57 protein-coding genes (1 of these 57 running past the window's edge) are annotated in these 56,207 nt (G+C 56.6%); 22 read left to right on the forward strand and 35 right to left on the reverse strand.

What is annotated here, in order from left to right:
• Positions 1-174 precede the first annotated feature (174 nt).
• Together AC13CN_RS16135 and purE are read right to left on the reverse strand one after the other, a co-directional pair.
• On the reverse strand, positions 175-1,305 hold the full coding sequence (locus AC13CN_RS16135; RefSeq protein ID WP_483053273.1) for a 5-(carboxyamino)imidazole ribonucleotide synthase: 1,131 nt from the start codon (positions 1,303-1,305) through the stop codon (positions 175-177).
• 33 nt (positions 1,306-1,338) lie between these two features.
• Positions 1,339-1,857: a 5-(carboxyamino)imidazole ribonucleotide mutase gene (gene purE, locus AC13CN_RS16140; RefSeq protein ID WP_483053274.1), complete on the reverse strand. Its 519-nt coding sequence runs from the start codon at positions 1,855-1,857 to the stop codon at positions 1,339-1,341.
• A 216-nt stretch (positions 1,858-2,073) separates the two neighbouring features.
• On the opposite strand from purE, the gene AC13CN_RS16145 reads away from it, so the two are divergent.
• On the forward strand, positions 2,074-2,346 hold the full coding sequence (locus tag AC13CN_RS16145) for an XRE family transcriptional regulator (protein WP_044628461.1): 273 nt from the start codon (positions 2,074-2,076) through the stop codon (positions 2,344-2,346).
• 49 nt (positions 2,347-2,395) lie between these two features.
• Here the strand turns inward: AC13CN_RS16145 and chrA are convergent, their stop codons facing one another.
• Both chrA and ilvD read right to left on the reverse strand, forming a co-directional pair.
• Entirely contained in the window at positions 2,396-3,592 is a 1,197-nt protein-coding gene (chrA, locus tag AC13CN_RS16150; RefSeq protein ID WP_483053275.1) for a chromate efflux transporter, read from the reverse strand.
• 101 nt (positions 3,593-3,693) lie between these two features.
• On the reverse strand, positions 3,694-5,379 hold the full coding sequence (gene ilvD / locus AC13CN_RS16155; RefSeq protein WP_062362960.1) for a dihydroxy-acid dehydratase: 1,686 nt from the start codon (positions 5,377-5,379) through the stop codon (positions 3,694-3,696).
• Between the two features lie 134 nt (positions 5,380-5,513).
• Between ilvD and recC the strand changes: the two genes are divergently transcribed.
• Positions 5,514-9,077 (forward strand): exodeoxyribonuclease V subunit gamma, encoded by a 3,564-nt coding sequence (gene recC / locus AC13CN_RS16160; RefSeq protein WP_062362963.1) that lies wholly within the window; start codon positions 5,514-5,516, stop codon positions 9,075-9,077.
• A 10-nt stretch (positions 9,078-9,087) separates the two neighbouring features.
• Here recC and pncB read toward each other — a convergent pair whose 3' ends face one another.
• Positions 9,088-10,263 carry a nicotinate phosphoribosyltransferase gene (gene pncB, locus AC13CN_RS16165; RefSeq protein ID WP_062362966.1) on the reverse strand — a complete coding sequence of 392 codons (1,176 nt, stop codon included), beginning with the start codon at positions 10,261-10,263 and terminating at the stop codon, positions 9,088-9,090.
• A 183-nt stretch (positions 10,264-10,446) separates the two neighbouring features.
• Here pncB and AC13CN_RS16170 point away from each other — a divergent pair, with 183 nt between their 5' ends.
• The 4 genes from AC13CN_RS16170 to recD all read left to right on the forward strand — a co-directional run bounded on the left by AC13CN_RS16170 (position 10,447) and on the right by recD (position 17,489).
• Positions 10,447-10,755 (forward strand): nucleotidyltransferase domain-containing protein, encoded by a 309-nt coding sequence (locus AC13CN_RS16170; protein ID WP_062362969.1) that lies wholly within the window; start codon positions 10,447-10,449, stop codon positions 10,753-10,755.
• The gene (locus tag AC13CN_RS16175) at positions 10,752-11,288 is read left to right on the forward strand and encodes a hypothetical protein (protein WP_054641496.1); all 537 of its coding nucleotides are present in this window, start codon (positions 10,752-10,754) and stop codon (positions 11,286-11,288) included. Before AC13CN_RS16170 ends, AC13CN_RS16175 begins: the two co-directional genes overlap by 4 nt.
• A gap of 112 nt (positions 11,289-11,400) precedes the next feature.
• Positions 11,401-15,087: an exodeoxyribonuclease V subunit beta gene (gene recB, locus AC13CN_RS16180; protein WP_253557634.1), complete on the forward strand. Its 3,687-nt coding sequence runs from the start codon at positions 11,401-11,403 to the stop codon at positions 15,085-15,087.
• Positions 15,084-17,489 carry an exodeoxyribonuclease V subunit alpha gene (gene recD, locus AC13CN_RS16185; protein WP_253561309.1) on the forward strand — a complete coding sequence of 802 codons (2,406 nt, stop codon included), beginning with the start codon at positions 15,084-15,086 and terminating at the stop codon, positions 17,487-17,489. Before recB ends, recD begins: the two co-directional genes overlap by 4 nt.
• A 158-nt stretch (positions 17,490-17,647) precedes the next feature.
• Here the strand turns inward: recD and AC13CN_RS16190 are convergent, their stop codons facing one another.
• The 8 genes from AC13CN_RS16190 to AC13CN_RS16225 form a co-directional block, all read right to left on the reverse strand.
• A complete protein-coding gene (locus tag AC13CN_RS16190; RefSeq protein WP_062372680.1) occupies positions 17,648-18,811 on the reverse strand; it encodes a toll/interleukin-1 receptor domain-containing protein in 1,164 nt (387 codons plus the stop codon).
• 235 nt (positions 18,812-19,046) lie between these two features.
• Positions 19,047-19,613 carry an SLOG domain-containing protein gene (locus AC13CN_RS16195; RefSeq protein ID WP_062372677.1) on the reverse strand — a complete coding sequence of 189 codons (567 nt, stop codon included), beginning with the start codon at positions 19,611-19,613 and terminating at the stop codon, positions 19,047-19,049.
• Between the two features lie 2 nt (positions 19,614-19,615).
• On the reverse strand, positions 19,616-20,758 hold the full coding sequence (locus AC13CN_RS16200; RefSeq protein WP_062372674.1) for a toll/interleukin-1 receptor domain-containing protein: 1,143 nt from the start codon (positions 20,756-20,758) through the stop codon (positions 19,616-19,618).
• An 81-nt stretch (positions 20,759-20,839) separates the two neighbouring features.
• Entirely contained in the window at positions 20,840-22,456 is a 1,617-nt protein-coding gene (locus AC13CN_RS16205; RefSeq protein WP_062372672.1) for a CBASS cGAMP-activated phospholipase, read from the reverse strand.
• Positions 22,457-22,518: 62 nt separating this feature from the next.
• Positions 22,519-23,148 carry a TIR domain-containing protein gene (locus AC13CN_RS16210; RefSeq protein ID WP_253556932.1) on the reverse strand — a complete coding sequence of 210 codons (630 nt, stop codon included), beginning with the start codon at positions 23,146-23,148 and terminating at the stop codon, positions 22,519-22,521.
• Positions 23,149-23,346: 198 nt separating this feature from the next.
• On the reverse strand, positions 23,347-23,832 hold the full coding sequence (locus AC13CN_RS16215; RefSeq protein WP_084812730.1) for a TIR domain-containing protein: 486 nt from the start codon (positions 23,830-23,832) through the stop codon (positions 23,347-23,349).
• 10 nt (positions 23,833-23,842) lie between these two features.
• On the reverse strand, positions 23,843-24,370 hold the full coding sequence (locus tag AC13CN_RS16220; protein WP_062372669.1) for a toll/interleukin-1 receptor domain-containing protein: 528 nt from the start codon (positions 24,368-24,370) through the stop codon (positions 23,843-23,845).
• Positions 24,371-24,537: 167 nt separating this feature from the next.
• Positions 24,538-24,858 (reverse strand): DUF427 domain-containing protein, encoded by a 321-nt coding sequence (locus AC13CN_RS16225; protein WP_062372666.1) that lies wholly within the window; start codon positions 24,856-24,858, stop codon positions 24,538-24,540.
• 114 nt (positions 24,859-24,972) lie between these two features.
• Here AC13CN_RS16225 and AC13CN_RS16230 point away from each other — a divergent pair, with 114 nt between their 5' ends.
• The gene (locus tag AC13CN_RS16230; protein WP_253556933.1) at positions 24,973-25,149 is read left to right on the forward strand and encodes a hypothetical protein; all 177 of its coding nucleotides are present in this window, start codon (positions 24,973-24,975) and stop codon (positions 25,147-25,149) included.
• On the opposite strand, the gene AC13CN_RS16235 is transcribed toward AC13CN_RS16230, so the two are convergent.
• From AC13CN_RS16235 to AC13CN_RS16255, 5 genes are all read right to left on the reverse strand, one after another.
• The gene (locus AC13CN_RS16235) at positions 25,146-25,754 is read right to left on the reverse strand and encodes a glutathione S-transferase family protein (protein WP_253556934.1); all 609 of its coding nucleotides are present in this window, start codon (positions 25,752-25,754) and stop codon (positions 25,146-25,148) included. The two genes, AC13CN_RS16230 and AC13CN_RS16235, sit on opposite strands and share 4 nt — an antisense overlap.
• Before the next feature lie 35 nt (positions 25,755-25,789).
• A complete protein-coding gene (locus AC13CN_RS16240; protein ID WP_084354568.1) occupies positions 25,790-26,962 on the reverse strand; it encodes a YbfB/YjiJ family MFS transporter in 1,173 nt (390 codons plus the stop codon).
• 183 nt (positions 26,963-27,145) lie between these two features.
• Positions 27,146-27,412, reverse strand: coding sequence for a Txe/YoeB family addiction module toxin (locus tag AC13CN_RS16245; RefSeq protein WP_062360220.1), 267 nt, complete (start codon positions 27,410-27,412; stop codon positions 27,146-27,148).
• On the reverse strand, positions 27,405-27,659 hold the full coding sequence (locus AC13CN_RS16250) for a type II toxin-antitoxin system Phd/YefM family antitoxin (protein ID WP_062360219.1): 255 nt from the start codon (positions 27,657-27,659) through the stop codon (positions 27,405-27,407). The genes AC13CN_RS16245 and AC13CN_RS16250 overlap by 8 nt, the downstream gene beginning before the upstream one ends.
• An 82-nt stretch (positions 27,660-27,741) precedes the next feature.
• Positions 27,742-28,077, reverse strand: a complete 336-nt coding sequence (locus AC13CN_RS16255) for a zinc ribbon domain-containing protein YjdM (protein ID WP_062360218.1) — start codon at positions 28,075-28,077, stop codon at positions 27,742-27,744.
• A gap of 150 nt (positions 28,078-28,227) precedes the next feature.
• Here AC13CN_RS16255 and AC13CN_RS16260 point away from each other — a divergent pair, with 150 nt between their 5' ends.
• On the forward strand, positions 28,228-29,214 hold the full coding sequence (locus AC13CN_RS16260) for a zinc-binding metallopeptidase family protein (RefSeq protein ID WP_483053276.1): 987 nt from the start codon (positions 28,228-28,230) through the stop codon (positions 29,212-29,214).
• Positions 29,215-29,244: 30 nt separating this feature from the next.
• Here the strand turns inward: AC13CN_RS16260 and AC13CN_RS16265 are convergent, their stop codons facing one another.
• Positions 29,245-30,138: a dihydrodipicolinate synthase family protein gene (locus AC13CN_RS16265; protein WP_253556935.1), complete on the reverse strand. Its 894-nt coding sequence runs from the start codon at positions 30,136-30,138 to the stop codon at positions 29,245-29,247.
• A gap of 54 nt (positions 30,139-30,192) precedes the next feature.
• Complete coding sequence (locus AC13CN_RS16270) at positions 30,193-30,945, reverse strand: SDR family oxidoreductase (RefSeq protein WP_074210280.1); 753 nt, start codon at positions 30,943-30,945, stop codon at positions 30,193-30,195.
• A gap of 179 nt (positions 30,946-31,124) precedes the next feature.
• On the opposite strand from AC13CN_RS16270, the gene AC13CN_RS16275 reads away from it, so the two are divergent.
• Both AC13CN_RS16275 and AC13CN_RS16280 read left to right on the forward strand, forming a co-directional pair.
• On the forward strand, positions 31,125-31,955 hold the full coding sequence (locus tag AC13CN_RS16275) for an AraC family transcriptional regulator (RefSeq protein ID WP_074210279.1): 831 nt from the start codon (positions 31,125-31,127) through the stop codon (positions 31,953-31,955).
• A gap of 26 nt (positions 31,956-31,981) precedes the next feature.
• Positions 31,982-32,593: a LysE family translocator gene (locus AC13CN_RS16280; protein ID WP_074210278.1), complete on the forward strand. Its 612-nt coding sequence runs from the start codon at positions 31,982-31,984 to the stop codon at positions 32,591-32,593.
• On the opposite strand, the gene AC13CN_RS16285 is transcribed toward AC13CN_RS16280, so the two are convergent.
• The 3 genes from AC13CN_RS16285 to trpB all read right to left on the reverse strand — a co-directional run bounded on the left by AC13CN_RS16285 (position 32,577) and on the right by trpB (position 35,146).
• Complete coding sequence (locus AC13CN_RS16285) at positions 32,577-32,897, reverse strand: hypothetical protein (protein ID WP_074210277.1); 321 nt, start codon at positions 32,895-32,897, stop codon at positions 32,577-32,579. The two genes, AC13CN_RS16280 and AC13CN_RS16285, sit on opposite strands and share 17 nt — an antisense overlap.
• A 162-nt stretch (positions 32,898-33,059) precedes the next feature.
• Positions 33,060-33,908: a tryptophan synthase subunit alpha gene (gene trpA / locus AC13CN_RS16290; protein ID WP_253556937.1), complete on the reverse strand. Its 849-nt coding sequence runs from the start codon at positions 33,906-33,908 to the stop codon at positions 33,060-33,062.
• A gap of 20 nt (positions 33,909-33,928) precedes the next feature.
• Complete coding sequence (trpB, locus tag AC13CN_RS16295; protein ID WP_253556938.1) at positions 33,929-35,146, reverse strand: tryptophan synthase subunit beta; 1,218 nt, start codon at positions 35,144-35,146, stop codon at positions 33,929-33,931.
• A 122-nt stretch (positions 35,147-35,268) separates the two neighbouring features.
• On the opposite strand from trpB, the gene AC13CN_RS16300 reads away from it, so the two are divergent.
• Positions 35,269-36,159: a LysR family transcriptional regulator gene (locus AC13CN_RS16300; protein WP_483053277.1), complete on the forward strand. Its 891-nt coding sequence runs from the start codon at positions 35,269-35,271 to the stop codon at positions 36,157-36,159.
• 105 nt (positions 36,160-36,264) lie between these two features.
• On the forward strand, positions 36,265-36,852 hold the full coding sequence (locus AC13CN_RS16305; protein ID WP_228219982.1) for a shikimate kinase: 588 nt from the start codon (positions 36,265-36,267) through the stop codon (positions 36,850-36,852).
• On the opposite strand, the gene AC13CN_RS16310 is transcribed toward AC13CN_RS16305, so the two are convergent.
• Both AC13CN_RS16310 and AC13CN_RS16315 read right to left on the reverse strand, forming a co-directional pair.
• The gene (locus AC13CN_RS16310) at positions 36,814-37,212 is read right to left on the reverse strand and encodes a VOC family protein (protein ID WP_054641485.1); all 399 of its coding nucleotides are present in this window, start codon (positions 37,210-37,212) and stop codon (positions 36,814-36,816) included. The genes AC13CN_RS16305 and AC13CN_RS16310 overlap by 39 nt on opposite strands.
• Positions 37,213-37,246: 34 nt before the next feature.
• A complete protein-coding gene (locus AC13CN_RS16315) occupies positions 37,247-37,936 on the reverse strand; it encodes a VIT1/CCC1 transporter family protein (RefSeq protein WP_062360199.1) in 690 nt (229 codons plus the stop codon).
• 243 nt (positions 37,937-38,179) lie between these two features.
• Between AC13CN_RS16315 and AC13CN_RS16320 the strand changes: the two genes are divergently transcribed.
• The 5 genes from AC13CN_RS16320 to AC13CN_RS16340 all read left to right on the forward strand — a co-directional run bounded on the left by AC13CN_RS16320 (position 38,180) and on the right by AC13CN_RS16340 (position 44,715).
• Positions 38,180-39,115, forward strand: a complete 936-nt coding sequence (locus AC13CN_RS16320) for a glycerophosphodiester phosphodiesterase family protein (protein ID WP_062360197.1) — start codon at positions 38,180-38,182, stop codon at positions 39,113-39,115.
• Positions 39,116-39,379: 264 nt separating this feature from the next.
• Positions 39,380-39,847 (forward strand): hypothetical protein, encoded by a 468-nt coding sequence (locus AC13CN_RS16325; protein WP_228219321.1) that lies wholly within the window; start codon positions 39,380-39,382, stop codon positions 39,845-39,847.
• 25 nt (positions 39,848-39,872) lie between these two features.
• Complete coding sequence (locus AC13CN_RS16330; protein ID WP_054645227.1) at positions 39,873-41,027, forward strand: porin family protein; 1,155 nt, start codon at positions 39,873-39,875, stop codon at positions 41,025-41,027.
• A 28-nt stretch (positions 41,028-41,055) separates the two neighbouring features.
• Entirely contained in the window at positions 41,056-43,914 is a 2,859-nt protein-coding gene (locus AC13CN_RS16335) for a bifunctional diguanylate cyclase/phosphodiesterase (protein WP_054641484.1), read from the forward strand.
• Between the two features lie 30 nt (positions 43,915-43,944).
• Entirely contained in the window at positions 43,945-44,715 is a 771-nt protein-coding gene (locus AC13CN_RS16340) for a PEP-CTERM/exosortase system-associated acyltransferase (protein ID WP_253561320.1), read from the forward strand.
• Between the two features lie 3 nt (positions 44,716-44,718).
• Here the strand turns inward: AC13CN_RS16340 and AC13CN_RS16345 are convergent, their stop codons facing one another.
• Genes AC13CN_RS16345 through AC13CN_RS16355 form a run of 3 tightly spaced genes read right to left on the reverse strand, consistent with a single transcriptional unit; the run spans position 44,719 to position 47,070 of the window.
• Positions 44,719-45,360: a hypothetical protein gene (locus tag AC13CN_RS16345; RefSeq protein ID WP_054641482.1), complete on the reverse strand. Its 642-nt coding sequence runs from the start codon at positions 45,358-45,360 to the stop codon at positions 44,719-44,721.
• A 10-nt stretch (positions 45,361-45,370) separates the two neighbouring features.
• Positions 45,371-46,102: an oxygen-insensitive NADPH nitroreductase gene (gene nfsA, locus AC13CN_RS16350; protein ID WP_054641481.1), complete on the reverse strand. Its 732-nt coding sequence runs from the start codon at positions 46,100-46,102 to the stop codon at positions 45,371-45,373.
• A gap of 38 nt (positions 46,103-46,140) precedes the next feature.
• Positions 46,141-47,070: a formate/nitrite transporter family protein gene (locus AC13CN_RS16355; RefSeq protein WP_054641480.1), complete on the reverse strand. Its 930-nt coding sequence runs from the start codon at positions 47,068-47,070 to the stop codon at positions 46,141-46,143.
• Positions 47,071-47,249: 179 nt separating this feature from the next.
• Here AC13CN_RS16355 and AC13CN_RS16360 point away from each other — a divergent pair, with 179 nt between their 5' ends.
• The gene (locus AC13CN_RS16360) at positions 47,250-48,017 is read left to right on the forward strand and encodes a class I SAM-dependent methyltransferase (protein ID WP_054641479.1); all 768 of its coding nucleotides are present in this window, start codon (positions 47,250-47,252) and stop codon (positions 48,015-48,017) included.
• 99 nt (positions 48,018-48,116) lie between these two features.
• Here AC13CN_RS16360 and AC13CN_RS16365 read toward each other — a convergent pair whose 3' ends face one another.
• Both AC13CN_RS16365 and AC13CN_RS16370 read right to left on the reverse strand, forming a co-directional pair.
• Positions 48,117-49,772 (reverse strand): methyl-accepting chemotaxis protein, encoded by a 1,656-nt coding sequence (locus AC13CN_RS16365; RefSeq protein ID WP_054645226.1) that lies wholly within the window; start codon positions 49,770-49,772, stop codon positions 48,117-48,119.
• A 170-nt stretch (positions 49,773-49,942) separates the two neighbouring features.
• A complete protein-coding gene (locus tag AC13CN_RS16370; protein WP_062360195.1) occupies positions 49,943-51,004 on the reverse strand; it encodes an NAD(P)-dependent alcohol dehydrogenase in 1,062 nt (353 codons plus the stop codon).
• Positions 51,005-51,201: 197 nt separating this feature from the next.
• Between AC13CN_RS16370 and AC13CN_RS16375 the strand changes: the two genes are divergently transcribed.
• Positions 51,202-52,095, forward strand: coding sequence for an AraC family transcriptional regulator (locus AC13CN_RS16375; protein WP_062360193.1), 894 nt, complete (start codon positions 51,202-51,204; stop codon positions 52,093-52,095).
• A 20-nt stretch (positions 52,096-52,115) separates the two neighbouring features.
• Here AC13CN_RS16375 and AC13CN_RS16380 read toward each other — a convergent pair whose 3' ends face one another.
• Positions 52,116-52,541: a VOC family protein gene (locus AC13CN_RS16380; protein WP_062360191.1), complete on the reverse strand. Its 426-nt coding sequence runs from the start codon at positions 52,539-52,541 to the stop codon at positions 52,116-52,118.
• A 177-nt stretch (positions 52,542-52,718) separates the two neighbouring features.
• On the opposite strand from AC13CN_RS16380, the gene AC13CN_RS16385 reads away from it, so the two are divergent.
• Entirely contained in the window at positions 52,719-53,594 is an 876-nt protein-coding gene (locus tag AC13CN_RS16385; RefSeq protein WP_172514750.1) for a LysR family transcriptional regulator, read from the forward strand.
• A 47-nt stretch (positions 53,595-53,641) separates the two neighbouring features.
• Here AC13CN_RS16385 and AC13CN_RS16390 read toward each other — a convergent pair whose 3' ends face one another.
• A complete protein-coding gene (locus AC13CN_RS16390; protein WP_062372615.1) occupies positions 53,642-53,866 on the reverse strand; it encodes a helix-turn-helix domain-containing protein in 225 nt (74 codons plus the stop codon).
• Between the two features lie 188 nt (positions 53,867-54,054).
• Here AC13CN_RS16390 and AC13CN_RS16395 point away from each other — a divergent pair, with 188 nt between their 5' ends.
• Positions 54,055-54,267, forward strand: a complete 213-nt coding sequence (locus tag AC13CN_RS16395) for a DUF3820 family protein (protein ID WP_054641478.1) — start codon at positions 54,055-54,057, stop codon at positions 54,265-54,267.
• A gap of 21 nt (positions 54,268-54,288) precedes the next feature.
• Here AC13CN_RS16395 and AC13CN_RS16400 read toward each other — a convergent pair whose 3' ends face one another.
• Complete coding sequence (locus AC13CN_RS16400; protein ID WP_062360188.1) at positions 54,289-54,639, reverse strand: hypothetical protein; 351 nt, start codon at positions 54,637-54,639, stop codon at positions 54,289-54,291.
• A 121-nt stretch (positions 54,640-54,760) separates the two neighbouring features.
• On the opposite strand from AC13CN_RS16400, the gene AC13CN_RS16405 reads away from it, so the two are divergent.
• Positions 54,761-55,525 carry a DUF1499 domain-containing protein gene (locus AC13CN_RS16405; protein ID WP_062360186.1) on the forward strand — a complete coding sequence of 255 codons (765 nt, stop codon included), beginning with the start codon at positions 54,761-54,763 and terminating at the stop codon, positions 55,523-55,525.
• Positions 55,526-55,541: 16 nt separating this feature from the next.
• On the opposite strand, the gene AC13CN_RS16410 is transcribed toward AC13CN_RS16405, so the two are convergent.
• A complete protein-coding gene (locus AC13CN_RS16410) occupies positions 55,542-55,934 on the reverse strand; it encodes a ribbon-helix-helix domain-containing protein (protein ID WP_054641477.1) in 393 nt (130 codons plus the stop codon).
• Positions 55,935-56,026: 92 nt separating this feature from the next.
• Positions 56,027-56,207: the 3' end of a DJ-1/PfpI family protein gene (locus AC13CN_RS16415; RefSeq protein ID WP_054645225.1), read on the reverse strand. It continues 389 nt past the right edge of the window; the window shows 181 of its 570 coding nt (coding positions 390-570); its start codon lies beyond the right edge, outside the window; its stop codon occupies positions 56,027-56,029.

The following is a 56,207-nucleotide window of genomic DNA, read 5'->3' on the forward strand; positions in this document are numbered from 1 at the left end:
TGCGGCAGACACCCTTGCTGTTCAGCTAACGGTTCCCGCTATCAGGGTCCGTAGGGGACTTTCACCCCCAAGTCATCCTGTGAGGCACCACCCTCAGGAATAGCGCCAGTCAAGGCGCTGCGCGCCATGCCTGGCGCACAATTAAAAAGCCGCCTTTTCAGGCGGCTTCGTTGTTCATAACGTAGATTCAAAACTCCACTCAACGGGGGGCGCATCGGGTATCAACGCCTGACAAGCACGCACTTTTTCAAGCAGCTCGGCGTGACTCGACGCCACGACGTTAACGTGAGCCAGCTTACGCCCTGGGCGCTCGGCTTTGTCGTAGCGATGCAAGTGGGTATCGGCAATGGCTAGCAGCGCGGCGTTATCACCTTCCAGGCCAATCACATTCACCATGCAGGTGGGCGCAATGGCATTGGTTGCGCCTAACGGCAAGCCTTGAACTGCCCGCAGATGGTTCTCGAACTGGCTGGTCACTGCGCCGTCCATCGTCCAGTGGCCGGAGTTATGCACCCGCGGGGCCATTTCGTTGGCCAGCAGGCTGCCGTCGCGGGTTTGGAACAGCTCCAGCGCCAGTACGCCCACGTAATCCAGCTCATCCAGCAGCGCTCGGATGTAGCTGTCGGCAGCTTCTTGAACGCTGGCGTCCAAATCCGGTAGCGGAGCCACGGAGTAGCGCAGAATGCCGCCCACGTGCTGGTTTTCCGCCATGGGGTAGAACATCACGTCCCCATCGCGGCCGCGTACGGCAATCATCGAGACTTCGCGCACAAAATCGACAAACGCCTCGACGATGAGCTGCGTATGGCCAATCGAGTCCCACGCCTCTTGAGCCTGTTCCGGTGCTTTCAGCACCGCCTGCCCTTTGCCGTCGTAGCCTTCCGTGACCGATTTGGCCACTACCGGGCAACCAAGCTCAGCGGCGGCGGCAGCGAGCTGCTCAGCACTTTCCACCACGCGATAGGCCGGCGTGGGAATACCCAAGCGATCAAACAGCGTTTTCTCTTCTACACGGTTTTGGCACACCGCAATAGCGCGACTGCCGGGATAAACCGGCTTGTGCTGCTCAATCTGCTTTACCAATTCAACGGGGAGGTGCTCGAATTCGTAGGTCACGACATCGACCTTATCCAGAAACGCCGCCAGATGCTGGTTCTCCGGGTCGACAATCACCTCGCCAATACCCGCGCTGGGATTACCGGTGGTATCTAAAAACGTAAAATTGTTGCCCAGCGGATAACCTGCCAGCGCCAGCATACGCCCGAGTTGGCCTGCACCGAGGACGCCAATGTTTTTTGCAATCATATGTTTTGCACTCTGTGCGCTCATGATGGCTACCTATTGGGCCGAGGAGTCTACGTCAGGGCGCGGATCAGGGTTATCCAACACAAGTTGGGTCTGCTCGGCGCGGAACGCCTCAACAGCTTCGCGCACGGCGCTGTTCTGAAGGCCCACAATTTGTGCGGCCAGCAGGCCTGCGTTGGTGGCACCGGCTTTGCCAATAGCTAGGGTGCCTACCGCAATACCACCCGGCATTTGAGCAATAGAAAGCAGTGAATCCAAGCCCTTCAACGCTTTAGACTCCACCGGCACACCCAGCACCGGAAGTGCCGTTTGTGACGCGACCATACCCGGCAAATGAGCTGCACCGCCTGCGCCTGCCACAATCACCTGCAGGCCACGCTCAGCGGCACTTTTTGCATATTCGAACAGCAGGTCGGGTGTGCGATGCGCCGATACCACACGGGTTTCGTAGGGAACGCCCAGCCGCTCTAACATCGCCACCGCGTGCTCCATGACCGGCCAATCAGACTTCGACCCCATGATCACGCCCACTTTGGGTGCGCTGTTCGACATGCAAAACTCCTCGGCCAACGGCCTAACATAAGCTAGAAAGCAGTCCATAAGCCGTGCAAAGCGCGGCTCACTCAGAATTAGGAAGGCGCATAGTTTACCAGAGCCACGGGCATTTGCGGGTGTTACTCGCTGCGTGAAATTTTCATCAAATTAGGCATTGAAAACCGCGTGAGTTGGCGGCATTGTGTGTTTGTCATTTCCGACTGATGGAGTCACATGAGTACGGCATACTCAACTGCTCACGCAGAATCATTAGATCCTCCGCGAAGCAGCCCTGACCTCGATGTCAGGGATTTAGAAAAACGTACGCGCCTCATGCGTATTATTACCCGTCTGATCGCCGTATCAGATCTGGGAAGCCGCGAAATAGCCCGCCAAGCTGGCTTACCCGTTCAAAAGATCAGCGACCTGCTCGCCGGAAGGCTAGAGCATCTGGACATCAACGAGCTTAATGTCCTGCGCCGCACGTTAGAGCTGGAGGCGCCATAGCAGCCACCTCCCCGCTAACTCTCACCGCTTGAGTATTTTCCCGCCCCGGTTACTGGGGCGGAATCATTACGCCGCCTAACGCCACCACGATGACCACCAGCCAAGCAGGCAGTTTCCACACGGTGAGCAGCAGAAAGCCTGTCAACGCCAGCACGAACTCGTAAGGCCCAAGAATGGCACTGGTCCACACCGGCTGATAAAGCGCCGCGCCTAAAATACCCACCACCGCCGCATTGGCACCGCGCATCAGCGCTTGAGCACTGCTCCACTGGCGGAACTGATTCCAAAACGGCAGCACGCCGACCAGCAGCAAAAACCCCGGTACAAAAATCGCCAGCAGCGCCAGTAACACGCCAATCAAGCTGGGTATCCCTGGCAGCAGCGCCCCTAAATATGCAGCAAACGTAAACAGCGGCCCCGGCACCGCTTGTGCCGCGCCGTAACCGGCCAAGAACTCATCCGCCGTGATCCAACCCGATTGCACTACTTCCGCTTCCAGCAGCGGCAGCACCACATGGCCACCGCCAAACACCAGCGCGCCTGAACGATAGAACGCATCGACGACGTTCAACCAACCGGCACTCGCCGCTAACAGCGGTAAAAGCACCAATAAAACGGCGAATAAACCTAATGCCAGCGTGCCCGCTCGGCGTGTCACCGGGAAGTGCAGCGATTCGCTAGACAATGCTGCAGCGCTTTGGCGACAAAGTAGCAGCCCCGCCACGCCGCCCAGCACAATCGCCGCCACCTGCCCCAACGGCCCGCTGACCAGCACCACCGCGAACACCGCTGCCAGGGCAATTCCCGTGCGGGTTTTATCCGGGCAGAGGTTGCGCGCCATGCCCCACACCGCGTGGGCCACAATGGCCACCGCGACCACTTTTAAGCCATGAATGATGCCGCAGGCCACCGGGCCATCCAGCACTGCCGCGCCCAATGCAAACAGCACCAGCACGATGGCAGAGGGCAGCGTAAATGCCAGCCACGCCATTGCCGCCCCCCAGGGGCCAGCGCGCATCAACCCTAAGGCAAAGCCTACCTGGCTACTGGCTGGCCCCGGCAAGAACTGACACAGCGCGACCAAATCCGCGTAGGCCTGCTCGCTGAGCCACTGGCGGCGTTCAACAAACGCCGTACGAAAGTAGCCCAGATGCGCCACCGGCCCGCCAAAGGAGGTCAGCCCCAGCGCTAAAAATGCCCAAAACACCTCGCTGGCTCGTCCTCGTATCTTATTCTCTACCGCCATCGTGCCCACCGTTTACTCATTAAAAAGCGCAAGGCGTTAAGGGTACGCCTTGCGCTTGACGACTTAGTGACAGCCTAACCGTGCCGGTGACTCTTCACAGGTTACTCTTGGTCGGTCACCGCACCAGTACTGGCCGAGCTGACCAATTTGGCATACTTCGCCAACACGCCTTTACGATAGCGCGGCTCAGGCTGTTGCCAGGCCGCACGGCGGCGCATCATCTCTTCATCGCTGATATGCACATCAATGGTATCGGCTTCGGCATCAATGGTGATCGGGTCGCCATCTTCCACCAGCGCCAGCGGGCCACCGTCGAAGGCTTCCGGGGACACATGCCCCACCACGAAACCGTGGCTGCCGCCGGAGAAGCGGCCGTCGGTAATCAGCGCCACATCGTTGCCCAAGCCACGGCCCATAATGGCTGAGGTAGGCGTGAGCATTTCTCGCATGCCAGGGCCGCCTTTCGGGCCTTCGTAGCGAATCACCACCACATCGCCCGCCACTACGGTGCCATCGTTAATGCGCGCCTGGGCTTCCTCTTCCGAGCCAAACACCCGTGCCGAGCCGCTAAAACGCGTGCCCTCTTTACCGGTAATTTTCGCCACCGCCCCTTCCGGCGCTAAGTTGCCAAACAGAATACGCAGGTGGCTTTCGGCTTTAATCGGGTTACCCAGCGGCGCGATGATTTGCTGATCCATCGGGTACGGCTCGACGTTAGCGAGGTTCTCCGCCAGCGTTTTACCGGTCACGGTTAAGCAGTTGCCGTTAAGCAGCCCAGCATCCAGCAGGATTCTCATCAGCGGCTGGATACCGCCAATCGCCACCAGCTCGCTCATCATGTAGTGGCCGCTGGGGCGCAGGTCGGCCAGCACCGGCACGCGCTTACCGATCTCGGTGAAGTCTGCCAGGGTCAGCTCAACACCGATGGTGCGCGCCATGCCAATCAGGTGCAGCACCGCATTGGTGGAACCCCCCAGGGCAATCACCACGGTCACGGCGTTCTCGAACGCCTCGCGGGTCATGATATCGGAGGGCTTGATGTCTTGCGCCAGCAGCGCCAGCACAGCTTCGCCAGCGGCTTTGCAGTCGTCGCGTTTCTCTTGGGAGATGGCATTCTGCGCCGAGCTTCCCGGCAGGCTCATGCCCAGCGCCTCAATGGCCGAAGCCATGGTGTTGGCGGTGTACATGCCCCCACAGGAGCCAGGGCCAAGAATGGCGGTCTCTTCGATATTTTTCAGCTCAATTAGGTCGATGTCGCCACGGGAGTGGGCGCCCATCGCCTCAAACACCGAGACAATATCGGTGTGACCCTTGCCGGGCATGATGGTGCCGCCGTAAACGAACACGCTGGGGCGATCGAGCCGTGCCAGCCCCATCACGCAGCCCGGCATGTTCTTATCGCAGCCGCCAATCGCCACCAAGCCATCAAAGCCTTCGCAGCCCGCCACGGTTTCGATGGAGTCGGCAATCACTTCCCGCGAGACCAGCGAGTACTTCATGCCTTCGGTGCCGTTGGCAATGCCATCAGAAATGGTAATGGTATTGAACACCACGCCTTTGCCTCCGGCGGCATCGGCCCCATCACGGGCAAGCTCCGCCAGCTCACCAATATGGCTATTACACGGCGTCACCATACTCCAGGTAGACGCGATACCTACCTGAGGCTTTTGAAAATCGTCATCGTTGAAGCCCACGGCGCGCAGCATGGCGCGGCTAGCCGCTTTACCGGGGCCATCCACCACCGGGGCAGAGTGGCGGCGGGTATTATGGTTGGTCGGCTCGGTCATCACGGACTCCTCTTCATTGCATGGCAGAGGCCACAGCTTGGCGATATATCTTACATCCCGCAAGGTACTTAACTTATGGCACCATAGCGTCACTGCTACCCGTGACGCTGATTGCCGTGAAGGAACGCCGCCGTATGCCTGCCAATGCTTTGTTCTCCCCCGCTCCGCTCCCCCCCGGTTTTATGGTGGTACATGCTAACCGCTTGGAAGATTTACGCGGTTTGGCGGTGGAGTGGATGCGCCGCCAGCCGCTGGGGCCGTTGGAGAACGAAACCATTCTGGTGCAGAGCAACGGTATTGGGCAGTGGCTAAAACTGGCGTTGGCGGAAGACCCTAAGAATGGCGGCGCGGGCATTGCGGCGGCGCTAGAGGTGATGCTGCCCGCGCGGTTTCTATGGCAAGCCTACCGCACGGTGCTCACTCACGTTTCGCAAAACGCCGATGCCGTGCCGGAAACCTCGCCGTTCGATAAGTCGCGCTTGGTATGGCGGCTGCTGCGCCTGCTGCCTACCCTGGCCGGGCAGCCGGTGTTTGAGCCGCTGGCGCAGTTTCTAGAAATCGACCGTGACCAGCGCAAGCACTACCAACTGGCCGAGCGGCTGGCGGATCTCTTCGACCAATACCAGGTCTACCGCGCCGACTGGCTGGATGCCTGGGCCAACGGCCACGATGTGTTGATTACCGCCAGAGGCGAGCACCGCCCGTTGGAAGAGCACCAGCGATGGCAGCCCGCACTCTGGCGCATCCTGCGTGACGATGTGGCTGCCACCCAAGGCGATGCCGGGTTGAACAGCAGCCGCGCTCAAGTTCACCAGCGCTTCTTGAAGGCCACCGAGCACCTGGAAGGCCAAGACTGCCCGCCGGGGCTGCCTCGTCGGCTGATTATCTTCGGCATTTCATCGCTGCCCCAGCAAACCCTGGAAGCACTGGCGGCGCTCTCCCGCTGCTGCCAAATCGTGCTGTGTGTTCACAACCCCTGCCAGTTCTACTGGGCGGATATCATCGAGCACAAAGACCTGCTGCGCGCCCAGCGCTACCGCCAGCGGCGTAAAACCGGCATGCCTGAAGCGCTGGATGTACTGGGCACCGGCGATGCCGATGACGCCCTGCACCTGCACGCCCAGCCGCTGCTAGCCGCCTGGGGCAAGCAGGGCCGCGACTACCTGCGCCTGCTCGATGAGCACGACGACGCAGGCAACTACCAAACCCTATTCGAGCAGCAGGCACTGCGCATCGATATGTTCGAGCCGTTCAGCGGCGAGGATCGCCACTGCCTGCTCAGCCAGCTGCAAGACGACATACGCGAGCTGCGCCCCGTGGCGGAAACGCAAGGCCACTGGCCCGCCCTGCCCGCTGCCGATGACTCCATCGTGTTTCATATCGGCCACGGCCCCCAGCGGGAAGTGGAGATTCTCCACGACCAGCTGCTGGCCGCCTTTAGCGCCGACCCGCACCTGCGACCGCGAGACATCATCGTCATGGTGCCGGATATCGACCGCTACGCGCCGCACATCGAAGCGGTATTTGGCCAACTGCCCACAGACGACCCGCGGCATATTCCCTACACGCTCTCCGACCAGGCCAGCCGCCACCGCCTGCCGCTGATGATCGCGCTGGAAAAACTGCTACGGCTGCCGGAGCTGCGCCTGTCGGTGAGCGATTTACTCGACCTGCTGGATGTCCCCGCCCTGCGCCAGCGCTTCGGCCTAGAAGAGCGTGACCTGCCGGTGCTGGAGCGCTGGATGGAAGGCGCGGGCATCCGCTGGGGGCTGAACGCCCAGCAGCGCCAGCGGCTGGAGCTGCCTGGCGGGCTGAGCCAGAACACCTGGGCCTTCGGCCTGCGCCGCCTGCTGCTAGGCTACACCGTGGGCGACGGCCACGCGTGGCAAGGTATCGAACCGTTTGATGATATCGGCGGTCTGGAAGCGGGCTTGGCTGGGCCGCTGGCGACGCTGCTAGAGAAGCTCGAAGCCACCTGGGAGAGCTTCTGCCAACCCACCGATGCCGCCACCTGGGTCGCGCGGCTGCGGGCACTGCTGGAAACCTTCTTTCTTACCGACGACGCCCAAGAGAGCATCATGCTCACCAAGCTGGAAAGCGGCTTGCAGCAGATGCTGGAAAGCAGCCGGGAAGCCGAACTCAACGACCCGCTGCCGCTCTCCATGGTGCGGGAGCACTGGCTGGCGCAAATTGATGAGCACAGCCTTTCCCAACGCTTCTTGGCCGGAGCGGTCAACTTCGCCACGCTGATGCCCATGCGCGCCATTCCCTTCAAGCGGGTGTGCCTACTGGGCATGAACGACGGCGAGTACCCCCGCTCCCAGCCGCCGCTGGATTTCGACCTGATGGGCAGCGACTATCGCCCCGGCGACCGCTCCCGCCGGGAAGACGACCGCTACCTGTTTCTGGAAGCGCTGCTCTCCGCCCGCGACCAGCTCTACGTGAGTTGGGTCGGCCGCAGCCAGATTGATAACACGCCGCTGCCACCCTCGGTGCTGGTGGGCCAACTGCGCGACCACTTGGAAGCCGGCTGGCAAACGGAAAACGGCGCGCCGCTGCTGGAAACACTCACCACCGAGCATCCGCTGCAGCCTTTCAGCCGCGCTTACTTCAACAGCCCAGCAAGCCGGCTGTTCACCTACGCCCACGAATGGCGCGAGGTGCACGCCCCACGCACGCCACCCGCCGCTAGCCGCACGCTGCCAGCGCCGGAAAACGCCCCCACCAGCCTCTCGCTTGGGCAACTGGGCGGCTTTCTGCGCGAGCCGGTGCGCAGCTTCTTTAATACTCGCTTGGGGGTCTATTTCGAGCAGGAAGCGATTGCCGAGCTGGACGCCGAGCCATTCGCCCTGGATGGCCTGCAAAACTGGCAGCTCCAGGACCAACTGATTGCCGCCCAGCGTCACGCGGTGGATAACGGCCAGCCGCGCATGCAAGCATTGCACGAGGCGCTGGAGCGCTTTCAAGGCCAAGGCGTGCTGGCCATGGGCGCGTTCGGCCAACGCATGCGCGCGGCACTCGCCGAACCCATGGAGGCGCTTTTCAACGCCTACGAAGAAGCGCTAGACGCGTGGCCGCATACCCTGCCCGACACCATGATTCACTTCGAAGCCCACGGCCTCACATTGGAAGAGCCCCTGGGCGAACTGCGTCAGGATGAAGCAGGCCACCGCTGCCGCCTGCTGCTACTCAGTAGCAGCCTGATTAGCCAAGGCAGCGGGCGCGGCCAGTACCGCTGGAGCCACCTGCTGCGCCCTTGGGTTGCGCACCTAGCGGGCAACCTGGATGGCCCGATGACGACGCAACTGCTCTCCAAAGCGGGTCATGTCACGTTAGCGCCGGTGGATGCCGAGACCGCCCGCCAGCACTTGAAAACCCAGCTAGCCGCGTGGCAAGCGGGCCTAGAAACCCCGCTACCGCTCGCACCGCAAGCCGCGTTTGCTTGGCTAAGTAAGCAAGGCACACCAGACATGGCGCAAGAAAAAGGCCGAGACAGCGACGCCTACGCCGCCGCTGAAACCGCCTATGAAGGCGGCCGCTACCAAACCGGTGAAGTAGCCCAAAGCGCGTATTTAAGCCACCAGTGGCCCCGCTTCGAGCGGTTGTTCTTCGAGCAAGCCAACGGGCACACCTTTGCCACATTGGTGGAAGCGCTCTACGCCCCGCTCTTTTTCGCTGTTAAAGGCAAAAAAGAGTAAAGCCAAGCGGCTATGAGCTGCCCATACTGAGCACTTTCTTCGCCAACGCAATCATCTCCGGGTCGCCGGTGTTCTTAGTGGGCACATCGGACAGCTTCACCACTGGCAGCCAGCCCTGACCTTCAGGGCGGGCCTCGACCATTTTGATCACCATGTTCATGGGCGCTACGCCAATATCGTTGGTGAAGTTGGTGCCAATGCCAAAGGCCATGCCAATCCGTCCTTGGCAGAAGGCGCGGATGCGCTCCACTTTTTCAGGCGTGAGGGCATCGGAGAAGATAATGGTTTTGCTCAGCGGGTTAATGCCCAGGCGCTGATAGTGGGCAATGGTGGCATCGGCAAATTCAATCGGGTCGCCGCTATCGTGGCGCACGCCATCGAACAGCTTGGCGAACTTCTTATCGAAGCTCTCGAAAAAGGCGCGGGTAGTAAAGGTATCGGTCAGCGCGATACCCAAATCCCCCCGGTACACGTCCACCCAGTGCTCCAGCGCCAAACTGTTGGCCATTTTGAAACCAAAGCGAGCGCCGTGGAACATAAACCACTCATGGGCGTGGGTGCCGATGGGCTTCACCCCGTGGCGCATGGCCAGCAGCACGTTGCTGGTGCCGCTAAACGCCTCGCCGCCGTAGTGGCGCAGCGCTTTGACGACTCGGTCGTGCACCGCAAACGAGAAACGCCGACGGGTGCCGAACTCGGCAATCTTCAGCCCGTGCTGGCGGTACAGTTCGATTTTCTCTCGCGTGCGCTGCTCGATGAGCGCTTCGTCATCTTCCGACACGCTCACGCCGCGCAGTTGGTACCAAAGCTCGCTAATCAGCGCCATCAGCGGCACTTCCCACAAAATGGTGCGGTACCAGGGGCCTTCCATCACCACCGAGAGCTCGCTGCCCTGCTGCTCGATCGTCACTTCGCTGGGGTCGTAACGAAAGCCCGCCAGAAAATCGAGATAGGTGGGGTCTAGGTAAGGGCAGGTGGTTTGCAGGTAGCGCTTCTCTTCATCCGACAAGCGCAGCGTCACCATGCGATCCACTTCACCGCGCAGCGCCTCACCAAAACCCTCAGGAAACGCATGCTCGCCACGATTGATAAACGCGTAGCGGGCATGGGCATAGGGGAAGCGTTTAATCACGGCATTCTGCATCGTGATCTTGTAAAAATCGTTATCCAGAAGCGAGGTCAGCATGAGATCCCTTCACCAGCATCAACAGATCGCCAAGAGCGGCTAGCCCGCTAGATTACCAGTTGGCGACGATACCTCACAGCCTAACCCCTGTTTGCTATGGCTAGCAGGTGGGAGAGCGGCTATCTGCTATCGTGAGTAGAGTGCTACCATTTAAACACCGGTTTATCACTAGGAGCGGACTCCATGCGTCTTTCGCAATCACAGCGCGAGCTTATTCTGTCAGGCGTCCGTGAGTTTGTGGGGCCTTCGGTGGCAGTGCATGTTTTCGGCTCGCGGCTAGATGATAGTAAGCGAGGCGGCGATGTCGATCTGCTGCTTATATCCCCCAACGCCATCCCGCTACTCGCCTGTGCTGAGCTCAAAATGGCGCTAGAACAACGCCTCCAGCTACCGTTCGATATCGTGACCTACGTCACAACAGCTGAACCTACTCCGTTTCAAGCCATTGCACTCGCCCAGTCACGGCCAATGACGCTTGAGGTAGCCGCATGAGCCAGGATGTACTTAGCGAACAGCAGCGCTATCTGGCGCAGCTGCTTGAAGCCATTCAGCGCTGCGCTTGGTTTCTTCATCAATCACGCAAAAAAGTCACATGGCCTTTGGACGGTGATTGGTTAGCCGACCATAAAAAAGATGTCGACCTTTTTGAAACACTGGCCGCTATCAATGAGCGGTTTGCCAAGCTACAGGACTCCATTGCTTCTGCTATGCGGCACAGCGCTCTGTTGGCAGGGGAGTCTACTGACAGCTTTCTCAAAGTCCTTTCGCTGTTCGAAAAGCAGGGCGTCGTGGACGCTACCAGTGACTGGCAGCGCTGCCGCGCTATTCGCAATATTGCCGCTCATGATTACTCGACGCACTATGCACAAATAGCAGAGCACTTTAACTTGCTGAACGAACTTGCCGACGTTCTCCTTGTTACCTCAAAAAGACTAGTGACATGGAGTGCTGAACAATTGGGCATTTTTCCCGCCACCCAAGACTTCTCTAACGAATTCGACACAGTCTTTCAAACCAGCCTCTAACGCTGCTTTGCTCTTTTGCCCAGCTCTTGGCAACGCGATATAGTGCCGGTGCCTTTGGCTACCCGCCAAAGGCGCTTTGCTTTCCGCCTGCCGTGATGTTCGGAGAATGAGAATGAGCCAGCCCGCCCCGCTGAATCCGCTGACGCTGCCGCTTCACGGCAGCCGTTTGATTGAAGCCAGCGCGGGCACGGGGAAAACCTTCACCATTGCGCTGCTGTATGTGCGCTTGGTGCTGGGCGGGCAGCACAGTGAAGACGACACCGCCTTCGTACGCCCGCTCACCCCGCCGGAAATCCTGGTGGTCACGTTTACCAACGCCGCCACGCAAGAATTACGCGAACGTATCCGCCACCGGCTGGTGGAAGCGGCGGCGGTGTTTCGTCATCAGGGTGAAGACTCACTGCTTCTAGCACTGCGCAGCCAATACCCCGAGGCCACGTGGCCCGCCTGCGCCCGCCGCTTAGAGCTGGCTGCCGAGTGGATGGACGAAGCCGCCGTTTCCACTATTCATAGCTGGTGCTACCGCATGTTGCGCGAGCACGCCTTCGATAGCGGCAGCCTGTTCTCGCTCAATTTGGAAAACGACCAGCAAGAGTTGGAGCAGGAGGTAGTGCGCGACTACTGGCGCACCTTCTACTACCCGCTGGACGCCGAAGCGCTGGGCAGCATTACCGGCTACTGGAAATCGCCGGACCAGCTCCACGGGCAAGTGCGCAAACTGCTGGCCGAAAGCGAGGCCTTGGGCAGCCCGCGCCCCGCCCCCGAGCAAACCCTAAGCGCCGCCCAGGCCGAACGCAGCGCACGCCTAACCGAGTTAAAAGCCCCCTGGCCTGCCTGGCTGGATGACCTAGTGCCCGCACTAGAAGACGCCGCCAAGCGCAAAGCCTTCAAAGGCCAAAGCTTCAACGCCAAAAGCCGTGCCAACTGGCTAGGCGCGCTGCGGGAGTGGTGCGACAGCGACGCCACCCGCCCCGCACTCACCGATGCCGCCTGGAAACGCCTCACCCCAGACGGCATGGCCGAGATATGGAAAGAGGGCGCGCCCCCTTGCCCGGCTGCCTGGGAAGCGCTGGCCGAGCTGCCCGCCGCACTGAACGCCCTGCCCGAGCCGCGTAATGACCTGCTGATTCACGCCGTGCAGTGGTGCAAAGTGCGCCTGGAGCGGGAGCAAGAGCGACGCGCCGAAATGGGCCCTAACGACCTGCTCACCCATTTGGACCGCGCCCTGCAAGGCCCCAACAAAGAGGCCCTGGCCGCGCAGATACTGCGCCAGTTCCCCGTGGCGCTGATCGACGAATTCCAGGACACCGACCCCATCCAGTACCGCATTTTCAACGCGGTGTATGAGGTCGCTAAGCCCCGCCGAGACGCCACCATGCTGCTGATCGGCGACCCCAAGCAGGCCATTTACGCCTTTCGCGGCGCGGATATTTTCACCTACTTAAAAGCCCGCGAAGATACCGCAGGCCGCCACGTAACGCTGGGCACCAACTACCGCTCCAGCCGCGCCATGGTAGAGGCGGTGAACCACTGCTTCCGCTACGCCGATGAGCACCCGGCCGGGGCGTTTCTGTTCCGCGAAGAAGGCGGCGACAACCCGCTGCCGTTTCTGCCGGTAGAGGCCAAAGGCCGCCACGAACGGCTTGTTCACCAGGGCCAACCGCTGCCCGCCATGACGCTCTGGCCGCTGGAAGCCGACGAGCCGCTTTCCAAAACCGCCTACCAAACCGAGATGGCCGAACGCTGCGCCTCCTACATGGCGGAACTGCTCAGCGCAGGGCAAAAAGGCGAGAGCGGCTTTAAAACCGACGACACGCTCACCCCGCTCAAACCCTCGGATATGGCGGTGCTGGTGAACGGACTGCAGGAAGCCCGCGCCATTCGCCAAGCGCTGGCCAGCCGTGGGGTGAAGAGCGTGTATCTTTCTGATCACGATAAGGTGTTTAGCTCGCCTATGGCCGCCCAGGTAGAGCGCTGGCTGCGCGCCTGCGCCGAGCCGCTAGCCAGCTCCCGCCAGGCCGAAGCGCACCTGCGAGCCGCGCTGGCCACGCCGGTGCTGGGGCTAAGCTTGGCGGAGCTGGACCACCTGCAGCAAAACGAGCTGGCCTGGGAAGAGCGGGTAGAGCAGTTCAGCCACTACCACCGCCTGTGGCAGCGCCAAGGCGTACTGCCGCTGGTGCGCCGCATGATGGTGGATTTTGATATTCCCGCCCGCCTGCTAGCAGAGTTTGAAGAGGGTGAGCGCTTGCTCACCGACCTGCTGCACCTGGGCGAACTGCTGCAGCAGGCCAGTGCCGAACTGGACGGCGAACACGCGCTGATTCGCTTTCTATTTGACGCCATTGCCGACCCGGAAAGCCACGGCGACAGCCACAAGCTGCGCCTGGAGAGCGACGCGGATTTGGTCAAGGTGGTCACCATCCACAAATCCAAAGGGCTGGAGTACCCGCTGGTGTTCCTGCCCTTCATCGCCAACCACCGCCCGGTCAAAGCCGAGGACGTACCGCTACGCTGGCACGACGGCGAGGGCAACCTACAGCTCAGCCTAGAAGCGGATGACGCGATACTCGCCACCGCCGACCGCGAACGGCTGGGGGAAGACCTGCGCAAACTCTACGTCGCGCTTACCCGCGCCCGCCACGCCACCTGGCTGGGGCTAGCCCCGCTGAAAGGCCTGGAGAACAGCGCGCTGGGCTACCTGCTAAAAGGCGGCAATGCCCTGTCACCGGAGGCGCTCAATAAAGCGCTCGACGAACTGGTGGAAGGCAGCGAGATACAGATTCACCAACCACCCGCGCCCACCGCTGATCGCGTGACGCCCGTGGCGGAAAGCAGCGCCCTGGGCCACGCCCGCACGCCCACGCGCCCCGCCAAAGAGCACTGGTGGATTGCCAGCTACTCCGCGCTGCGGCTTTCCGGCACGCTCACCGCCCCGGTGCTGCCACCGCTGGAACCCACCACCGCCCAGGAAGCCACCGCGTTTGAAGTGCTGGATGAACCCCAAGAACTGTCTCAAGAACGATCTCAACTAGAAGCGTTTCACTTACATAAGTTTCCACGCGGCCCCGGCCCCGGCACCTTTCTGCACGGGCTGCTGGAGTGGGCGGGCAAGCAAGGCTTCGATACCGCCGCCAACGATATGGACGCCCTCAACGATATGCTGTGGCGGCGGGTGCAGCTACGCGGCTGGCAAGCGTGGCAAGAACCGCTGGCGGGCTGGCTAAGCGCCCTGCTCACCACGCCGCTACCGCTGGCCGCGCCCACCCCGCAAAGCGTGGCGCTGAATGAGCTGGAAAGCTACCAAGTAGAGCTAGAGTTCTGGTTTGCCGCCAAGCGGGTGAACACCCAAGCCATCGATGCGCTGGTGAGCAAGCACTTACTGCCAGGGGTAGAGCGCCCCGCGCTGGATGCCGATACCCTGAACGGCATGCTGAAAGGCTTCATTGACTTGGCCTTCGAGCACCAGGGGCGCTTTTACGTGCTGGACTGGAAATCGAACTACCTAGGCCCCAACGACAGCGCCTACGAACCCGAGGCCCTGCGCCACGCGCTGCTCGCCAAACGCTACGACCTGCAGGCCGCGCTCTACCTACTCGCCATGCACCGGCTGTTAAAAGCGCGCCTGCCGGATTACGACCCACACCAGCACTTGGGCGGTTCGATGACGGTATTTCTACGCGGCAGCCGCAGCCCCGGGCGCGGCGTAGTGGGCGAACCCGCCCCGGTTGAACTCATCGAAGCCCTGGACAGCCTGTTTGCAGGCGAGCCACACGCCACCCAGCAGGAGGCCACGGCATGAGCCGCCAGCACGACACCCACACCTTCGATATGTTCGGCGAAGCCGCCAGCGCCCACCCGGCACTCAGCAGCACTCCGGAACTGCTGGCCCTGTGCGAACGCTGGGTAGCGCGAGGCTGGCTGCGGGATTTAGACCGCGCCCTGGTGCGCTTTTTAGCCAGTGAAGCCACGGACGCCCCCACGCTGCTGCTACTGGCGGCAGCACTTGCCAGCCACCAGCTAGGCCGCGGCCACGTATGCCTGGATATTAACGCCACGCTCAACGCGCCGGATTTCGCCCTTTCGCTACCCCCCGAAGGGGACGACCTCACCGACCCGCCGCCGCTACCCAGCGACGTGCTGGCCACGCTCACGCTTAGCGAATGGCAAGCCGCCCTGCACCACCCGCTGCTCACCAGCGAAGGCCCCGGCAACACGCCGCTGGTCGTAGTGACCACTCACTCAGCCAACGGCTCCCCCAACACGCGGCTCTACCTGCGCCGCTACTGGCAGTACGAACAAAGCCTGCACCAACACATCGCCGCACGCCTGGAAACGACCAGCACTGGTTTAGAAAACATAGACACAGCAAGTACAGGCACAGAAAGCAAAGGTGGGAGGCCAATTCATTGGGCGACGGGTGACGCCAGTCACCCTGGGTTACTCCCCCAAGCCCTGAACATCCTTTTCAAGCAAAGCAGCGGCCTAGACTGGCAAAAAACCGCCTGCGCCCTGGCTGCCCGCAACCGCTTCGGCATCATTACCGGCGGCCCCGGCACCGGCAAAACCACCACCGTGGTGCGCCTGCTCGCCCTGCTGCAAACCCTGCAACTGGCCCAGCACCCCAGCCAGCCGCTGCGCATCCGCCTAGCCGCCCCCACCGGCAAAGCCGCCGCCCGCTTGAACGAATCCATCGCCGGGCAGGTCGCAAAACTCCCCTTCACTGACCTAACCACTTTGTTGCAAGGAGCAAAGAGGGAAGAAGCTGAAGGTGATAAAGCCATGCAGGATGAAGCTTTGTCAGAAGGTGCTCTAAAGGAGAAAGCTTTGTGGGAGGCCGCTTCAGCTGCGGTTCGACGCCTCGACGATGATTCAGCCACAAAACAGCTAAAAGCCACCATCCCCACAGAAGTGACCACCCTCCACCGCCTGCTCGGCGCACGCCCCGACACCCGCCACTTCCGCCACGGCGCCGCCAACCCGCTGGCGCTGGATGTACTGGTGATCGACGAAGCCTCGATGGTGGATATCGAGATGATGGCGGCCACCCTCAGTGCTCTGCCCGCCCACGCCCAGTGCATTTTACTGGGGGATAAAGACCAGCTCGCCTCGGTAGAGGCTGGCTCGGTACTCGGCGACCTATGCCGCCGCGCCGATGCCGCCCACTACACCCCGGCCACCGCCGACTGGCTAGCCCAGGCCACCGGCCAGCCGCTGCCTGAGCAGTTCATCGACCCCGAAGGCCAACCGCTCGACCAAGCCATTACCATGCTGAGGGTAAGCCACCGCTTTAATGAACACAGCGGCATCGGCCAACTCGCCAAAGCCATTAACCAGCCAAGCCATGCGCAGAGTGACCGCGAAAAACAGCAGGCGGTAATCGCCGTGCTGCGCCACGGCTACCCAGACCTGAACCACCTGGTCATGAACGACGACGCCGCACTGGACAAGCTGGTGATTCACGGCAGCCCGAGCAGTTTTCTGAATAACGGCGAAGACCGCCGCGACCATAACGGCCAGCCCATCGCCCCACCCACCGGCTACCGCCACTACCTCAACGTGCTGCACGCCCAGCGCCCACGGGGGGAACCCTTCGAAGAGAACCCAGCCATATATAACGCCTGGGCCAGCGAGGTGCTCAGCGCCTACAGCCACTTCCAACTGCTGTGCGCGCTGCGCAAAGGCCCTTGGGGAGTAGAAGGCTTAAACCAGCGCATCGCCAGCACATTGCGCCGCGAAAAGCTGCTGTTCGGCAGTGACTACACGCTAGAGAAAGGCTGGTATGAAGGCCGCCCGGTTCTGGTGACCCAAAACGACTACGGCCTAAAACTGATGAACGGCGATATCGGCATCACCCTAGCCGTGCCAGACCCGCGCAATCCACAGCAGAAGCTATTGAGAGTGGCCTTTCCTTCATCAAGTGCCGCCAGCGACCCCGCAAAGCCCATCCGCTGGGTGCTGCCCTCCCGCCTGCACGCGGTGGAAACCGTGTTTGCGATGACGGTTCACAAATCCCAAGGCTCGGAGTTCTTGCACACCGCCCTACTGCTCCCGCCGACGCTGAACCCCATTCTGACCCGCGAGCTGGTGTACACCGGCATCACCCGCGCCCGCGAATGGCTCACGGTGGTGGAAGCCAAGCGCGGGGTGTTGAATGAGGCGGTGGTGAGGGAGGTGGTTAGGGTGAGTGGGGTTGGGGGTTAGTTCAAACCGACACTATTAGCGCTGATAGTGTCGGTTTTCGGCCATAAGCAGACTTTTAGATGCCTCTGATTAACGCCTCATTAAGCAGATAAAATGCTTGTTTAAAATTAACAAAAAACTTACTAATAAAATATTTTATCCCAAGCTTGATTACATTGTCATGTGTGTATTTTGCTAATTTCATCACTACTAATTTCGACATCACCATCAATTTCGAAATTAATTTTTTCAAAAAGCTCATTAATGTTAGAAAAGTTCAAACTATATACTGGCTTGCCAATTGACAACGCATACTCTATCTCCATTAAAACCCACGGAGATGAAAGTAAACCTTTAGCATTTACAGTATTATTAGTTTGCAGAAAAACTATAGACTTTGATTGTTCAATTCGTTTCTTTAACACCATCTTAGTGTAGTCACTTACTAAATCTCTCTTTAGAAAGTCATTATCACTTGTCCAATCACAATATACAGTCAGGCCATGATTATTAAGACACGACTTAACTTTTCGCACTAAGCTAGAGTCCTGATAACTATGCGAGATAAAAACATGGAATGACTTTTTATTCTGCACAGTGTTCGACTCTAGCCTCTGATACAAATCCTCTGGAGAAACATTAAATATGTCTCTTTCTGTGTTATAAGATTTGACTTTTCCTTTGAAATTCTTTCTCAAACTAACTAAAAAACCTAATTTTTGAAGATGTTCAAATGCCATTCTTCTAATTTGATTATTTTTTTCACTATCATTAAGCTTTTGGAAAAACTCTATCACTTTACCGCTATTGTATTTTTTCAGCTCATGAAAAATTTCTATTTTACCTTGGACTGTTATGCCTTTCTTATGATAAGCAGAAATAAAAGCATCAATATATAGTGGCTCCACGAGTTGCAAGTCTTTATTTGTAGATAACATTTTGCTTTCATGAGTACGTTTATTTTTATTTGCTTTATCTAACAATGCATGATAAGCCAACTGAGCACTTTTCTCGTTAAAACTTATCTCATGCTTCTTACGCTGACCATTTGAAATCATATGTTTAACTTTTGACAAGTTAAAGAAAAATACTTCAGGCTGATCATGATAGTACCTTTTCTTCTTGCCAACTTTAGCTAGAAATTTATCTTTACTATCATATTTTTCATATCGTTGAATCAATTCACTCCACATTATCGGAAACAACTCTTTAAACATCTTTAATAGTAAATACTTATCATACTCAGCAGGTAAAGCTTCTGAAATTAAGTTCAAAGGCCTAGTAAACGATTTTTTCAACCTCATTGTCTCGGATTGATATTTTCTTTTCACAACGCCTGCCATAATTGACCTACAGTGATTTCTTTAGTATGAGCTTGATTTACGGATACGGGTTGCTTTTTCAATCGCATTTGGAAGACGAAGAGCAATCCAAGCGTATTTATCTGTATTGGTAGCACTTACCGATGTGTCGCACATTTGCTTCAATTTCGATGACAAGAGACCAGAGACCAGAGACCAGAGACCAGAGACGACTTCAACCTGGATCAAAAAAACACTGGGCCTGACGTTACGACTATTAGGCAGGTAAGTAACGACTAAATAGCGTGGCGAAATCTACGTCTTCGAGCTCCCGCCCAGTAAAATAGCCTTTATCCCGAGCAAGATTAAGCGCTGCACCACCTGGTGCGGCAACTGGAAGAATGAAAGCCTCAGGATTGAGCCGCCTGAAAATGTCGTATTCAACTTCAACGCCATCCATCCCACCAATGAACACGGCTCCGATCAAATCTTCCCTAGAGAGCATCTGTTCTCGCATCAGTTGTAAGCTACCCTTGATGTCGCCAGGTACGGGATCGGTGTAAATTACGTTGTCAAACCGTTGATTTTCTTCCGGATAGTTACCCTCGAAAAAGCGGCTTTGATACAGGATCACTGAGTCTGTGTAGTCTGCCCTTAGATCTTCGCAGATGCTCCAAATCATAGGGGTAATTGCAGGATGGCCGCCCCACACAATCTTGTGTCGACGAACGGTAGCGATCGCCAGCTCGCGAACGGCACACTGGATAAGAAACGGGGCAGCGGTCTCATAGTATTTCCCTCGTCCAATCACGGGTATGCTTGCTGAAAGGAAAATCGCGCCCATTCCTATGCCCTCCAATCTGCAAATTGCCAGCCAGCTTCACAAGCCTTGACCCAGCGCGTCGCCGGAATGTGCTGGCCTAGCCAGTCAAGGTGACTCAACCACTGAGGATGTAGGCCTACATGATCATAGAGTATGGCTACGGATTCGTCAGGAGAGCTTATTGAAGCTTCGTGCATTGTCGTGGAGGTCGGCACACCTACCGTTGGGTAGACCACAACCATCCGATCATCGGGAAGGCGTACTCGAGTCCCTCGACCGGTGCCCATACCGATCACCTCACCACCTATAGCCTCAATTCCTATTCGTAGATTGCTCACTAGGTTAACGGTTCTCACTGCATGACTTTCGCTGCGGATTTCCTCAAGCTGGAGACAAATACGATCAATCGCGTGATCACTAATCCGTCCTGATGCAGCATCTAGCTCACTTGTATCAAGCTCAGCGAGGCTTGCAGTTGCCAAGCGAGCGGAGCACTGGGCTTCAGGCCACCCTACTCGAAGAACACTGATACCCTTGGCAAGCGCTCTTCCAAACTCTGCAGCAGTCCATCGACTGTTGAAATAGTCAGGCGTGTCGAGCATCAGCAACACATCAGAATCGCAAAGCCGATGCCACAGCATGGTCTGAAAATCTTCTGCCAGTGCGATGCTACGAGTATCTAGGAAAACGTCGAAATGCCTGGCAGAGAGCGCGTCGAACATCTGCAGCGCCGCCTGGCTAGCCTCGTCCCGTCGATAACTGACAAATACCCGACGTTGCTTCGGAAGCAAACCTGCACATTCCAAGAGCGCAGTGGCTACCCGTTTCGCCCCACCATTTGCGTACGACATACAATTCAATGGCCGAAGGATTTCGGGGACTTCCATTGCAACTCGACCTAGGTCAGGCACGACTGGGACAACAGGAACACCGCCTCTCAGCAAGCTTGGTAGACTGGGGTGATCTGCGTCTACACCGCCGAAAAATACAACAGCAGCCGATCTTCGCTGTTGAGGAGTGAAGTCAGCAGGAACTACCTCCCACCCGATCTCTTGGCCCAACCTCAAGCCAAACCCAGAAACCGCATCTGTTACAGCCGTTTCAAGCTCAGAGACTTGCTCAGCCGAAGGAGCACCCAAGATAGCAAGATGATAGATAAATGACATGAAAGCCTCGCTATCAGTTTCAATGAAACGTTAGTAACCAAACGGGCGCCGAGACACTATCTCTCGAGTGCCCGTGCATTCTCAGAACCGCTCCCACCGATCAACATGTTGGCCATCAAAGAATCTGGAGCGCACCTCAGCAAAGTGCTCTTTGCCAGCCTCATTGCCACGTTGCACCATTTCCTGTATGGCCTCGGCATCATCCATTTTGATTTCGACAGGGGTTTGCTGATTAACACGCACATGACGTGTCGGTCCTAGGAAACTTTCTGCTAGTGCCAAAGCACCATGCTCTTGGGCAGCGAAAAAGAGATCGACGCTGTGAGGTGCCCAACCTGCCTTGCCCTTTCCTAGCTGCTCAGTGAAGTCGCTTTCGCTACTGAGAGTGCCAATGCTCAGTACATCAATCCTGTCTAAAGGGATTTTCAAGTATCGAACCGCTTCCGCCAACGCCGGGAGGATGGGGTTATTGGCCCAGACACCTCCATCCAGAAACGTCTCCAACGCGATAGGCCCACCGAAGGTAGCTTCATCAAAATAGGTAGGTGCAGCGGAGGAAGCCAGTGCAGCATCGACGGCTGAAATACCTCGGTAAGCGGTTCGATCTGGGCTGTGCGGGGTGACGATCGCCTCTGCCTGACCTTGCTTGGCCCTAACAGTGGGAATCACCAAGCGGCAGCGGGAATCTGCTTCCAACGTTTTGTCCCCGTACACATCTGTCAGCAGTCCTCGAAGTGTGGCTGAATCATGCTTGGATTTGAGCCAGTGCCGCAGTTTCCGATCCTTCGGAAAAATCTGGGGACCCTTTTCCTCATAAAACTCAAGGATTTCATTTGGTTTCAAGCCCATGGCTAGGCCAATAGCCAAGATCGCGCCCGTGGATGTGCCTGCCACCAGGTCGAAGTGTGAAATAAGGTCGTTCCCACCACCAGCCTTCAGCATGTCGTCCCACTTGGCCAAGACTGCCGCGGTGAAGGTACCTCTGAGCCCTCCTCCATCAAGCGCCAAAATACGGAAGTTGCGGCCGCGCGATACGTTACGGCGAGTAAGCGGGAGGTTCTTCAGTTGGTCGACGATCAGCCCTATGACTTGGTCAACCGATGTACTGTTGGCAATGGTCGCATTCGCTTCGGGCGATAGCCCGTTACGCAGACGAGATAATAACGACGGGTCTTCCTTGAGATAACCTGCGATAGCCCCGCCAAAACCAGCGACGACAAATCCTGGCTTTCCGAGTTCAAGCATCGTATCCAGTTCATTGGGAACGCCTGCTTTTGCTTTATTAATGTTCCACCATGCACCACCGACGCAGATAATGGCGTCGGAACGATCAGCCATCCAATCACGCATTGGGGTCAGGCCTTCTGCGGCCGGACCATCGCTGCTATCTGCAGGCACAATCTCCACAGAAGCGAATACTCTCTGCTTTTCAATTTCAGCAGTGTATTGATCAGTTGAGTAGCGCTTAGCCCGCACTAAGGTAAGCGCCCCCTTGTTTCCACCCGCCTGGATGAAATCCTCTGCAGCTCTGCGTAGCGGTTCAGTGAACGAAGGATGACTCCCATGAACAATGGAGCCTCCTTCATTGAAAACTTTCGCTGCAAATTTCTGTACGAAATCAGTGATGTCTGCTTGTAATTCTTGGTTCGACCCGGACAGGTGAATCCTAACGCCGGCTAGGCGCTGAGTGACTGCCATGTGTAATACCTAGTGATATGAAATGTCGATTTCTGCAAGCTAGTACGCCTCGTTTCGTATTTCTAACGACTGGCTAAGGTAGCTGCGGTTTCGATCCAGCCAGCGATGTTTTCCCGGCCGTTTTGAGCCGTGAAGTCGTATCTCATGCAGTGTTTGGATAGCTTAACAACCGTGTTGCTGGCAGGGGCGTCAAACCACAAATCAGAGGCTGGGATGGCGGAGATGTAGTCCGAGTACTTCACCCATTTACCGCCCTCGAGCTCCGCGAAATAAATCTTGTCGTTGACGAGATAGACACCCACTTCAGCCAGTGGATCTGTGCCTTTCACTCCCAACTCCTTCGCGTTGTTTCTTAAGCCATGGATATCGACAGTGAGCAGCCCATTGCCCTTCAAGACGCTATGTACGATCTCATACCGTACCCACCTCCTGGCAGCGGTGTCCTGACCGGCAAGCACGCAAGTCACAGAGGTATTCTTTAGGCCATGACGAAGAAAGGTCTTGAGCGCTTCATCACTTTCTTTCTTTGATGCTTCGAACACACTGCCATCAAAGAAGCCATCTACCTCTTGATCCTCGCTGACGACCAGGCAGTTCCTGACATTCCAGGCGCGCCACACATCTTCCTGATAATGGAAGGAGAAAAATGTTTTTCGTGTCATCCCTTGCTCCAGTTCGTTGACAATCCTCATTCCTCACCCCGTAGCGACTGCAGTTCACCTTGGAATGTGCTGTCCGTGCACGTCATGTAATGCGAGCCTGTCAAAAGTTTAGGGGTTTATAAGCCGTCAAGGATACCCAAAGTAATCTTCGACAAAACCATTAGGATGCCTGAATGTGTTCAAATTGATGCTGTTTCTATATTTGCTTTAACACACTCACCAATCATCTCAATTTACTTTATTTTTAATAGCATTATCAATCCAACTTGAGATATTATTTGATATATCTTGATACGCATTCAAAGAATTAGGATCATAACAAGGTACAACGCTTGACATTAATCTACCATCATTAAACTTGATCAGATCAAACGGATTTTTTCCCTTTTTGCTAGTCCCATTTCTTGGACACCTGAGGTTATGAATATAAATGCCTAGTAAAGCTTTACCATCATTCCATGCCTTGATGATTTCGTGCTCTACCCACGGTCTTGAAGCGGTTTCGCTACCAATCAAAACAATAATACATCGTTTGTACTTCATATTTTGATTTATCCAATTTTCAACAGCTTGCTTACCTGTTCGCTTTAGTGTTTCCCATTCATTTGGAGTAGTAGGTGGATTACCCTCAATGCTACCAATATTACGTATTTGTTGGACTCTCATTACGTCATTGTCAAAATGGAAGCTATAAAAAACAGGAATTTTAGCCATTTTATTTCCTTTATAGATTTTCTACCCAAGTCCCAGAGTTTGTACCCGCATCAAACACAGCATAACCAGTCTTACCCGTCTGGTTATTACTTCCTTTATCTATTTTCTTATACAGCTGAAGATATTCGTTTCCATACCAAGTTCCATAATCATCTTCTGTTTGAACTATTAAGATCTTATCGTATCCTTTTGCTGAATCAGCAAAACCAATTTCCCAAGGACACCAGCGTGATTGAGTTGAATTGTCAGTTGCTAAAAACAAGAACCAGCCTGTAGACAATATTTTTGCCTTAATTTTGTTTGCAGTTTCCTTGTTGGGAGTGCTCGGCATTTCGCTATCTTCCCAGTCAATGTACAAGTCCCATCCATTTTCTTTCATTAGAACTTGAAGGCCTTTAGCTAGCTCGCGGTCTTTGTGGCTGTGGCATAAAAAGGCCGTTTGCTGTTTTTTAGCTAAAGCTTCGGTGAGCGATTTAGCTACAACAACACTTCCCGAGCGACTAGATGCTGATCGTAAGTCGCGTATATTAATGGCCATTGCTACTCCTATAATTCATACTGATCGAACATCTAGCATGCATTAACTTAAGCAATTCACTGGCAATCAATTGAAAATCAGCTTTATGCACAGCCTTTCGTGCGTGTGGAATATGAGAAAACGCACACGTTGCCTTTGCTAGCATGTCTGCTCAGGGTCGAAAAGCGTCATTTGTTTACATCTCCATAAAACGCCACCCTACTCGCAATAGCCTCCACACCCTCAACCGGCTCCTCATAACTCCAAGCAACATCTCGACTTTCACCCAGCGAAAAATACACCGTATGCCCTTTAAACGGGCAGTAAGTGGTCGTTTCCGAAGTGGTAAGTAAGTCCATCCGCACGTCTTCACGTGGGAAGTAGTGGCGTGGTGGGTAGCCGTGTTCGCGGAGTTCCAGCGTATTGGTGGAGTCGGCTAGCAGAATGCCATCCACCCGCACTTGCATGCGCTGCTTGCTTGGGTGAAGCGTTATGCGGGCATTCTGCATCGTGTTGTCCCTGCGGCGTTATTCGCTCTAATACTTTGAGCCTAGCAGCAAACATGGGTTAAGCCTACCTCGAAAGCTTAGTTTTTAGTCGATCATGGATGCTTTGGGAGGAAGGTGAGCCATCACTTCCACGCTACCGCTGCACGCTGGAATGGTCGCGGGCTGAAGCCGCCTCCCACGGGGATGGTTCACCTCTGGGGGGATTGGTCGCGGGCTGAAGCCACCTCCCACGGGGCGGGTTCACCTTTGGGAGAGTGGTCGCGGGCTGAAGCCACCTCCCACGGTGGCTAGGTGAAGGCGGTTTGCTGGAAGCTTGCCCGCGCGGTTACAGACGCATGCCACGCGGCAAGCTGGGGGTGCGCTTCTTTCCAGCGTATCTCTGGCAGCCGGAAGGCGAGGTATTCCAGCGCGACGGCGATGGCGATGTCGCCCAGGTGGATCGATGCGACCGTGGGCTTGCCGCTCAGCTCGCTATTCAGTTGCTCCAACAGCCGCTGCATGGCCCTTGCCCGGCGTTGGCCCAGCTCGCTCTGGTCGATCTCGGGGCCATAGTGTTTGCGGGCAATCACGGTGGTGAATGCGGCATCCATGAGGTTTTGGCCCAGGCCTGCCAAGTGCAACACGTCACTCAACGGGGTGGGCAGCATGGGCGGGGTGGGCTTTACGTTGTCCAGGCTATCCAGGTACATGGCTATCAGCATGGATTCGCTGAGCGTGGTGCCCTTCTCCGTTACCAGTGCGGGGATGCGCCCGGCGGGGTTGGCCTTTAGAAGGTCGGCGTCGTCGGCCCAGGGGTCGCACCACTTGAGCGTCACGGCGTTCATCAGGCCTTTTTCCAGTAACACGATGCGCACCAGCCGCGCATAGGGGGATGTTGCGTTCAGGTAGAGTTCCATGGTTGCCTCCCTTTGTCTGAATAGTGCTTGTTAGGTTATTGGGCAGAAGGATGTGTGCGGCGCTGCTGTACGCCTCGGCTCATCAGTACCAGCAACAAGCCAAGGGCAAGCGCCATGCCGCTGATGGTGAAGAGCGGCGTGTAGCTGCCCCACATGCCAAACAGCGCCGACATGGCATAGCCTGCCCCTGCCTGGGCGGCGGCGAAAGCGGCCGTGGCTCGCCCCCAGAGCTGCTTGTGGGCGGTGGGCCCGACCAGCTCGGCCAGGCGGCCAGAGGTAAGGGCCACGATGCCGGGAATCATCGCCCCCACCATGAACGAGGAAACCGACTGGCTGAGCAGGGCAAGCGAGAACACCGGGAGCATGACGGCAGCGGCCTTGGCCGTAAAGGCGATCATCAAGCCCCCTTGCCACCCCACGCGCTGGGCCAGCGCCCCCACCATTAACGGCCCGCACAGGGCACCCAGCCCGAAGATTCCCCATTGCAGGGAAGCGGCTTGATGGCCTAGGGCATGCTCCCTGGCGAGGTAGTCCACCCAAAACACGGTGTGGGGCACGAACCCCACCGCATCCAGCGCGTAAGCGCCGATGACCAGCACCACCACCCACTTTACCCCCGCATACCCAATGGGGCTATGACCCACCGGGCTTGCCGCCTGGCTTGCCACTTGGCGTGGGGGCAAGCGCGTGACTCCCCAGTCGCACGACAGGCCAGCCGCCAAACAGAGCAGCCCCAGCGCACCCCAGGTTAGCGAGAGGCTTACCCCGAGCAGTGACGGCACCACGAGGGCGGAAAGCAGCGCTCCAAACCCGATACCGGTAAACACCAGGGCACCGACACGGGTTCGCCTTTCCGGGGGCGTGGCCGCCAGCGCCAGCGAGGGACCCACGACCATCAAGATCCCCCCGCCTACCCCCGAGACCAGCCGCCAGAAGAAGAACCAGTGAAAGCCACCCGCCCCCGCGCAAAGCAGGAAGCTGAGCCCGATACCCGCAAAGCTTGCCGCCAACACCCAGCGCGGCGCAAAACGCTCGCTCAGCGAGTGGGCGGCAAGCGCGCCGATAAAATACCCCAACAGGTTGGCCGCCCCCAGGTAAGCACCCTGGCTTGCGGTAAACCAACCTTGCTGAATGATCGCAGGCAATAGCGGCGTATAGGCAAAGCGAGCAATCCCTATCGCCGCCAGGGTCGCCATGATGCCGGTCATTAACGCGGGCAGATCGTCGGTAGTGAGTGTTCGCTTAATCACGCCAGTTCCTGGTGGTGTCGCCTGGATGGGCAGTTGGGCAAGCGCCATGGTGCTAAAGGCGGCCTGGCGGCTAGCATGGTCGCGGGCTAAAGCCACCTCCCGCAAGGCGGACTGACTCCCAGAGGCAAGGTCAGTTTCAGGCTAATAGTGATAGCGGCATGAAATGACCGTGATGGCATGTTGATCGACGGCGTAAACAAGCCGATTGGTGTCCTCGATGCGTCGAGACCAGAAGCCCGCCAGATTTTCTTTCAAGGGCTCTGGCTTACCGATTCCCTCAAAGGGAGAGCGCTTTACATCGTTGATCAGCTTGTTGATGCGCTTGAGGGTTTTCTTATCCTGACCTTGCCAATAGACGTAGTCGTTCCAGGCCTCATCTGTCCAGCACAATAGCCGTTGGCTACTCATCCATTAACTCGCGTGCGCTTGTTTGGCCAGCCCGATATTGCGCTATTGAGCGGTTAAGGTGTTCAGCATTATTAGGTGAACGAAGCAGGTGCACTGTTTCCATTAGGCTATTGTAATAATCCAGCGACATCACAACAGCATCTTCAGCATCCCTGCGCGTGATCACGGTGGTATCCGCATCATTAACGACGCCATCCAGCACGGCTTTTAAGCCATTCCTCGCTTCTGTAAAAGACACAATTTTCATACACGCCTCACATGTACTATTTAGGGTACAAGTCTAGCCGTTGCTCGCAAACCTGTACAGCTAATAAGACAGAACGACTGCTTCAGGCCTTTTTCACAAACTGTGCGGTCACCATCATGTCGCCTGCGCCGTCTACTTTGCAGTCTAGCTGGTGGTCTTTGCCCTCTTTTAGCCGTTTGATGACGGCTTTGGTGCCGATCTTGAGCACTTGGGAGCTGCCTTTGACCTTGAGGTCTTTGATCAGCGTAACCTTGTCGCCTTCGGCGAGCGGCGTGCCGTGGGCATCTGCCACGTTCACAGCCTCTTCGGCGGCGGCTTCTTCAGGGTTCCATTCGTGGGCGCATTCGGGGCAGATGAACAGGCGTTGATCCTGATAAACGAATTCCGACTGGCAGCGGGGGCATGGCGGACAAGGCATAAGCAGTGGCTTCTATAGTCAATGAGCGGGTGATGATACTCAGCCAGGGCGGCCTTGGCGACTGCTCTACGCGTTTCATTAACGGCCGTGCACTGCAATCGCCGTTGGACGTAACCGGGCCTCGGCTCCTAGACTGAAGCTTCGTTTCTCTTGAGATACCCGACCTATGCGCGTTTTTCTAATCCGGTCGGTGCCGGTTCACTCTGGTTTGATAACCTGGTCACGGCGGATGGTGTGCCGGTGGCTTACGACCCCCAGGCACGGGCGTTTATTCCCATGCCGCCCTTCTGTGCCAATCATGAAGTGATTGGCTGTAACTGGATTGCCCCCAAGCAGGGCGAGTTCTGCCGCGCCTGCGCGATGACCGCCCTCCTGGCCCCAGACCCTTCCATTTCCGATGCGATACCCAACTGGGCGCAAACCGAGGCGGCCAAGCGCTGGGTGATTGATAACCTGGGCCGCTGGCACTGGTTTCGCCCGGAAGACCCCGGCGCGCCGCCGGTGTTTCATATGCTGGCGGAAGGCGACACCCCGGTGCCCATGGGGCATGTGGGCGGCGTGGTGACGATTAGCGTGGCGGAAGCCGATGCCGTGCTGCGCACCACCCGCAAAGAGGCGTTAGATGAGCCTTATCGCACCATGATTGGCCATATGCGCCATGAAATTGCTCATATGCTGTGGTGGCGGCTTAGCCTGCGGGAAGATTTTCTGGATGCCTTCCGCGAGGCATTTGGCGATGAGCGGGAGGATTACCCAGCGGCGCTGCAGCGCCACTACCAAAACGGGCCGCCTGCGGATTGGCAAACGCGGTTTCTCTCCACCTACGCGTCTTCCCACCCCCACGAGGATTGGGCAGAAACTACTTCGCACCTGCTGCACTTAACCGATATCACCGATAGCTTTGTGTCGTCAGGCATGTCCTCGCCCGTGCTACCGGATGACCACAATTGGGATGCCTACGCTGAGCCGGATTCAGAGCGGCTGATTCATATTGCGGCATCGTTGGTGGCGGGGGTCAACCATGTGAACCGTTCGATGGGGCTGTCAGATCTTTACCCATTTGTGCTTTCCGAAGTGGCGCTGCGTAAGCTGGCGTTTGTTCATGACTGGCTGCGGCGTGGGGCGCAAGGGCTGTAAGCCAGCCCTGTGCGCTTCGCTTGATGCGGTTTAGTGAAGGCCTAGCGCCTCAATCACCGCTGCCACCTGTTGGCGAGCTTCTCCTTGCAGGGTGTTCAGCGGCTGGGGCAAGCAAGGGGCGCTAACGCGGCCGGTGAGTTCGGCAATCGTCGCCGCTACCCGCAGGCTGCCGCCATAGTCGTGATACAGCGCCCATAGTGGTGCTAAGGCGTCTGAGCGGGCTTGAGCCTGTTCGGCGTCGCTCGCTTGGGCGGGGCGTGTTAGCGCCAGCGCTAGTTCTGGGTACAGCCCCCCAATTACCGAATACCACGCCTCGCAGCCTGCCAGCAGGCCCGTCGCGGCGGCGGGATCGCCGCTGATGCCGATAGTCACATCATCAGGAATCAGCGCCCGCAGCCGCGCCACGCGGGCTTTGGCGTCTTCTAGGTTGTTGGGCACTGGCGGAATTTTAATCGAGCGCACCTGGGGCAAATCGGCGATGCGCCCGTGCAGCTCGTCGCTGAACGTAAAGTGCGTGGTGCCGGGGTTATCGTACACGCATAGCGGCACGCTGATGGCACGGCTGACGGTGCTGAACAGGTTAAACACGTCGTCATCGGTCAGCTTTTGGTACGACACAGGCGCTAAGAGCAGCCCGCTCGCCCCGGCCTGCTGTGCATACTCGGCATTGGCCAACACATCGCGGGTGCGCAGCGCACCAATGCCCACCACCACCGGCACCCCCGCCGCACTCTCCACACTCAGCCTGGCCACCCGCGCCCGCTCTTCCAAGCTTAAATAAGCGTAGCTGCCGGTAGAACCCAGCACGCCGATGGAATCCACCTGCGCTTGGGCCAAACGGGCCACGAGCTGGGTAAACTCCTGCTCGTTAATGCCCTGCTCATTCATGGGGGTTAGCGGAAACGTACTTAGGCCGGTAAACATGGGGGTGTCCTTTTTGGGTGACTGCGTAGAAGCAACACAGTGCTGATTTAGGCGTTATAGTCCGCCCGCGAGGTCCACCATAGTGCCGGTGGCAAACGATGACTTGTCGCTGGCTAGCCAAAAAATGGCGTCGGCCACTTCAGAAGGCTGGCCGCCCCGCTGCATAGGGATACGTGACTTTAAGCGATCCACTCGCTCAGGCTCGCCGCCCAAGGCGTGCATCTCGGTGTAAATCAGGCCGGGGCGTACCGCATTCACGCGGATGCCTTCGGCAGCCACTTCCAGGGCCAACCCCCGAGTTAATGTATCCACGGCCCCCTTCGAGGCGGCGTAATCCACGTACTCGTTGGGAGAGCCGCTTTTGGCTGCCATCGAGGAAACATTGACGATACTACCGCCGATGCCACCCTGGTGCGTCGACATGCGTCGTACCGCCTCCTTGCAGCATAGAAAACAACTGATGACGTTTTTCTGTAGTACGTCGTTAAAGCGCTCCACCGAGATATCCATCATGCGCGCTTGGGTGTTGAGAATAGCGGCATTGTTGACCAGCACCGTTAGCGTGCCCAGCTCCTGATCTACCCTGCTGAATAGCTTGGCAACATCACTGGCCTTCGACACATCGGCTTTTACCGCGATACAGCGAACGCCCAAGTTAAGGATATCGCTGCGAACGCGCTCTGCCGCCGCGTCGTTTGCAACATAGTTAAGGCACACATTGTACCCGTGCTGCGCGAACAGCTTGGCTGTCTCGGCACCAATGCCTCGGCTTCCGCCCGTTATAACGACGACTTTGGGGTTTGCCACGCGCCCTCCTTGTTTGCGAACGTTGGTTGGCCTACCGGTTGATGCACCGCCTAGTGTGAATATACACCTGACACGCAGTTGAGCAATTATGTACAAGCATCTGCGGCGCAAGCGGCATACGCTTACCCCGTGTGATGAGAGATGCCCACACGGGGTTGTGTTCGATTACGGAGGTTGGCATGGGAAGCACCAGCCAGTTTGAGTTCTTCAAAAGCGATCATGTGCCGTCACTGACGGTATTAAAGGCTGCGATTGGGGACTTCAGCTATGACCGTCATGCCCATGAAGAGTATGCCTTGGGAGTGACACTGGCGGGGCGTCAGGACTTTTTTAGCGGCGGCCAGTTTCATCGCAGCCCGCCCGGCAACGTGATTCTTTTTAATCCTGAAGATGTTCACGACGGCCATTCTGGCGGCGAGCAGGCGCTCGATTATTTAATGGTGTACGTGCATCCTGATCAGGTAGCGCCGCTGTTTGAAGACGCACTTGGCCGCCCATTGGCCTCCCCTTTTCGCTCACAGAGCACGCTGGTTCAAGACTCGCGATTGCGCCAAGCCATTCTGAATATCGCCCGTATGGTGACGCACCAAGTGGGTAGCTGCATCGACCAAGAGAATGCGTTGTCTCATGTTGTTGAGCGTATGGTGCAACTGGGTGGCAACATGGCCCCCAGCCCGGTAGCCCGCCGTCCAGACGCGCTGCTTAATCACGCCAAAGCGTATATTCATGAGCATCTAGAGACGGATATCTCACTGGATGACATCAGCCACGCGGCTCACTTATCGAAGTACCACTTTTTGCGACTGTTTCGCCAACAATTTGGCATGACGCCTCACCAGTATGTGATTAATTGCCGGGTAAACGCTGCCCGCGCCGCGCTGGACCAAGGCGCGCCACTCACCGAAATAGCACTGCGCTTTGGCTTTACGGATTTGAGCCACTTCAACCGCCGTTTTAAGCGTATCTATGGCATGACCCCCTACCAGTATCAGCGTGATATCACGCGCTAAGCACGTTTCCATCTAGAGGTTTTTTCATGTTAGCCATCATCGCCTATGCCCTGGGTGTTATGTACACGCCTGGGCCTGTGAATTTGTTGGGTTTGAATGTCGGTATCAATGGCCAGGGGAAACAAGCGCTGGGATTTTGCCTGGGCGTGGGGCTCGCCATGCTGATTTACTTGCTGGTGTTAGGCTGGGCGGGAGCCGCCTGGATCTCGCAAGGCTCACGCGTAGTGCTTAGCGCACTCGGCTGCGCTTATATTCTCTATTTGGCCTTTAAGGTAGCCCGCGCCAATATCACGCTTGAGACTCACGCCCCAGCACCGCGCATGCTCAGCTTTCGCGATGGCTTGATGATGCAGTTGCTCAACCCCAAAGCCATGGTGGCAACGCTGCCTATCACTACCTTGCAGTTCCCCACCGCAGGCATTCAGGGGGTGAGTCTCTTTCTCTGGTCGTTAGGGCTAGCCGCACTGGCCGCAGGCGCGCCGGGTAGCTATGTAGTGATGGGTAGCCTACTCGGCCAGCGCGTTAAACACGCAGGCCTGATTAAAGGGCTTAACTGGATCATGGCGGGGCTGCTGGTGGCTGTGTCGCTATCGATTGGCTACGAGCATGTATGGCTGGTGGCTACTGCCCAAAGCTAATCCCCAAGCGCAGCGCTTGCAGGCTATCGAGCTGTACCGTCACCTCATCAGAAAACAGCGGGTGGCCTTGCACGCGCACGTTAACCGCCGCCTGGGAGCCACGGTAACCAACGGAGACAGCGATATTGGCGCTATCACTCACTGGGGCCAACCAATCGTACTCAACGTTATCCACGCTCACCGATGAAAGCCCACGGGCTTCTAACTGCTCCTCGACTTCCTTCTCAATCACCACGCCGTAGTAAAAATAGAGTCCTGCGTAGCCCAGCCCTAGCAGTACCAGCAATGAAAAGAGTTTGCCCATAATTTTCCTCTGTTTGAGTACACGTGACGTTATCCCGCCGTCAAATGTGGATGATGCCTGTTTTCTAGAAACAACGGCAAGTTGTGCGTAGTGGATTCAGTAAAACACAGAGCGGGCCATGATGGCCCGCTCTGTGTTTTTGATAACGCTTTCCCACTTCCTTCAGGCTGGCAAACCCGCACGCTCCTGCCACGTTTCTCGGCACCCTCTCACACTGGCCGCCAATTCTTTCACCAGCCCATGCACCCGCGTCACGGCGTCATCACCGCTGCTGGCGTGTTCGATGCAATCTACCAGGGCAGAGCCTACTACCACGGCGTCGCTGAAGCGGCCAATGGTGGCGGCCTGTTCGGCGGTGCGAATGCCGAAGCCCACGGCAATGGGTAGCGGCGTGTGTTCGCGCAGCTGGTTCACGGCGCCTTCCAACCGCTCGGGTGTGGGGGCACTGCCGCCGGTCACGCCCGCCACGGAAACGTAGTAGATAAACCCGGAAGCGTTGGCCAGCACTTTGGGCAGGCGCTTGGCATCGGTGGTGGGCGTAGCTAATCGGATAAAATCGATGCCGTGCTGAGCGGCGGGCTGGCACAGCTCTTCGTCGTGTTCGGGCGGTAGATCTACCACGATTAGCCCATCTACCCCGGCCTTGGCGGCATCGGTGAGAAAACGCTCGACGCCGTAGCAGTATATCGGGTTGTAGTAGCCCATCAGCACGATGGGGGTGGTGCTGTTCTGTTCACGGAACTGGCGCACCATCTCCAGCGTTTTGGCTTGGGTCTGGCCGTTTTCCAGCGCGCGCAGGGCGGCTTTTTGAATGGCGGGGCCATCGGCCATGGGGTCGCTGAACGGCATGCCGAGTTCAATGATATCCACGCCTGCTTCCGGCAACCCGTGCAGCAGGCGGCGAGAGGTCTCGGCATCCGGGTCGCCAGCGGTGAGGTAGCTGACCAGCGCCGGGCGGTTTTGCTGTTTGAGCGCGGTAAAGCAGTGTTCAAGACGAGAGGTGCTAGTCATGTCGTTCTCCTGTATCGCGCTCATACGTTTTTCACTCCGAACTTATCCCCCAGATGATGGGCCACGCTCATCATGTCTTTATCGCCACGGCCACTGAGGTTGACCACCATCAGGTGCTCGCAGGGAAGTGTCGGCGCGCGCTTAGCCACTTCAGCCAGGGCGTGGGCAGTTTCTAGCGCGGGGATGATGCCCTCTTGGCGGCAGCAGATTTGGAATGCTTCCAGCGCTTCGTCATCGGTGGCGGAAACGTACTCGACCCGCCCTTGCTCGTGCAGCCAAGCGTGCTCGGGGCCGATGCCGGGGTAGTCCAGCCCTGCGGAAATAGAGTGAGCGTCGATAATCTGACCATCTTCGTTTTGCAGCAGGTAGGTGCGGTTGCCGTGCAGCACGCCGGGGGTGCCGCCGTTCAGGCTGGCAGCATGTAGGCCGCTGTTGACGCCTTTGCCGCCTGCTTCCACGCCAATCATCTTCACATCGGCGTCATTCAGGAAGGGGTGAAACAGCCCCATCGCATTGGAGCCGCCACCAATGCAAGCCACCAGGGAGTCCGGCAAACGGCCCTGTTTTTCGAGCATCTGAGCGCGGGTTTCATGACCAATCACCGCTTGAAAATCGCGCACCATCGCCGGGTAAGGGTGCGGGCCTGCCACGGTGCCAATGATATAGAAGGTGTCGTCGACATTCGTTACCCAATCGCGCAGCGCTTCGTTCATGGCATCTTTCAGCGTGCCGGTGCCTGAGGTGACGGGAATTACTTCCGCCCCTAACAGTTTCATGCGGAATACGTTGGGCTGCTGGCGCTCGATGTCGGTGGCACCCATGTAAATCACGCAGGGCAAACCAAAACGCGCAGCCACGGTAGCGGTGGCAACGCCGTGCATGCCTGCGCCGGTTTCCGCGATGATGCGCTTTTTGCCCATTTGCTTGGCCAACAATACTTGACCAATGCAGTTGTTAATCTTGTGTGCGCCGGTGTGGTTTAGCTCTTCACGCTTGAGGTAAATGCTCGCGCCGCCGAAGTGCTCGGTGAGCCGCTCGGCAAAGTAGAGAGGGCTGGGGCGGCCGACGTAGTCGCCCTGAAAATAGGCGAGCTGGCGCTGAAATTCAGGGTCGTTTTTGGCGGTGGCGTACTCATCCTGCAGTTCAAGAATCAGCGGCATTAGGGTTTCAGCGACAAAGCGGCCACCGAAACTGCCAAACAGCCCGTTGGCATCGGGTAGGCTTAAAGGTTTATTCATCACGACCTCTGCGTTTTGGGGCGATTTAGGGTTGTGATGACGTTAGCGCAGGCAGGCGGGAAGAAAAATCGATAAGATGGCACCAACCTGTGAGTTTTACGCAACTATTGAAAGAGACATCCATGCAACACAGCCTGCCGCCCTTAAGCGCCCTGCGCGCCTTTGAAGCCACCGCCCGGCTAGGCAGCGTAACCGCCGCCGCCGATGAGCTAAGCGTGACCCACGGTGCGGTAAGCCGACAGCTAAAGAGCCTGGATGAGCATTTTGGCGTAGCACTGTTCACCAAAGCCGGGCGGGGGCTAGTACTCACTCACCACGGAGAGCAATTGCAAAACGGCGTGGGGGAAGCCTTCGCCAAGCTCAGGGATAGTTGCACCCGGCTCAAGCATGAGGTGGAAGAAGCACCGTTTACCCTGGCCTGCCCCGGCAGCCTGCTGGCCCGCTGGCTGATTCCCCGTTTAGACCGCTTAAACCAGGCGCTGCCGGAGCTAAAACTTCAGGTGGTGGTGAGCGATTCCGAGCAGCCCGGCCAGCCGGAGACCAGCGCAACGCTGGCCTTTTTCGAGCCACCTTGGCCTGATGAGGGCGAGCTGATTGAGCTGATGTCTGAGGAAATTTGCGCCGTGGCCAGCCCACGCTTGGTGGACAGGTGCGATGCCGCTCATCCCGCATCGCTGTTTACCAACAAGCTCCTTTACACCGCCTCACGCCCCCAAGCGTGGCCCCAGTGGGCAGATGCCCAAGGGCTGGAAACCGACGCATTGAAAACAGCCCTCCAACAGGGCCAAGGCTTTGCGCATCTTTACTACCTCATAGAGGCTGCCGTGGCGGGCCTAGGGGTCGCCATCGCCCCGAAGCTCCTCGTAGAAGATGACCTGAAAAGCGGACGGCTTGTCGCCCCTTGGGGCAGCATCGCAACCCCGGCACAGCTCTGCCTATGGCTGCCCAAACACGCCAATGCTCGCCGCAGCGAAGCGCTGGCTGATTGGTTACGCAAGGAGTTAGGGGATTAAGCCCTGCTCATGCAACGCTTAAGTAAACGGAATCGCTAAACGCCCCCTTCTTGCACACTTATAGGGCTCTGTTTAAGCTATCGCGCCGTTTATTGGCAGGCTGTCATGATGAAGATCAACGTGGTCGGTACTAGCGGATGCGGTAAAAGCACGCTGGCAAAAAAGCTCGCTGAGACACTCAACGTTCCTCATATTCAGATGGATCAACTCTTCTGGCAAGCCAACTGGCAAGGTACACCGGATGCTGAGTTTTTCGAGAAGCTCAGCAGTGCATTGAGTACGCCTACACGCGGCTGGGTACTGGACGGCAACTTCAATCGCACCCGAGATATTAAATGGCGCGATATCGATATGGTGATTTGGCTAGATTACGGTTTTTGGCGCGTGTTTAGCCAAAGCCTACGTCGCGCCATGACTCGTATTGTTAGCAATGAAGAGCTTTGGCCGGGCACCGGTAATCGTGAGAGCTTTCGCAAGACCTTTATGAGCCGTGACTCCATCTTGGTATGGATGCTGACGAACTGGCGCTCGAATCGGCGACGCTATCTTGCCGATATGGTGAACCCACAATATCGACATATTCAGTTCGTCCGCTTAACTCATCCTAGAGAGGCAACGTGGCTCATTGATCAACTCGCTCAGCGGGGCCAATCATCAGAGCCCTACTCGGTGCGGGTACACCACAAACGCTAGCTTGTTGCCATCCGGGTCGCGGACGTAGGCGGCGTAGAAGCCTTCGCCGTACTGCGGCCGAAAGCCCGGTGCGCCTTCGTCGCTTCCACCGCTTTCCAGGGCGAGCTGGTGCAGCGTGTCGACTTCTTTGATGTCGGTGAATTGAAAGGCGGTCATGGTCCCGTTGCCCACCGTGGCATCGTGCCCATCAAAGGGGTAGCCTACAAAGTACTGGGGTACGTTGACATCATCTGGGTCACCAAATGAGACACCGCTATCCTCCTGCCAGCAAATATCCAGCCCCATGGCATTAAACAGTGGCGTGTAGAAATTCAGAGCACGCTCTAAGTCTTGGGTTCCTACCATTGTATAAGCCAGCATACGTTTCTCCTTATGGGCGCTTAGCACATGAACGTTATGCCATAACGCCAAACAGCCGGCCAATGAGTGATGTCAACGCCATGGCCAGCGCTCCCCAAAACAGTACGCGCAGTGCAGCGGTACGTACCGGCGCTCCGCCTACCTTAGCGGCTAGCGCGCCTAACAGCGCCAGCAAGGCTAGAGAGGCCACGGCTACCAAAGGAATTAGCAATACCGAGGGAGCCCACCAAGCCACCAAAAGCGGCAGCAGTGCGCCGATGGTAAACATTGCCGCCGATGAGAACGCGGCCTGAAGTGGCCGCGCTTGGCTCACCACGGTAATGCCGATTTCATCCCGCGCATGAGCACCTAAAGCATCTTTTTGCATCAATTGTTCGGCGACTTGGCTGGCAAGCTCTGGCGTTAAACCTCGCTCGACATAAATCTCTGCCAGTTCCTCTTTTTCCGCTTCAAAATGGTGCGTTAGCGCCTTTCGCTCCATACTCAAATCAGCGTGCTCGGTATCCGATTGAGAGCTGACCGAGACATACTCCCCCGCCGCCATCGACATGGCCCCCGCGACCAACCCCGCAAGCCCCGCCAACACGATGTCATTTTGCGCGGTTGAAGCCGCTGCCACCCCTAAAATCAGGCTACTGGTAGACACGATCCCATCGTTGGCACCAAGCACGGCGGCTCTTAACCAGCCTGAGCGATGAGAGCGGTGATGTTCTTGATGGGTCATAGCTACCCTATCCGTTGGATGAGTGTTGTGGCGCTGATGGTTCATCGGCCTTCTTTTTAAACTAGCAGGTTATGACCCGATAACAGCAGGCATATTGTCTGCCTACCCTCACACCGCGCAGTGGCTGGCTCCCTCACTTCATTTAGTGGGATGGCGAGCCGCTCATTGCTGCCTGCCCCACAACTTCGTGCGTTTGTCATGTGAGGCGAGTAAGGTCATTACACTTACCAACTTTAAGGAGTGATGACGTTGCGCTATTTATGGACCACCACCTTCACTCTGCTGGCCAGCACTTCCTCTTTGGCCCTGGCAGCCGACGCTACCCCGCTAGCTGAACAGCTCGATGATCTGAGTCGCTTTCAGGTCATTGCTCACCGAGGGGCCAGCGGGCATGCCCCAGAAAGCACGCTGGCCGCTTACGAGCTTGCCCACCGTTGGGGGGTGGATTACCTAGAATTGGATGCACAGCTCAGCGCCGATGGCGAGGTGGTGCTGTTTCACGATGGCTCCATTGAACGCACCAGTGATGGCGAAGGGCATATACACGATTACACCTTGGCCGAACTGAAAGCGTTGGATACCGGTTCGTGGTTCCAGGAGGCCTATCCTGATCGCTTGGACGAGGACTATCGCGGCACGCAAATCCTGACGCTCGACGAGCTATTTGACCACTTCGGCCATACCACCCGTTACTATATCGAAACCAAGTCCCCCGATCTCAATCCTGGCTTGGAAGAGGCCCTGGTGGAGCGTCTGGAAGCCTACGACATGATCGAGCAAGGCCAAGTACTGGTGCAGTCGTTCGATCAGGAGAGCTTGCTGAAAGTGCGCGACCTGAACCAAGACGTGCCGCTTATTCAACTGTTGTGGTACTCCCCCAGCGAGCAAGATAACGCCACTTTAACCGAGTGGAACAACACCACGCCGGGTGCCGACACGATTCGCGATGAGGATTTTGAGCGCATTGCAGAGTACGCCGTTGGGATTGGCACCAATGCCATCTACCAGGGCCAACCCGTGATTGATGCTGACTTTGTTCATCAGGCGCAGAAGAATGGCCTATCGGTTCACGTTTACACCATCAACGAACAAGAGGATATGAAGCGCGTGATGGCTCTGGGCGTTAACGGCCTATTTACCGATTACCCTGACCGCCTGCTGGAACTTGTGAGCGACTAAGCTTGAGAGTTAGCCACACCGTTGATATGGGCCAACGCAAGGGTGCTTAGGGTGATGTAAATTAACCTTACACCCTGGTAAATCTTTGCCATTCTTTGTGGTTTGCGTTACTTGAAAAAGCCGATAAGCTCTTGGCTCTTATTCATCTTTTTGGTTGACCGTCGCAAGGGAGAAACGTCATTCACTCATTCACAGCTGACGTGTGGGAAACCCCCACAGGGTGCATGAACCTGACGTTCGGCAAGCCAAGGTACTCCTTGAGCTATGCCAGTTAAGCAACCCAGCCGCACGCTGATTAGCGCTTTTCTGACAGCGCTAATCATGCTCGGCCTGATTTTCAATAACGCGTCAGCACAATCCGGTGAACTACCTAATACGATTGTCTTGATTGCCCACCCCTCCGTGGGCACCCAAGTGATTAACCAAGACACGGCGCGGGCCATGTTTGCCATGCGCCAGCGTACGTGGTCCAACGGGCAAGCAGCACAAATTTTTGTACTGACTAACCGAGACCCGGTGCACAGCCAATTTACCAAAGAGCAGTTGGGGGTCTACCCCCATCAGCTTCAGTTAGCATGGGACAGAATGGTGTTTTCCGGCATGGGGCAAGCCCCTAACCGAGTACGCGACCAAGAGGAGATGCGCGAGCAGGTCGCACGCACTCCTGGTGCGCTGGGCTACCTTGAAAGGGAGTACCTGGATGAGAGCGTCCATGTTATTTCAATGGAATGAAGCGCACACGCCAACACGGTGGTTAATGGCGGGACTACTGGGGCTGCTGCCAATCACTGCTCAAGCGGCGGACCCTATACGCGATACCCTACAAGTGCACGGTTTTCTAAGCCAAGCGCTGGTGATTACCGATGACAACGACTTCTTTGGTGCGAGCAGTGATCATGCGGGTAGCCTGGAATACACCGAACTTGGCCTAAATGCCTCATTTCGCCCTCATCACAAGGTGCTAGTGGCTGCTCAGTTACTCAGCCGTCGGGCCGGTGGAGACACCAGCGATGCAGAGCCAACGCTTGATTATGGCGTCATTGACTACCAAATGGTCTCTAACCAATCACGCACGCTGGGGTTGCAGTTAGGCCGTTTTAAAAACCCGTTTGGTCTTTATAACCAAACCCGCGACGTGGCCTTTACTCGGCCAAGTATCTTACTGCCGCAATCCATCTACTTTGACCGTACTCGCGCACTTGGCCTTGCAGCCGATGGCGTGAACGTTTATTGGGAAGAGCATACCGCTGCCGGGACGCTGCGTTTTCGTAGCGGCCTTGGCCGCCCCCAAACGGGCTCTGATTTGACCCGGCAGCTCTTTAATGGCGCAGCAAGCGATGTCTCGGCAGCAGAGCCTTCCGCCATTGCTCAACTGCTGTTTGAAGATCGCTCCGGGCAGTGGGTTGCTGCGTTGAGTACCGCCACCGTTAACCTAGAGACCTCGTTTGGCGGCCAAGCGGCAGATTTTGACTTTCAGCCCTGGATCGCGTCCTTGCAGTACAACGAAGAGTACTGGAGCCTGACCGCCGAATACGCGCTTAGGCAGCAAGCCTTAAAAGGCGATAACCTGCCTCGCACCTTCGATATCACTGGCGAGAGCTGGTACGTGCAGTACCAGCGCCGCTTTACCCCAACGTGGAGCGGTCTCGTTCGTTTTGATCGTCTCATCAATAATACCGACGACCGCACTGGCCAAGGGTATGAACAAGCGGGCCTTGGCCCTGACCATTCGCAGTTTGCCGACGACCTTACCCTCGGCGTGCAGTGGTCCCCCACTCCCAGGCTGATGTTAGCGGGGGAGTATCATGTCGTTGACGGAACCGGCTGGCTGCCTAAACAAGATAACCCGGATGCCGGGGAGACACGCCAACACTGGAACATGCTGCTATTTCAACTGTCGCTGCGCTTTTAGCCCATTGACCTGATCGGGAACTGCCGTGATGAACCGGTTTTCACCATTACCAGCACGTCATCGGTTTAGCTTAGCTTGGCGGGTCACCGCGCTTAGTAGCCTGCTGTTGTTGATACTGGTGGCACTGTTTATCTGGCTTGGGCACCATCACCTTACCCAACAATTTGAAAATAGCCGTATGGCACACCATGAACGCCAGCAGCGCGAAATACGCCTTGCGATGCAGCGCTCAGCCGATAATCTGCGCCAGTTGGCAGGGTTAACCGCATCGGTCTCCACGCTGGGAGATGCCCTAGCCCTTGGCGACACCACCGCGATTGATAACGCCCTGCGCTCCCAGTGGCCGTCTTTGCAGTTGGAGGCCGGGGTGGATGAAGTCTTTGTGTTTGACCCACAGGGGCGTCTGCTCGGCCACTCCGGCGGCATTCAAGGTGCCACGGAGCTTCCGGTAGAGGGTTGGATCGAAGACGTGCTGGCCCGTGAAGCCCCCATTACCACGCTACGCTGCGGCTTGAACTGCCAGCAGTATGCGGCGGTACCCATTTTAGTGGAGGGTCGCAGCATGGGTATGGTGGTGCTGTCGCGCTCGCTGGCAGACGTGACCCGCGAGGCGAAAGAGGTATCCCGAAGTGAAATTGCTCTAATGGTTACGGGCTATACCGGCTCTAATAACCTTGATGCCAGCCGCCGTTTATCGGAATGGAACGGCCATTTAGTGGCCCTCACCAGCCGTGAGGCGACACTTCCCCTGCTTGAGCGTGCATCCAATACCGCCCCCATTTTTGAACTGGCCGACAGGCCGTTGGAACTGCCGTACGCGGGCCGCTATCTAGAGATCAGCGCTGTGTACATGCAAGACGATGCGGATTGGCGCAGCACCGGTTATTTTCTTCTCATCTCCGATGTGACATCGCAAACCGTGGCCATCCAGAAGGCTACCAATACGCTATTGCTGCTGGGTGTTGTGGGTTGGCTAGCCGCTGAACTCCTGCTCCTCGCCATTCTTCTTGGCCCCATGGCAAGGCTACGCCGTGTCGCCGCGCTGCTACCCGCATTGGCCAGGGGCGACTTTACCCGGGTACGGGAAAAACTCCCTCAGCGTACACCTCGGCTGTCTAACGAAATCGATGTCTTAGAGAGCGCTACCCGAGCTCTAACGAACCAGCTTGAGTACTTGGAATCCAGCGTCACCGATCACAGCAGCCAGCTTGCCGAACGCATTGACGAGCTGGCCCATGAAAGAGACTTCGTGAATAGCCTGCTGGATACCGCCCAGGTATTTATCGTGGTGCATAGTTGTGAAGGGCGTATTAAGCGGGTGAACCACTACACGCGCACGCGGCTGGCGCTGAAAGATAGCGAGCTGATTGGTCGATACTTTTCCGATATCTTCAGCCAAGCGCCCCATACCGGCGTACCAAGCCGCTATATTGCCAAAGACGTCCAATTCGACACTTCACTGCCCACGCCTCAACAAGAAGAGAAAACCCTCCAAACAGCAGATAAGCGCTGCTGCACCGTTGCCTGGTATCACTCTGTTTTGCCCGCTAGCCTACGCGAGGGTGAACTGCGTATTTCGGTGGGGCTGGATATTACCGAGCGCAAAGCCGCGGAAGAGCGGCTGACGTGGCTCGCTGAGCGCGACCCGCTGACCGAGCTGTTCAACCGCCGCTATTTTCAGGATGCGCTGCAAAGTGCCCTACTGCATAACAGCGAAGGAGCCATCGTACTGCTGGATTTGGACCAATTTAAAGAGGTTAATGAGCTCAGTGGTCACCATGTGGGCGACCACCTGCTTCGCGAAGTCGCTGAGACACTGTTTTTAAACCTTGGCCAACGCAGCATTATTGCCAGGCTCGGCGGCGATGAATTTGCCCTACTATTAGAAGGTGTCAGCAGCGAACAGGCCATTAGCATTGCAGGCTATATCAGCCAGTTATTGAGCGGGATCGGCTTTCAATCTGCGGGTAGAAAGCATCATATATCCGCCAGCATGGGTATTGTGCTCTTCCCCATCCATGGTCGAACACCAGCCGACCTGCTCGCCAGTGCCGATATGGCGATGTACAAAGCGAAAGAGAGCACCCATCAGCGTTGGTATTTGCTTTCTCAAGCGGAGAATGCAAAGGACGAGCTGCAAGACCGGGTTTATTGGGTAGAGCAATTACATCAAGCGCTGGATAACAACAGCTTTGAGCTAATGGTACAACCGATTGTACGATTTGAAGATCAGGATATTAAGCACTACGAAGTGCTGCTACGGATTCGTCATTCAGACGGTAGTCTGATTGCGCCACAGCACTTTATTCCCATTGCCGAACAGAGCGGTTTAGTGGTGCTGATAGACCGGTGGGTGATTCGACACAGCCTGCTAGCACTCAGCACCCTCCAAGCTCGTGGCATATCGCTTGCAGTGAATCTCTCGGGCCAGTCGCTTCACGACTTGGAGCTTAAACAGTATTTAACCGATGAGCTGCGGAGCAGCGGTGCCGACCCGCATCATTTAATTCTCGAAGTCACTGAAACCGCCGCCATTACTGATTTTTCGACCGCTCGTAACGTGCTGCAAACAGTGCGCGATTTAGGCTGCCGCACAGCACTGGATGACTTTGGCATTGGGTTTAGCAGCTTCCACTATTTGGGCCAACTGCCGGTGGATTACATCAAGATTGATGGGTCGTTTATTCGCAGTTTGTTGGTCAACCCAGACAGCCACACCATTGTGAAAGCCATTGCCGACATTGCGAAGGGGTTCGGCAAACAAACCATTGCGGAATTTGTCGATCAGGAAGCTTTAATACCTATTCTGCAAGAGTACGGCCTCACCTACGGCCAAGGATTCTATTTAGGAAAGCCCCAACCTCTCACACAGTTACTGGAAGAATGAACCATGGTGATAACAACGATAACTCCGCCCATGACTACTCCAGAGACACTCGCCGATACCACGTTTAGCCCAGCCTTTTTTAACGACCACTTTTTGTTAATTCTTGCCCAAACAGCCGACGAAAAACACCGAGCATTTGCCCTGCGCCACGCGGTGTTTATCGAAGAACTTAACTACGATATAGGCAATACGAACGCGCTGAATATTGAACATGATGAGCACGACCAGCATTCACTTTTGTGCTTGCTTCATCATAAAGCGACAGGCATTGATGTTGGCTGCGTCAGAGTCGTCTTAATTGATCCCTTAGCAGAGCAAAATGAGCGCGGCTTACCGCTAGAAGATTACTACCAGCCCCACTTGTTTATTTCCGACACTCACCCTCACTACTTTCCCGCCAGCACGGTGTGCGAGGTGTCCCGGTTAGCCGTTCATCCAACCGCTCGAAAAAGGCATAAAGACAGTCAAAGTCCCGACATTCAAAGCCCTTATGACAGCATCAAAGAGAGCCCCGCATTATTGAGTCTTAGCCTGTTTCTTGCTGCCACGGCGATAGTAGGTCTTAGCCAGCGCTACCATGTATTTGCGATGCTAGAACCACGCTTCAGCCGTTTATTAAAAGCATCGGGGCTGCATTTTCATCAGGTAGGTGGCGTGATCAATTATTGCGGTAGCCGGGCACCCTACTATATTGACCAGCGAGTGGCAGAGACGAACCTGCCAATAAAACTCCTCCCGCTGTATCAATCCATCAAACGCCAGCTTGCCTCTCAGCTACCGCTGACAGCTCACTCTTCCTGACCCCTAACGGGCCGTCGTTGCCGACCTAGACGCGAGAAAATCCTGGGGAGTCACGCTGGCAAATTTCTCGACAAAAAATATCAGCGTTTCAGGGTGCCTGAAGCGACGCTCAAAGGTTTCCTGCTTGCTTTCGTAACGCCGCGTGACGGTTGCCTGATACTCACTGCCCACTTTCGCCACGTTGACACTGTTTTCATGCCCAGACTCACGGTGAACTGCCGTGACCGTTGGCTGCTGCTCTAGTATTGCTGATAACCGCTGTGCAGCCGCCCGTTCGTCTTCTGTCGCCCAAAGTGGCTGGTCGCGGTTGCCGTAGTGATAGAGCAGTATCGCCAGGAGCATGGCAAAGATACTGCTGGTGAGCATCCAAGTCAGCACCACACCAGAGACGGGCATCGTCAGCATGATGAAAAGCTGAATCACGCTGCCTACCACAAATACGGCGGCCAATGGCCGCCACATACGCTGATTCATCACACTGCGATTCAAAATATATCCCCACAGCCCCACCACCCCCAAGACACCAAAGAACAGGTGCACCATGGCGAGTGGCGTTCCTCCGCCGGAAAATACGGCCACAATACCCATGACAGGTAGCAGGCTATAAAGCCCAGCCAATAGAACGTAGGCACGCTGTAGAGACATAAGGGACTCCTTATTTCATGGTAAAGCCGCGTTTCACCAAGAAATCACGCATATGGGGGCGCAGCTTGCTATCAAACAGTGGGGTTAGGTTGTGCGACCAATCACTATTTTTATTGCCGCTACTACGAGATTGATAGTACGCCTGCATGGTGTCATCAAAGGCGGCCACATGGTCACTATCATCAGTGTAGTAGTCCTCTTTAAGAATCGCTTCAACGGGCAGGCGCGGCTTCACCTCCGGCTGATGAGCGGGGTAACCCAGGCACATGCCAAATACTGGGTAAACATGAGCAGGCAGGCGCAGCAGTTCGCTCACCGCCTCGGGGTTGTTACGAATGCCGCCGATGTAGCAAATACCTAAACCTTCTGACTCAGCCGCCACGGCTACGTTTTGCGCCATCAGCGCTGTATCCACCGTGGCGACCAGCAGTTGTTCGGTCATGCCGCGCTCAACGTTTGCGCCTGTGCGGGCGGAAGCTTCTGTTGGGCGTTTCATGTCGGCACAGAACACTAGGAATGCCGCGCTGCTAGCAACATAGCCTTGTCCACCAGCCAGCTCGGCGATGGCTTCACGGTTATCCGGGTTTTTCACATGAATCACCGTGTACGCCTGCACGTGGCTAGACGTGGCAGCGGCCTGCCCTGCTTGAATCAGCTCCAGCAGCAGGCCACGGGGGATCTCTTGATCAGTGAACTTACGAATCGAACGGTGAGAATTCAGCAGCTTGATAACATCATTCATAACAATTTCCTTCTCAGTGCTTTTCTATAAGAAGCGGTTTAGCGTTTGCGACGATAAAACAGGCCCTGCTTACACTCTCGCTGGGCCTCGACGTCGCCACGAATCTGCGCATGACTAATCAGCGCAAAAATAAACGTACCGCCAATCACGTTACCGGCCAGCGTAGGCAGCGCAAAGCCCACCACCGCGTCGTACCAAGAAATATGACCATCGAACACCAGATACAGCGCTTCACTGGTACCAACGATGATGTGGGTAAACTCACCGATGGCCATGACATAGGTGACGATAATAATGATCCATACTTTGGCCTGATCGGCAGCGGGAATCAGCCACACCAGCGTCGCAATCATCCAGCCAGCGAGAATCCCCTTGGAGAACATTTCCATGGGCGTGTTCGCCATCATGTGCTCACCTAGGGCAATAAATGCCTGGTGTGTAGCCTCGTCAAACATCGGCATATGTAAAAAGGTGAAGGAGGAGAGCGCTGCGCCCATCAGGTTACCCACCAACACCACACCCCATAACCTGCCTAGCGCGCCCAGATTCGGTAGCGTTGGGTGGCTCATCACAGGGAGAACGGCGGTGACCGTATTTTCGGTAAATAGCTGCTGGCGGGCTAAAATGACGGCAATAAACCCAACGGTGTAGCCCAAACACTCCACCAAAAAGCCAATATCTGTTTGTGGCAAATGAGCATGTAGCACCCCTCTCGCCACCATAGAGAAACTCATTGAAATCCCTGCCGCAATGGCCGACCACAGGAGTGCCATGGCGTCGCGGGAAAGCTCTTTTTGCCCCTCTAAGCGTAAATGTTGATGCACTACAGCCGCTCTGGAAGGCAGTTTGGCTTCACGCTCCTCTTTTTGGGGGTCTGCGTTCTGAGGTGCCGACTCACGCTGTGAGAGCACCTCGCTCTGCTGATCGCCTCCTTCAAAATTGTCGTCTGCTTGATGGTCTTGATTCATGGTGGCTCTCTCTCCGGTAATTTTGCAGCGTAACGCTATTGTCTAAGATTGGGTAGACACTCACCGTGGTTAACGTACGGTGGTTAAAGAATTTTTACGTGATGTTGCACGCGTGAAAGTGAACGCTCGCTATACTGCTAATAACCCACTGAGCCCAATAACGATGCTAGGAAGCCGATATGTCAAACGCCTCTCACCCCGCGTCGGGTCAGGCATGGAACGCCGACCGGTACGCGGAACACGCCAGCTTTGTTTCTGATCTTGGCCTTGATGTCGTCAAACTGCTGTCGCCCCAGCCAGGGCAACGCATTTTGGATCTAGGCTGCGGCGACGGCGCATTAACCGAGCGCATTATGCAGCTTGGTGCCGATGTAATGGGCATTGACGCCTCTGCGGATATGGTGGCCGCCACTCAAAAACGCGGCGTAACGGCGCGTGTGATTGACGGTCATCAGTTGCCCTTTGACCACGAGTTCGATGCGGTATTTAGCAATGCAGCACTGCACTGGATGCTGGACCCCCAAGCGGTACTGGCGGGAGTAAAGCGCGCCCTGAAACCCGGCGGGCGTTTTGTGGCCGAATTTGGCGGCCATGGCAACGTGGCTGCTATATGCACTGCGCTCATTGCCTCGCTGCAATTTCGGGGAATTAGCTCTAAAGGCCGCCATCCTTGGTATTTTCCGACCACCAAGGAGTATGGCAACCTGCTGCAAACGGTTGGTTTCCGTGTGGACAGCATTGAACTCATCCCCCGCCCAACGCCGCTGCCTAACGGCATGGCGAGCTGGCTCGAGACGTTTGCCAGCCCCTTCTTCCATGGGCTGGAAGATGACCTGAAAGACGCTATTTTTGATAACACGCTGAATCTATTGGCCCACAGTCTGAGCGATGGCCAAGGTAACTGGACAGCGGATTATGTGCGCATCCGCGTGGTTGCCCACGCTTAAGCCCATAGCCACACCGCTACCATGAGCTCGTTATAAACACTTAGGGCGGCTAAATAGCCGCCCTAAGTGTTTGTGCGTTATAGAGATGGCCTCTCAGGGTTAAAACTCATCCCAGTCGTCGCTGCTATTCACCGTTTGCGGCGCAGCGGGTTTATCCGCCGGGCGACGCTGCTGCCCCTCTAACGCAGGCGGCGTTACGGGTTTTTCGCTGCCTTCCGCCAACCGGAAGGTGGCCATTAGCGTCGCCAGTTGGCTCGCCTGCCCTTCCAACGCGTTAGCTGCTGAGCTGGTTTGCTGCACTAGCGCAGCGTTCTGTTGCGTCACCGAGTCCATTTCCGTGAGCGCGGCATTAATCTGCTCAATCCCGCTATTCTGTTCTCGGGTGGCGGTGGAGATTTCGCCCATTAGCGTGGTGACCTGACGAATGGCATCGACGGTTTGGCTCAGCGTTGCACCACTTCGCTCGGCTTGGGTGGCACCGCTATTGATTTGGGTGGTGGTTTGCTCAATAAGCCCACGAATTTCTTTGGCCGACTCCGCACTGCGGGTGGCTAGTGAGCGTACTTCGCTAGCCACCACCGCAAACCCACGCCCTTGCTCGCCTGCACGTGCTGCTTCCACCGAGGCATTGAGCGCTAGAATATTCGTCTGGAAAGCAATCGAATCAATCACCCCAATAATGTCGTTGACTTGATCGGCACTGGCGGCAATCTCACGCATCAGCTTCACGGTTCGTTCCACCTCTTCACCGCTGGCCTCTGCAGACTGGGAAGCCGCTACCGAGAGGTGATCAGCCTCCTGGGCTATTTCGGCATTTTTACCCACGGTAGTTGCCATTTCTTCCATGCTAGAGGCGGTCTGCTGCAGCGCCGAGGCCTGCTGCTCTGTGCGAGAAGAAAGATCTTGGCTTCCGGAAGAAATATCGCTCGCCCCGCTGTAAACATGTTCACTACTGCTGCGTAGCGACATCACCAGCGTTCTCAACTTCTCCTGCATGGATGACAGTCCGATAAAGAGTTGGCCAATTTCATTCCGGCCACGATCTTCAATACGCCCGGTTAAGTCACCATTGGCAATGTTGTCAAAGTGCCCTAACGCCTGACGAAGCGGGGTCACCACGCCGCGCATCATAGCGATCCGAATAACGACTGCCGCCAGCAATGAGAACAGCAATAAGCCAATGGCCACAGCACCGCCAATGGCCGCCAAGCGCTCTACCTCATGCATCACCTGCTGACCACGGGCTTCGGTATAGGCCACAAATTCGCCCATCGCGGCATCTAAGTTGGCCCCCAGTTCACCAAGCGCCTCTTGCCGACGCTGAATTTGAAATGGCGCTGCTTCCAGTAGCGGTACGATGCCCTCTGTCACAAAGGCATGGTACGCCGTCACCACGTTATCACGCCGCGCTTCCAACTCACTTTCAGGGGTAACGGGAATCGCTGAAAACTCTTCAAAGCGGGTTTGCGCTGCCGTCACGGCTTCTGCCGCCATGGCCAAGCTCTCCTGTCCTTTATCAGGATTACCCTGGGTGCTAAAACTGGCCGAACGGTCGAGGAAAGTTTGCGCCCTTAGCGCATTTACCTGGGTACGGTTAGCCAGGTTGGCCAGCCGCACGTTAATATTATTAATTTCGCTGAGTGCACGGTCGCTGGTGGTGTTGGTGTAAAAACCCAGTGCACTGATCAACCCGATCATCACCACGAGCAGTGCTAAGGCAGCCGTCAGGCTCCATTTTATGGAGAGTTGTTTCATCGCCTTGTTCCCTTCTGCTTTATAAGTTTTTGTCCCACCTTCTACGAGGGTAAAGCAAGATGAAGGGAAATACGGCGCTATTACGACCTTTGTATACCAATAAATTTCACATAACGACAAAACAAAAACCCACCGCTATCAAGCGGTGGGTTTTGCCACAACTGCACTCATTACGCAGCGGTGTTTTTCAGTGTCGCCATATCGATCACGAAGCGGTAGCGCACGTCGCCTTTTTCCATGCGCTCAAAACCTTCGTTAATCTTGTTGATATCGAGCATTTCAATATCGCAGGTGATGTTCTGTTCGGCGCACAGCTTGAGCAGCTCTTCAGTTTCAGCAATACCGCCGATCAAAGAACCCGCCACTACGCGACGCTTGAACACGAGATTGAACGCTTCGATGGCCGGTTCGATAGGCTCCAGCAGCCCGACCAGAATGTGCGTGCCATCGTACTTCAGCGATGTCAGGTAGGGGTTCAAATCATGCTGAACCGGAACGGTGTCGAGCATGAAATCGAAGGTTTCAGCGACGGCATCCATCTGCGCCTGATCACTTGAGACCACTACATGGTCAGCACCGTTACGCTTGGCTTCTTCTACCTTGGCTTCAGAACGGGTGAACACGGTCACTTCGGCACCCAGCGCTTTGGCCAGTTTGACGCCCATGTGGCCTAAGCCGCCCATACCAATAATGCCCACTTTATGGCCTTTACCCACGCCGTGATGCTTCAGCGGCGAGTAGGTGGTGATACCGGCACACAGGATCGGCGCGGCGGATGCCAGGTCGATACCATCGGGCATTTGCAGGACAAAGTGCTCGCTGACCACGATGGAATCAGAGTAGCCGCCCTGGGTTAGGGTACCGTCTTGGCGGTCCGGGCTGCCGTAGGTCATGGTGAAACCTTCCAGGCAGTACTGCTCTACGCCATCTTTACAGGCGGAGCAGGTGCGGCAAGAGTCGACCATGCAGCCAACACCGACTAAATCACCAGCTTTAAAACGGCTCACGTCGCTGCCCACGGCAGTGACACGGCCAACAATTTCGTGGCCCGGCACAACAGGGTACTGGCTCATGCCCCAGTCGTTGCGAGCAAAGTGCAGGTCGCTGTGGCATACGCCGCAGTAAAGGATTTCAATGGCAACATCGTCAGGGCGCGGCTCACGACGATCAAAGGTAAACGGCGCGAGCGGCTTATCAGCGGAAAACGCGGCGTAAGATTTTGCTTGGCTCATGAAAACTCCTTTTTAATGCATCCCGCAGGTGCGGAAAGGTGTATCTATTATTGGCTGCTTAGCGGGAGATAGCGATGAACGAAGCTACGTTTTTTTTGCTTATTTCTCTATTCACGTGCAATAAAATAACAAAAATCGTCAGAAAAACGTCATAATTCTCGTAACCGATAAGATTCACCTCGCGTAAGGAGAACCCAGTGGCCAGTACCGCGCATGCCGGCAATGCCCTTGCCGACCTGATTATCCCGCTTGTAAAAAGCGATGGCCCAAGCGCTTCTCGCCTGGAGCGCGTCAGCCTACTCTGCCTGGGCAGACACCAGGTGCGTACGCCGCTCATGTACGAGCCAAGCCTCATCATCATCGCCCAAGGGCGCAAAGTGGGTTACCTGGGCGACCGCGAGATTCACTACAATCCGGGGCACTATCTGGTGCAAACACTGCCGCTGCCCTTTGAGTGTGAAACGCACGGCTCGCCAGAGGCACCGCTTCTCGGCGTTTCCGTCAAGTTCGACCCTGCGCTGCTTAGCGAGATGGTCACCGCCATGGGGGATATACACCAGCCGCAAACAGCGCCCATGCCGATGGCCTCGGTGGCGATGAATGACGGCATGCAAGCAGCTGTCCTGCGCTTGGCGCGCACGCTGCATGATGACGTAGAGTGCAGTACGATGGGGGATGCAAGGATACGTGATGTGGTGTTTGAAGCGCTGAAAGGCGAGCAAGGCCCTGCCATGAGGGCGCTCGTGAAGGGCCACGGCAGCTACTCACGCATTGTGCAGGTGCTCTCTCAACTGCACACCCACTTTGCGGAAGACTTCTCTGTGGAACAGTTGGCGCAGCAGGCCAATATGAGCGTCTCGACCTTTCACCAGCATTTTAAGCAGATTACCCGTGCCTCTCCTGCCCAGTACCTAAAACGGCTGCGCTTAATTAAAGCGCAGCAGTTGCTGTTGCAAGATAGTCACAATGTGAATCAAGCGGCGCTGGCGGTTGGCTACCGCAGCGTGCCGCAGTTCAGCCGGGACTATAAGCGCTACTTTGGCGAGTCACCGCTGCAGCATCGCCGCCAGGAGCAGGCGCTGCGCGCCTGATGGCTCCTGGCGAGCCAAGCTTATTTGGCGAAAATCTGACTCTTATCTTGGAAGGCTTTGAACTCTAGCGCATTACCACAAGGGTCGAGCAGGAACATAGTCGCTTGCTCGCCCACTTCGCCTTTAAAGCGGATGTAAGGCTCAATGATAAAATCGGTATCGCGCTCTTTTAGACGCGCGGCCAGGGCTTCCCACTCATCCCACTCAAGAATTACCCCGAAGTGCGGTACCGGCACGTTGTGACCATCCACTGGGTTGGTGTGGGCGCTCTCCTGGCCGGGCGTTTTGGGGTGCTCATGAATCACCAACTGATGGCCGAAGAAGTTGAAGTCTACCCAATGGTCGCTGGAGCGGCCCTCTTCCAGACCAAACACGTCATTGTAGAAAGTACGCGCCAAGGCAACGTCGTACACCGGAATCGCTAAGTGGAAAGGGGAAAGGCTCATGGAAATCTCCTGGTGTGTTGCTGTTGTTGAGGAATGTCGTTGGAAATGTATTTGTGAATGGCTAGCGCGTTGCGCTACCACCGTGTCACTATCCTAAAAGGCGTTATGCAAAAATAAAATCAATTGTTTTTTTATGCATTGACAATTTTTATTGATGAATTGAAAGACCCATCGACCATGATTCGCGAACTTAAAACGCTCATCGCCGTGGCTCAGCACGGCACCTTTGCCGCCGCAGGCCAGCGCATTGGCCTAACGCAAGCCGCCGTCAGCGCACAGATGAAGCGTTTGGAAGCGGAACTGGGTGTGGCCCTGTTTGAACGCAGCGGCCGTGCGGCAGTACTTACCCAGCGCGGGCAAGAGACGCTGCAGCAGGCGCAGGCACTGCTAGCGTTGTACGGCACCTTGGGGGCGTCATCCGCCGGGCAGGAGGTCGCTACTCGCGTCACCTTAGGGGCGATTGCTTCCATTCAGCGCTCGCTTTTGCCAAACGTATTGGCGCGCTTTCACCGCCAGTTTTCCGAGTGCCGCACCCGGGTAGTGCCGGGGCTTTCGCTTGCGCTAATGAATCAGGTAGATGCGGGGGAGCTGGATATGGCGGTGATCATTCGGCCGCCTTTTTCGCTGCACAGCGACCTACGCTGGCAGCCCCTTGCCCATGAGCCGTTTCGGTTACTGGTGCCCCGGCAAATGGCCAGTGATGATTGGCGAGAGCTACTCTCCAGCCAGCCGTTTGTGCGCTATGACCGCGCATCGTTTGGCGGCCGTCAGGTTGATCGATTTTTAAGAGATAACCACTGCCAAGTGCGGGACGTGTGTGAGGTAGACGAACTAGAAGCGATCGTGCAGCTGGTGACCAACGGCGTGGGGGTGGCGCTGGTGCCGCAGCCAAGCGCCATCCGGCGCTGGCCTGCCGGAGTGCGCGCCATCGATTTGAAAGAGCACACCTTCCATCGCGATATCGGCATCGTTCACCGCGCCAGCGGCCAGCTAAGTGAACCGGCTCTGGCACTGGCCGCCCTGCTGACGCAAGTAGCTACCGCTACACACTAAAACGCCAGCCCGGTGGCTGGCGTTGGAAAGCACATCACACGCATGGCTTACGCCTCGGTGGTGCTCTCTTCTTCCGTGGTGCTGGACGCTTCTTTAGGCTGTTCATTGGCCTCTGCTTCGTCTTGAACATCGCTCTGCTCAACGCTATCGGCAGGCAGATTCATAGGCTCATCCAACTGTAGCGTTTCTGCCGTGTAGGCACGCACGTCGTTCAGCAGCTCAGCCTGTTCGGAGGTGGGGTAGAACCGTTCTTTGTAGGCACGCTTTGTCATGCTGTATAAACATCAGGGTAGTGAGGCGAAATCAATCCGGCACCGCTACGCGGTGCGCGCTTGTATCCCCGCCCAACTGGGCGATGCTTTACGCGCTGCTTGGTAAAAAAATTCGACGAAAGTCTAACAAAGACCACGATGACGGGAACATAAAAGAAATCTTAAATGAGAATGAAAGGAATTAACGCATGAAACCAGAAGATTTGGAGACCTTGGTGACGCGAAAGATGCCCTTTGGCAAATATGAAGGCTGGATTATTGCTGATTTGCCGGGCCCCTACCTGAACTGGTTTGCCCGGGAAGGCTTTCCCAACGGGGAGATTGGTCAACTGCTGCAACTGATGCACGAAATTGACCATAACGGTTTAAGCGACCTGTTAACACCACTGCGCCAGCGCTAGCAAAAGTGAGTCACGCGCCTACTAGCGGGCACGCAGCGCCTGCTCGCGCTCTTCAGCGTAGCGGGCGCTATGCTGCGCTGGGGCACTTGGAAACCGGCCTAGTGCAACGGCTTTTTCAAAAAAGCCGTTGGCCGGTAAATCCTCTCCTCGACGGCTGATAACCAGCGCGGCGATCATTGGCCGCCCGGCGGCTACATCCTCTTCCATTAACTGTTCAAGCGCTTGGGCCACACGTGCAATAGTGCGCGGTGGCGTCAGCCCTAATGTGTTAGCAACCTGCTGATAAGTCATGGGCAGCGCGCTGGCCGGGGCCTGCGTTAACAGTGCGCGTATGGGAGCCGCTAAGGGCGAAGTGGCATGGGGATGGCTCATTGGAGTGACTCTTGCGTTCGGGTATCGGGCCGGAAAGATAGCCACGCTACCATATCGCTGGCTATGCTGTGGCCTGTACATGTTATTTCAAACGGTAGTCATAAAAACGCAAGGGGGAAATATGGCCGATAGACTCAACCAGCAACGCCCTAAAAGCCGCTGGCCTAAGGTGCTGGCGTGGTTCAGTGTGCTGGCGTTAGTGGCAGCGGCACTATTAATGGCGGCGGCTGGCCCGGCCTATCGTTGGGAATGGATAGGGTTAGGCGAAGCTTTCAACCTTCTGCGTAACGGCGTTTATGCCGCCACGGCAGCGGTGGCGCTTAGCGTATTAGTGCTACTCATCAGCGCAATCACTAAACGCGGTGGGATCGCCTTTGTCGCCATAACGGTATTGATCGCCACTGCCGCCCTGCTCTATATGCCTTGGCAACAGTGGCAGCGCGCCCAGCAGGCCCCGGTGATTCATGACATCACCACCGATACCCAAAACCCACCAGCGTTTGTTGCGCTACGCGAGGAGCGCGAAGCGGCACCCAACGGGTTAGATTATCCAGGCGATGACACCGCCGAACAGCAACGGGCAGCCTACCCGAACGTTCAACCGCTGGTCGTAGAGGCTCCTGCCACCACCGTACTCGCCGCCGCTCAAGCAGAAGTCGAAGCGGCGGGCTGGGAGATTGCTGAGATTACCCAAAACCGTTTGGAAGCCACCGCCGTGACCCGCTGGTTTGGCTTTGAGGATGACGTGGTGATCCGCCTAACCGAACAGGGCGAAAGCACCCAGGTAGATATGCGTTCCGCATCACGGCTCGGTGCCAGCGATGTGGGCACCAACGCGCTGCGTATCGAGTCCTTTTTAAACGCGCTGCGCAAGCGGCTGGAGTAACCGCCACATACCGAGACTAGTGGACATGTTTTTTATGCAGGGCGCGCTCACTCAAAGTGATATCACGCAGCGTGTTTTCACGGGAAAGAATTTTCTGCGCATCCAGCTCGCCGATGGGCACTGTCACGCTTGGCGGTATATCGCCGCTGAGCTGTAGGGCTTGGTAGCGCAATGCGCATACGCGCAAAAACGACGTGAAATTTCCCAAGTCGTGCCCGGCATCAATCGACTCATGGTAAAGCCGGGTGATCATTTGGGCGGTATTCATACCATCGCGCTGGGCGATTTCTTCTAGCAGTTGCCAGAAGTAGTTCTCCATCCGTACGCTGGTTACCATCCCGTCGATGCGCAGCGAATGTGTAGCGCTTCGCCACAGCTCTGGGTCAGCATCAATAAACAGTTTGCACACAACGCCCCCTTGCGCTTACTCGCCACCATTGCATGCGTTCAGCATAGCGGTTGGTGTCATGCGCGCCCAACCTGTGGGCGCGCTCTTTCGCTTTACTTGTTCAATAGCGCCATAAACTGCGCCAGCCAAGCTGGATGGGCGGGCCATGCGGGTGCAGTCACAAGATTGCCATCCGTGACAGCATCGGTGACTTCCAAGTTGGCGAACTGCCCGCCAGCGAGCTCGACTTCCGGCTGGCATGCGGGATAAGCCGAGCACTGTTTGCCCTCTAGC

The organism is Vreelandella sp. L-25, from assembly GCF_056857535.1.

Coding starts and splice junctions, on each gene's coding strand:
- AC13CN_RS16135 (WP_483053273.1), bottom strand. CDS start 1,305: ATGATTGCAAAAAACATTGGCGTCCTCGGTGCAGGCCAACTCGGGCGT.
- purE (WP_483053274.1), bottom strand. CDS start 1,857: ATGTCGAACAGCGCACCCAAAGTGGGCGTGATCATGGGGTCGAAGTCT.
- AC13CN_RS16145 (WP_044628461.1), top strand. CDS start 2,074: ATGAGTACGGCATACTCAACTGCTCACGCAGAATCATTAGATCCTCCG.
- chrA (WP_483053275.1), bottom strand. CDS start 3,592: ATGGCGGTAGAGAATAAGATACGAGGACGAGCCAGCGAGGTGTTTTGG.
- ilvD (WP_062362960.1), bottom strand. CDS start 5,379: ATGACCGAGCCGACCAACCATAATACCCGCCGCCACTCTGCCCCGGTG.
- recC (WP_062362963.1), top strand. CDS start 5,514: ATGCCTGCCAATGCTTTGTTCTCCCCCGCTCCGCTCCCCCCCGGTTTT.
- pncB (WP_062362966.1), bottom strand. CDS start 10,263: ATGCTGACCTCGCTTCTGGATAACGATTTTTACAAGATCACGATGCAG.
- AC13CN_RS16170 (WP_062362969.1), top strand. CDS start 10,447: ATGCGTCTTTCGCAATCACAGCGCGAGCTTATTCTGTCAGGCGTCCGT.
- AC13CN_RS16175 (WP_054641496.1), top strand. CDS start 10,752: ATGAGCCAGGATGTACTTAGCGAACAGCAGCGCTATCTGGCGCAGCTG.
- recB (WP_253557634.1), top strand. CDS start 11,401: ATGAGCCAGCCCGCCCCGCTGAATCCGCTGACGCTGCCGCTTCACGGC.
- recD (WP_253561309.1), top strand. CDS start 15,084: ATGAGCCGCCAGCACGACACCCACACCTTCGATATGTTCGGCGAAGCC.
- AC13CN_RS16190 (WP_062372680.1), bottom strand. CDS start 18,811: ATGGCAGGCGTTGTGAAAAGAAAATATCAATCCGAGACAATGAGGTTG.
- AC13CN_RS16195 (WP_062372677.1), bottom strand. CDS start 19,613: ATGGGCGCGATTTTCCTTTCAGCAAGCATACCCGTGATTGGACGAGGG.
- AC13CN_RS16200 (WP_062372674.1), bottom strand. CDS start 20,758: ATGTCATTTATCTATCATCTTGCTATCTTGGGTGCTCCTTCGGCTGAG.
- AC13CN_RS16205 (WP_062372672.1), bottom strand. CDS start 22,456: ATGGCAGTCACTCAGCGCCTAGCCGGCGTTAGGATTCACCTGTCCGGG.
- AC13CN_RS16210 (WP_253556932.1), bottom strand. CDS start 23,148: ATGAGGATTGTCAACGAACTGGAGCAAGGGATGACACGAAAAACATTT.
- AC13CN_RS16215 (WP_084812730.1), bottom strand. CDS start 23,832: ATGGCTAAAATTCCTGTTTTTTATAGCTTCCATTTTGACAATGACGTA.
- AC13CN_RS16220 (WP_062372669.1), bottom strand. CDS start 24,370: ATGGCCATTAATATACGCGACTTACGATCAGCATCTAGTCGCTCGGGA.
- AC13CN_RS16225 (WP_062372666.1), bottom strand. CDS start 24,858: ATGCAGAATGCCCGCATAACGCTTCACCCAAGCAAGCAGCGCATGCAA.
- AC13CN_RS16235 (WP_253556934.1), bottom strand. CDS start 25,754: ATGGAACTCTACCTGAACGCAACATCCCCCTATGCGCGGCTGGTGCGC.
- AC13CN_RS16240 (WP_084354568.1), bottom strand. CDS start 26,962: ATGACCGGCATCATGGCGACCCTGGCGGCGATAGGGATTGCTCGCTTT.
- AC13CN_RS16245 (WP_062360220.1), bottom strand. CDS start 27,412: ATGAGTAGCCAACGGCTATTGTGCTGGACAGATGAGGCCTGGAACGAC.
- AC13CN_RS16250 (WP_062360219.1), bottom strand. CDS start 27,659: ATGAAAATTGTGTCTTTTACAGAAGCGAGGAATGGCTTAAAAGCCGTG.
- AC13CN_RS16255 (WP_062360218.1), bottom strand. CDS start 28,077: ATGCCTTGTCCGCCATGCCCCCGCTGCCAGTCGGAATTCGTTTATCAG.
- AC13CN_RS16265 (WP_253556935.1), bottom strand. CDS start 30,138: ATGTTTACCGGCCTAAGTACGTTTCCGCTAACCCCCATGAATGAGCAG.
- AC13CN_RS16275 (WP_074210279.1), top strand. CDS start 31,125: ATGGGAAGCACCAGCCAGTTTGAGTTCTTCAAAAGCGATCATGTGCCG.
- AC13CN_RS16280 (WP_074210278.1), top strand. CDS start 31,982: ATGTTAGCCATCATCGCCTATGCCCTGGGTGTTATGTACACGCCTGGG.
- AC13CN_RS16285 (WP_074210277.1), bottom strand. CDS start 32,897: ATGGGCAAACTCTTTTCATTGCTGGTACTGCTAGGGCTGGGCTACGCA.
- trpA (WP_253556937.1), bottom strand. CDS start 33,908: ATGACTAGCACCTCTCGTCTTGAACACTGCTTTACCGCGCTCAAACAG.
- trpB (WP_253556938.1), bottom strand. CDS start 35,146: ATGAATAAACCTTTAAGCCTACCCGATGCCAACGGGCTGTTTGGCAGT.
- AC13CN_RS16300 (WP_483053277.1), top strand. CDS start 35,269: ATGCAACACAGCCTGCCGCCCTTAAGCGCCCTGCGCGCCTTTGAAGCC.
- AC13CN_RS16305 (WP_228219982.1), top strand. CDS start 36,265: ATGATGAAGATCAACGTGGTCGGTACTAGCGGATGCGGTAAAAGCACG.
- AC13CN_RS16310 (WP_054641485.1), bottom strand. CDS start 37,212: ATGCTGGCTTATACAATGGTAGGAACCCAAGACTTAGAGCGTGCTCTG.
- AC13CN_RS16315 (WP_062360199.1), bottom strand. CDS start 37,936: ATGACCCATCAAGAACATCACCGCTCTCATCGCTCAGGCTGGTTAAGA.
- AC13CN_RS16320 (WP_062360197.1), top strand. CDS start 38,180: ATGACGTTGCGCTATTTATGGACCACCACCTTCACTCTGCTGGCCAGC.
- AC13CN_RS16325 (WP_228219321.1), top strand. CDS start 39,380: ATGCCAGTTAAGCAACCCAGCCGCACGCTGATTAGCGCTTTTCTGACA.
- AC13CN_RS16330 (WP_054645227.1), top strand. CDS start 39,873: ATGGCGGGACTACTGGGGCTGCTGCCAATCACTGCTCAAGCGGCGGAC.
- AC13CN_RS16335 (WP_054641484.1), top strand. CDS start 41,056: ATGAACCGGTTTTCACCATTACCAGCACGTCATCGGTTTAGCTTAGCT.
- AC13CN_RS16340 (WP_253561320.1), top strand. CDS start 43,945: ATGACTACTCCAGAGACACTCGCCGATACCACGTTTAGCCCAGCCTTT.
- AC13CN_RS16345 (WP_054641482.1), bottom strand. CDS start 45,360: ATGTCTCTACAGCGTGCCTACGTTCTATTGGCTGGGCTTTATAGCCTG.
- nfsA (WP_054641481.1), bottom strand. CDS start 46,102: ATGAATGATGTTATCAAGCTGCTGAATTCTCACCGTTCGATTCGTAAG.
- AC13CN_RS16355 (WP_054641480.1), bottom strand. CDS start 47,070: ATGAATCAAGACCATCAAGCAGACGACAATTTTGAAGGAGGCGATCAG.
- AC13CN_RS16360 (WP_054641479.1), top strand. CDS start 47,250: ATGTCAAACGCCTCTCACCCCGCGTCGGGTCAGGCATGGAACGCCGAC.
- AC13CN_RS16365 (WP_054645226.1), bottom strand. CDS start 49,772: ATGAAACAACTCTCCATAAAATGGAGCCTGACGGCTGCCTTAGCACTG.
- AC13CN_RS16370 (WP_062360195.1), bottom strand. CDS start 51,004: ATGAGCCAAGCAAAATCTTACGCCGCGTTTTCCGCTGATAAGCCGCTC.
- AC13CN_RS16380 (WP_062360191.1), bottom strand. CDS start 52,541: ATGAGCCTTTCCCCTTTCCACTTAGCGATTCCGGTGTACGACGTTGCC.
- AC13CN_RS16385 (WP_172514750.1), top strand. CDS start 52,719: ATGATTCGCGAACTTAAAACGCTCATCGCCGTGGCTCAGCACGGCACC.
- AC13CN_RS16390 (WP_062372615.1), bottom strand. CDS start 53,866: ATGACAAAGCGTGCCTACAAAGAACGGTTCTACCCCACCTCCGAACAG.
- AC13CN_RS16395 (WP_054641478.1), top strand. CDS start 54,055: ATGAAACCAGAAGATTTGGAGACCTTGGTGACGCGAAAGATGCCCTTT.
- AC13CN_RS16400 (WP_062360188.1), bottom strand. CDS start 54,639: ATGAGCCATCCCCATGCCACTTCGCCCTTAGCGGCTCCCATACGCGCA.
- AC13CN_RS16405 (WP_062360186.1), top strand. CDS start 54,761: ATGGCCGATAGACTCAACCAGCAACGCCCTAAAAGCCGCTGGCCTAAG.